Origin of the sequence: Fluoribacter gormanii (assembly GCF_900156395.1) — a bacterium.
Taxonomy (GTDB): Bacteria; Pseudomonadota; Gammaproteobacteria; order Legionellales; family Legionellaceae; genus Legionella; species Legionella gormanii.
On the sequence record NZ_FTNL01000015.1, the window covers coordinates 57,672 to 105,566 of the forward strand.

A 47,895-nucleotide genomic window follows, 5' to 3' on the forward strand; every position below is an offset into this window, starting at 1 on the left:
TGAAGGACTTATGGCTTTCTTCTTAGAGGCCACCTTTGTCGGTTTATTCTTTTTCGGCTGGGATAGATTAAGTCGCGTGCAGCATATGTGTAGTACCTGGTTGCTCGCTTTAGGAACAAATCTTTCAGCATTATGGATTTTGATTGCTAATGGCTGGATGCAAAACCCAGTTGGGGCGGAATTTAATTTCCATACCATGCGCATGGAAGTCACTGATTTTGTTGCCGTGATGTTTAATCCGGTTGCCCAAGCCAAATTCGTTCATACAATTAGCGCAGGCTATGTCACGGGATCAATTTTTGTTTTATCCATTAGTGCCTACTTTTTATTACGCGGCAGAAACATCAACTTTGCTAAGCGTTCAATAACTGTAGCTGCAAGCTTTGGACTTGCATCTGCTTTAGCTGTAGTCGTATTAGGCGATGAAAGCGGTTATCTTGATAATCAAAATCAGAAAATGAAATTCGCAACAATTGAAGCCATGTGGCATACAGAAAAAGCTCCTGCAGGCCTTACAGTTTTTGGTATTCCCAATGAAGAAACAATGACAACTGATTATGCAGTTACCATTCCTTATGCATTAGGATTAATTGCAACACGAACATTCACAGAGCCGTTACAAGGTATTGCTGAATTGATCGATCAAGGAAAAGAACGTATCAAAGAAGGGATGCTTGCTTATGAAGCTTTAACCCGATTACAAAAGAATCCTAATGATGAACAAGCAAAAGCAGATTTTACCGCCCACAATAAATATTTAGGCTATGGACTGCTTTTGAAGAAATATACCGAAAAAGTAGTTGACGCAACTGAGGATCAAATTAACCAGGCAGCACATGATCTGAAGCCTCGAGTTACTCCTTTATTTTTCTCGTTTCGTATTATGGTCGCTTGTGGATTCTTCTTCATTCTCTTATTTGCAATAGGTTTCTACTTGTCTATGAGACGTAGATTACATACTACCCGCTGGTATTTGCGTATGGCATTCTTTTCATTACCATTACCTTGGATTGCTGCAGAGCTAGGCTGGGTCGTTGCAGAATATGGACGACAACCTTGGGTAGTCCAGGATATCTTACCTACTGCTATGGGTACATCTACGTTAAGTAATGCTCAAGTATTAACTTCAATAACGGGTTTTATCCTCTTCTATTCAGTTCTTGCCGTCGTTGAGGTTTTCTTGATGGTTAAGTACATCCGTCTTGGCCCTGATAATATGGCTCACTAGGAGATTCATTATGCCCTTGGATTATGAAACATTACGAATTATATGGTGGATTCTGCTCGGTTTATTACTCATTGGTTTTGCGATCATGGATGGTTTTGACCTGGGTGTTGCTATGTGGCTACCATGGCTTGCAAAAACAGATACTGAACGACGCATATTGATTAATAGCATTGGGCCGACTTGGGAAGGAAACCAAGTCTGGTTTATTCTAGGTGGAGGTGCGATCTTTGCTGCTTGGCCAGCCTTATATGCCCTCTCTTTTTCAGGTTTTTATTTGGCGATGCTCGTAGTATTGTTGGCTCTAATTTTGCGTCCAGTTGGATTTAAATATCGTTCAAAATTAAGCAACCCTCAATGGCGTTCATTTTGGGATTATGCTTTATTTGTCGGTGGCTTTGTGCCTGCGCTGATATTTGGAGTTGCTGTTGGCAATGTATTACAAGGCGTTCCTTTTTATTTTGATGAATACTTACGCCCATTCTATACTGGCAGCTTCTTTGGCCTGTTGAACCCCTTTGCCCTATTGTGTGGATTGCTGTCCGTGTTGATGCTCGCCATGCATGGTGCTTTTTTTCTTAACTTGAGAACAGAGGGACATATACAACAGCGAGCCCGAAGTGCAGCAAGAATATCTGCATTACTTGCCTTATTACTTTTTATCAGTGCAGGAATTTGGCTTCATTATGGTATAGATGGTTATAGTCTAACGAGTAATTTAGGCCATGATGGTCCATCAAACCCCCATTACAAGACGGTTATTCGGCAAGCGGATGCTTGGTTTTCTAATTACAGTAATCTGCCCATAACCTTATTTGCTCCTGGGATTGGAATTATTGCAGCCTTACTTGCACTTATTGCAGCAAAGCATATTAAAACTGCATTTATTTGCAGTGCTCTTTCTGTTGCCGGGATCATCGCCACCGTAGGTGTTAGTATGTTTCCATTTATACTGCCCTCATCATCTAATCCTGAGCAAAGCTTGCTTGTATGGGATAGCTCTTCAAGCCAGTTAACTTTGTTTATTATGCTAGTAGCTACTGTTATTTTCTTGCCTATAGTTTTGGCCTATACCGCTTGGGTTTATCGCGTATTAAGAGGAAAAATAACAGAACAAACGATTATTAAAAATCAAGATACGGCCTATTAGGAGGTTATTATGTGGTATTTTTCTTGGATTTTGGGTACTGGTCTGGCCTGCTGTTTTGCCATCTTAAATGCAATGTGGCTTGAACTCGATGACTCAAAGGATGAGCACAAATAAACCCGATCTATAACCCGAGAGATGGTATTTTCTCGGGTTTCTACTGTTCTATGCAATGCGCTACAGTCCCACCCAACGAATAAACTCATTGTGCGCATTTAAGTTAACTGAAGGTCCGCCCTCAAAATATACTGTGAAACTATTTGCAAGCTCATTTGTTCTGGATAAACCACCATTAATTTTGACTTCTTTGATTTTGCCTAAATTGACGATCTGCATTTGCGTCTCATAATAACCACCCCGTACTATTTTTAAAACAGGTATTACAAAATGAATGGCATTTATGCCATCGTCTTGACTTGCTGTACTATCCGGCTTGTTATTATTAGCCAAATAATAAAGTTCTGTCGCATTCAGTGCAATGTACTCTGCATTATTGATCTGACGTCGTAGCATCCGTGTCAATGGTGCTGTAGTATGAAATACACGTTCATAAGTATCCGCTGAAATGACCGCAACAGGTTTACTTTCAGCATTCTTACTGCCTTTATAACCACTACCCACGAATAAAATAGCATCACGATGTTCATCAGGAGCAGAGACTGGCACTTGGATTGTAGGATCATTCATATGTTGAGACGCCGTAGTTTTATCACAATTTAAAAATTTTGATTTAGCAAACCATGCATCGCTAGGATAATAAATGACTAATAATGATTTATCCTTTATCGTATTAATAATTCCTTGGGAGGTCGCTAAAGGAAGCGCAGGACATCCCCAACTTCTTCCTGGACGCCCATATCGTTTAATAAAACCTTCTTCTACATACCAACCAGAATGCATCACAACAGACCGACTTGATGCATTATCGTTAAAATTACGATCCAAACCATCCAAACGGAGTGAAAGACCATCACGGCCATAATAGGCTTGTTGGGTTTGATAAACTCCAATGCTGCTTGCTTTACTGTTAAATTTATTAGAAAAGAAATTGGTCAATAAGGCCCCAGACTTAATGCCATGTGACACATAGGTATAAAACAATAACTTTCTTGCTTTTAAATCAAACACCCAGAAGCGCCTCTCATTGGAAGGCAAAGAGTAATCAATAATAGTTAAAATGTTATTATGTTCCACATTATACGTTGCAGCACACTTGAGTGTAGTAAGTACTTTGTTAATCACTAGCGGATTTAAATTAGGTGCTTCATGAGCTAACAATGATTTAATATCATTTAGGTAAAGATCATTAATTTGCTCGATCCCTGGAAAAGGTGCTATTTCACTGATGAAACGAGCATCATCCTTCATAGTTCGTGTCTGTGGAAACTCCAAAGGAAGTTGTGGAAAATAGCTTGTAGTTACTGCTAAAAATAATAGCAGAAGAGCGCTCATGATTTGTCCTTATTTTTATTTGTTCAAATCCTGTATTTTTAATATAGCTCAAATTTTTCATTACAACTTATATTTCATGAATCGCTAAGTGATTTATTGTTAAGCAATTTGAATTAATTGAGGAGGTTGAGCCGTCACACTCAACCTGAATCGATTACATGGTTTTTGCAGGAGTTTGAGAGGTATTTTCTTCATTGGGTTCATATTTGTAACAAATACTTGTTACTGCGTTGGTCATATGCAATAAAGCATTTCCCAGGTTCACTGGAAGCGAATTTGAAGTGCAACCTGACGTAGCTCCTGCATAAACAGTACCCAAACTTGTAAAATTAAGAGCGGCATTTCCTATGCTGGACAAAGCATTGTCATTACTACTAAAGGTAACTACATTAAGCGCAAGCATTGCTATCTCAAAACCATTTTCCCAAACCGTTTCCGGATTAGAAAATAGATTATAAGCAGCCATTGTTAGAGCAAGACCATTTGCAACTTGCATAGTTGCCCTCCACCTATTTTCCTTATTAAAAAAACTAATCATGTTAATCCTCCTTAATGCAGTTAAATCTGATCGAACTTTAAACATTAATTTTTTAATAATCAAGCACTTTATAGGATTGTTTGAAGAGTAACTGATTAGAAAGGTTACGGTTATTGATAGCAAAGTGAAGATTTATATCCACCAGATAAAGACTCCATTATTTCTTCAATTTGGTAAGCAATTTTAAAATATTGATCCTGATTTTTGCTATCAAACAGTTGATCCATGAGCTTCTGACCTTCTTTACTATTAATAAAGTCACGCTGTTCTTCTGTTATAACCTTAACAGTACAATTATCCATTACCCATTTGAATGAGGTAATTGGCTTGGATTCTTTAAAATAATTTGGTTTCAATTTCATTTAACGTCTCTTGGAAAAGAACAAGGTTGAGCATAATACTTAGGGATGCCTAAAAAAGCGATATTTTGCTAACCACTATTGAAATTACCTCTAATTTCATTTTATTGTTTTGAATTCTAACAAACCTCTTCGGCTATCTACAATACGAAGACAATGACGCATTGATCCTTTATTGGTTATGCATTATGTTTGTCCTTTTTTACCTTATCGATACTTCATAATGACTCATTCGTTGACATCTGAACGATCTTATTTCAAAAAATCCCTGCAATTTTTGTCTGATTATTTTTTAAATTCAAATGATAAATGGAAGGCATGGGCGCTATTTTTTGGTTGTGTTTTTAGTACATTAACAATGATTGGTCTTGGTTTTGTTTTAGGATGGTGGTGCTTTCCATATATTTTTGCCGCATTTATAGTTAAAGATACGGCCACTTTGTTAATCGGGTTAGGAGCTGGTCTTTTAATTTCTGGTGCGATGGCTGGTCTTAATTATTTGACTAATTTTTTAAAAAATGAATTGTACGTTAATTGGCGCTGCTGGTTAACTAAAAAAATAATCCATCAGTATTTGAATAATAAGACAAATTATTTGGAAATTTCCCGTATTTATAGTGATATTGATAACCCGGAACAACGTATTCAAGAAGACATTGATAAAGTTGTTGATTCATTTCTAAACTTATCTTTAGGTTTTATCGATAACCTTTCCAATCTCGTCATTTATACTGTACTTTTAAGTTTGGCAGGAGGTTCATTATCTTTTATGCTTTTTGGGGGAACGATAATAATCCCTGGATTTTTAGTATTAGTGGCATTGGGAGTTGGTATTGTAACTTCGCTCCTCGGTTATTTCATCAATAGGTCTTTACGTGAATCAACTAATGAAGAGACGATTGCTCAATCCAACTTACGCTCTGATTTACAACATATTAAAACGTTCTCTGAAGAAATCGCAATCGAGCATGCGGAGAAATATTATCAAAACCGACTGGAAAACGAGGTAGATGTATTAAGTATAAAAACCAGAAAACGATTATCCATTCAAAATGAAACCGCTTCATTTAATTTATTTAATGGGATACTGCAAGCCATTATTCCAGTAATTGCGGCAGCGCCTTTATATTTCACTGATCTTATTACGTTGGATGTATTTTATTCTGCAGGATATTATTTTTCCATGATAACGCGCTCTTTAAACTGGTTTATCAACTCTTTTGAAACAATTAATAAATTCCAAACGAGCTTAGATCGTATTATAACATTACAACAAACCTTGGAGAAAAATAATGCGGTTGAATCCACCAAGAACATTATTCGCACTATAGGGCTTCAAAATGAAAACCTTATAGTACGAAGTTTAGACCTTCACTTACACGGCAGTAATGAGTTAGTCATTAAGGGTCTTAATTTACAATTTAAACCGGGAATTCATACTCTGATTCAAGCACCCTCAGGAACAGGAAAAAGCAGTCTTTTTAAAGCAATAGCAGGAACATGGTTATCCGGTGAGGGAGAAATTCTCATCCCCAATAGCCTGGAATCTGTTTATTTTTTACCGCAAAAGCCCACTCTTCCAAACGACACTCTGAGGGCGGTGCTCGCTTATCCTGATGCAAACTGCTCTTATTTTGATAGTGAATTGATTTCAGCTTTAAAAGCCGTAAATATGGAATCACTTGCAGACAAATTAGATGAACAAATTGGTTTTAAATCATTAGGTGAGCAACAACGAATTGCCTTTGCACGTGTATTACTGAGAAAACCCGACTGGATATTCCTGGATGAAGCCACCGCTTCTTTGGATGAGCATGTCGAGGAGCACGTATATTGCCGACTCAAGGAACTTCTGCCAAAAACTACAATCATTAGTATCGCGCATCGTTCTACGGTGAGACATCATCATGATAATGTTATATTTTTTAATGTGAACAAGAAGAAAGAAGTCAAAGTAGAAGAAAAACCTGCGGTATTCGGGATCATCTAGAATAATCATCAAACGTTTTAACTCGGGGGCTTACTTATTATTTAGCACAAAAGAGCCATAATTATATCCGGCAGCTAAATCCTGATACAGATTGACAATAGTAATTAATTGCTCCAGCTTGTGCTGGTTTACTTCAATAGCGAGTTGATCCAATTTAATTCTTTCTTCAATCAAAACAAGATGGCTGATAATTCCTCTTTTATATAAAGTCTGATTCAATCGATAAGCATTCCTTAGCTCGCGCTCTGCCCTCATTACATCATTAAGTCGCTTTGTATAAAGTTCATGCGCGGATAAATCATTTGTTACATCTCTAAGTACTTTGCGTAAGGTATCAGTGTAACGGTAATAAGATGCTTTATTTAATCCTTTGGCTTTTTGTAATTGGCCTAAAGCAGATGCCCTTAAAAAAGGGACTTCAAGAATGGCCTGATTAAAATGAATCGCCTGGCCTAATTGACCTCCATTGGCAACTTTAGCAATTTCTCCACGTGCCATGGCTAAATTGATGGTAGGCAAGAAATGAGAAAAAGCAATACCAATTCCCGCATTGGCGGCACAAAACTCTTGTTTTGCTTGGATCATATCAGGGCGATTTTCAATAATAGTTAATGGAAGAGCACCAATGATCATTTGTTGACTATTTAAGTCTCTAAAGTGGCGTTTCATCGGAAATTTCCCTGGATTTTCATCCAGTAAATAATGCAGAGCATTTTCGCTAACCACGATATTTTGTTGCACTATTCTTTCTTTAGCCTGGATTAATGAACGCTCTGTTTTGGCAAGCTCTAATTGAGTTCGAGCAAATAATCCACCTTGATACATCGCCTGAGTAATAGTAATTAATTGAGAAAGATCATTCGCCAATGAATGTAACAAACTTAATTGTTCCATTTGGCTTTGATAATTAAAATAATTGCTCGCAATCTGATTTATCACAGCAAGTCGAACGCCATAATACATTGCTTTTGTTGCTTTTAATTCATATTTGGCTTTCTGTTGTTCTTTAATCTGTTTAAAGATATTAATGGTATAAGCTGGAACAGCTGTAAGCAGAACACCAGGAAAGCCTAAATAAGGGAACGAAGAATAACCTGCATTCCCTGTGACTTCAGGAATCCAGTTCAGTTGAACGCGCTTTAATTCACCTTGCGCGGCTTCAATATGAGCCATGGCGACTTTTACATCATTATTATTGACTAATCCTTTGTCAATCAGTGAATTTAAATTAGGGTCTTTAAATTGCTTCCACCATGGAAAACAAGGCAAATTTTCATCAGAATTTATGAATTTAGAATCTTTAACAGTCCATTGATTAGCAATAAGTAAGGGCTTAGGGGTATGCTGAGTACAGGAATTTAGCATGAAACCTAAAATCAATAAGCCAATCATCCTAATCAATTTATTCTCCAATATATTTAATTCTTTGGCTTTGATTTATCCGAGTAAGTTGTTCCAGTATACTCCGCGTTTCTATTTTCAGTACTTCATTCCTATGGGCTCCTAAAACAAATAGCCTTCGAATATTATGATATGCTTGTTGGACTACAGAGCCAAATGAGTCCAATTCAGTTGCAAAATTTACATCTAAATCACGCTCATGTTTCGCTGCATCAACAAAAGCATATAAATCCAGCATGCTGGTGTTCAACACAATACTTTCTTTTAAATAAAGACTATCCCGTAATGGTTTGTGAGTTACTATATCAAAGAGTTTATTCAAATGAGTAATAATTCTTTTTTGTAAATCAATATAAAATTTTCTCGATAATTGGCTATTGTGAAATACCAATGTTTCAAATAGAAAACAAAGTAAAAATGCGACAATTGTCGATAATAAGTAATCAAAAAAGAAATTGGGAACAGCATAATTATTTCTACCATAATAATCTGTGCCTAATGAAGTTAAGGTCACAGTGAAAATAGTAGGAAATGCATAACGCTTTCCTAAAGAAAAGTAAGCCATGAATACAATAAAAGGAATAATAATCAGGATAAAACGAAAATCAATTTGCCCTATAAACCATAATATATAGGACAAAAGCAATCCAAAAACCGCCCCCCAAAAACGATGGGTCGTGCGTTGCAAACTTGCACCCCTATCAAATCCTGCATAAATCATCATTACTGCAAAACCAATCCATCCAGCATGTGAATATCCTAAAAGACTTTGAATTGCCAATGCAGTTGAGAAAACGAGACAAATTTGTAATGCTCTTGTTTTTCGATAATCTACAATTTTAAACATAGATAATTCCAAGAAGATATAAGTTTATTTAAAATGCTCCATGGTGTTTCCGCCAACTCGCACGGTTGCTCTTTTTCAATTGCACGTTTAAAAATATGAAGCTTTTCTATAAATAAATTGATTTTTTCAGGTTCCAAAATGATAGTTTCAGATTCAATAACACAAACTATTAAATGCAATTGATTAATAAGCAAATTAATTTTCCAGATGGAGCGAAGAGGAAACGTTTGGGGAAGCATCGTCGCATAACGTACTAAATGGGTTGTGTGACCTCTAACCGGATTAAAAATGATGTTTTTACGTGCAACCATTAAGGATAAATGCTCAATAATTTGTGAAATAAGTAATATCAAAGCCCTTAACCATAAACGATAATAATAACTCCTTGGGAAAAAAGCTAATGCAGCAAAAACTATTGCCATTGCTATAAAGGTATTCAAACAATTATTTAAAATCGCATAAAAACTGGTATTTACATCTTTATACAGCAGAGAGTAGGCTCCCAAACTTAACGCAACCGGCGCAATTACAATCGTATGCATCCTGCTCTTAATAGCAACCATATATAAAAAGAAAGAATAGAAAAAAGCAAAAATGGGGAAAAAAGGGCTAATTGACAAAATATCAAACAGAAAAGCACTTATAACAGCCCACCAAATGCAATAAAAAAGCAGCACATTTTTTCTCTTTATCGTATCACCTACTACTTCAGCAGCCATAGCGGTAATCGGGATGTAAAAATAATAAAAATAGGGATTAGGAATGGAAAAAATAAAATTAACTGCAAAAAGAATAAGCAAAACATAAGTAACTTTCACTCCATTAACCCGATGATTTCCATAGGGATCGTAGTCTTCAATGATGCGAATTAGTTTCGATATAAACATAAGCACTCGCACCGGGATGTAATGGATATTTAGGATCTGGATCAAGAATCTCTATTTGAATTGGAAAGCGTTGTGGCTCCAGCAACCATTGATTGTTGCTGCTCACCATTTGCTGTTGAGTGCGTGGATCCGTGATTTGTCGGTCTGCTGCCCATATAGTGTTGACTACCCTGCCATGGAAGATTTTATTAAAATAATACATCCGAAGAATGATATAAACTTTATCACCAGGCCTTACTTTACGTAGATCAGTTTCGTATAAATTAGCTTGTACCCACCATTTTGACGTATCGATAAAGGAGAATAATGGTTTGTGTATTTTTACAGGTGTTCCTGGTCCAATATAAAGATTATCGACTACTCCATCAGTAGGCGCTTTAACAATGGTCAAATCAAGATTTACTTTCGCATTGTGCATTTCTGCTTTGAGGGCTTTGATTAATTTTCTTTGTTGGATTATTTGCTGATCTTCAATCGCAATTTGTTTTTTAAGTGAATCCATTTTGTTTTTTATTGAATGTAAGTCATAATCAAGCTTTCGTACTTCAAGTTTTGATAGAGCTTCGCGTACACTTGGTGCTTTTTTTAATTGATATTCAAATCGAGATTTTTCATAATCAAACTTGGCTGCATCCAATAAAGTTTCTGTTTTTTGTGTTTGCCGCTCAATTACTTTAATACGCTCTAGTGCTTCCTCATATCTTGCTTTCGCCGAATCATAAGCTAAAAGATATGGTTTTCGATAAACTTCGAATAAGGGTTGATCTTTTTTTACAGCACTTCCATTTTGAACATAGATTTTTGTAATAAAACCCGAAACATCTGCAGCAATTGGCGTAACATTAGTCACCACAAAGGCATGACTTGTAAAGGGAATTAAATAGGAAAGGATATGATAAATACCAATAAAGATACTCAATACAATTACGATAACAGGTAAATTAATCTCCTTTTTTGAGACTTTAAATATCCTTTTCATGACTCCCTTAATTAATCAATTAAATTTGTTTTACTGAATATCTTATTCTGTTCAACCTACAATAAATTGAAATTTTTTCAAAATTCGTAAAAATCAATCAGAACTACAAGTGTAGCGAAATCTTTCTCTATGTTTCAACAGATTTGGTTATTCTGAGTTTGAAAGATATTAGATGCGCATTTGTGATACTAATATTTCCTACAATATCCTATGATTATAAGATTCAACTTGAGAAGTGACATGGAGAATCAAGAATGAACGAGAAGCTTGATATTGCAACGGTCGAAGTTACAGTGGTACGAATTTATACTTTGGAAAGAGCTGATAATGTACCTATAATTTTAAATTACTTACAAAACGAGGCTAAAATTCGGGGAATTAGTGTTTTTCGTGCAATAAGTGGTTTTAGTGGTGAAACAGGCATCCATAATGATTCTTTTTTGGATGTATCGTTTTCCCTTCCTCTCATTATCGAGTTTTTTGATCATCCAGAAAAAATTACTGTAGCTTTAGAGTTTTTAATAACTATAATAAAAAAAGAACATTTGATTTTTTTCCCCGCCCGAGCAAATGCCTAAAATTATATTTCCTATAGAATATTATTCATCTTAGATTATGGGGATGAACATCGATTATATAAGAGATATCTACAATAAAACGCTACCTAAACCAGATATCTCGTTATCATGTTCTTTTATGTTCTTTTGTTCTCCAAGAGGTTGCGGTTTTGCAGTAAATAAATACGATAAATTCTTCATCAATAGACTCACCGTACGTCTATTCGGCTTGCTGTGATTTTGTCTTTCTCGATATATCTCGTAGTCTTCAGCTTTAAATTGATTTTTTATATGAAGTTTAATTCGTGGATCCAGAGATGATATACGGTCAATTTGACCTATTCCCTGATTTACGACTTCTCGATATTTACCTACGACTCCGTCGACTTTAATTTTCAAATTAGCAGCATCATCTATCATTTTTGCTGTCTGAGTTTTAAAGCAGGAAAAGTACTGAGCTAGAAAATTGCTAATTTTCACAAAAAAACCGTCATGGAGTCTAATAAATTCACTCAAGATTTGGCTCTTTTGTTGGAGGCCATGGAGGAACAGTGAATTTTCTTTTACGGTCACAAGTAACTTATAACTCGTTTGTACCGCCTCTTTCATCTCTTCATTTGCTTTTTGAAAAGCTGCCAGCCGTTCTAAACTTTCATCTGCGATGAATGATTTTAATGCATCATCTTGGTTAAAAAAGCGATTATTTATGGTAGCAATTTGCTGTTCTTTTTTCCTTAATTTGCTTTCTAAATCCAACAAACATAATTTTGCCATCTCTTTAAATTCTGTCTTACACAAACTATCTGATGTAGCAGGGAGAGAAGATCCAATGATGTCTTGCAATTTCTGTGGAGTGGCTGTTCGATAAACAACTGTTATTGGTGTCGCCACCCAACTAACGCCCTGTATCACCTCTGAAGACAGAGCAGGAGATTCGTCCATATCTTTTAATTGTTTTATTTTTTCAATTAATTTTTGTTTTCGATGTTCCTCTGAATTTTCTAAAAGCACGTGAATTGACTGTTCTTTTCCTTTAATAAACTCTAAAAAATATTGTCTTCCAGTGATTTTCAGATCATTTTCTTTTGCAGCTAAAAGCAGTGCCCTTACGATTTCTATTTTTTTTTCAAGTTCTGATTTTTTACTTCTTAGTTCGATCAAGTTAAAAATACCTGCAGAAACTTTTTCCATATCTGCTTCAAGCGCAGAAAGGCTCTCAAGAATGTTTCGTCCTGGAGTTTGTAAATTAGGGCCTGTTGGAGCAAGTCGCATGAAGCCAAATGGGCCTGTTTTTCTTCTTTGCGGTTTTGTATTGGTTACAGGATTAACTCCGATGACCTTAAGATATCGCTTGGTAAAGAGCTCTTTCAGGGGTTTTAAAGGATCGGGAGCGCTACTTTGAGCTGCATTTACTAATTGATCTGGCTGTGTTAATTGCGTCATCCGCTCTTCAATTTTTAGCAAAAAATGATCTATCTTGGGCTTGATTTGGTTAAGATCTATAACAACAGCAAGCAGCATTTTCGCCTTCCAATCTCTTTCTATTTCAGCAATTCCAAGTTTAATGATGTGGAATAGCATACCTGCAGAAAGAAGAAACGTTTTATAATCATTCTTATCCGTAAAAGGAACACTGTTTAAAGCTAATAATTTTTCAATATTCCCAATTAAAGCGAAGATATTTTTCGTAGTATTCGTTTTCCAATTCTCATATAAAGCGGATATGACCTCACTAGACTGAGTCAGCAAAACTTTTTCTTTTTCAGCTGTTTCTGGTAGCTGCGCGATTGCTTCATCGATAAATAGCTTAACAAAAACTGCAGTTGCCCATGAGCGTTTACCATGTTGATCAAATTCGTTATATTTTTCCTGCGCATTTGCTTTAATGGCATCAAGGTTATCCACTGAGTTAACGTAGTCAAATATAAGCAATGCTGACTCCAGAATCTGCTGCTCAGCATCCGATTTGCTCCCACGCCATTCTTTAAAACGTTCGATTTTACTCAGCATAGCCACTCAATGAGTTAGTTAATCAATTACTGAAAATTCATTCTACAAAAACGCAGATCAAAATAAAACCATGATATCTATCAATTATTCTAATTCCCAAATGAGTGCTAACGAAATAAATGCAAGTTTATTTAAAATCGGCTATTCTAAATTCATACACCTATGGAGAAAAAAATGCCATCAAAAAAAGGAATTTATCTCTTTGCCCTAATTGGCTTACTCCTTGGATTTGCACTTGACGGTTTAATCCGCAATGAAATTACTAAAGTATTCGATTATGCTTTGATCGGTCTTTTTACCCTTCTATATACACTGGCATATAATGAGAAAAGCAGCTTCCGTCTAATTACAAGCAGCTTCATTGTCGCTCTATTTTTGTCTTTACCCCTGCTCCCCTTGGAAGCACGCTTTACATCGATACATCTTGAACACTGGTTTACCTTTCTTTGTGCCTTCCCACTCTTTGCCTATGTGGGGCATTCGTTCCACTATGCATACCATCATGATAATACATGGCGTATCAGTTATAACAGTTTATTTGCTGCTGTTTGGAATACGATTCCCCTGCTTTTTGTGGCCTCTTTGTTTGCAGCGTTGTCCAATCTGCTGATTTTGTTAGGCGCCTTTATTTTCAAAACTGTAGGTAATGATTTTTTATGGGCTTTATATTCTGAAAATCTACATTTTCAATTGATTTCCCACACCACTTTGTTTTTTATAGGATTAGGAGTTGGTCAGCAAAATATCAAAATTATCTATAACTTACGCTTTTTAATGTTAAGAATGATGTACTATCTATTCCCTTTCTTAGCATTGATTAGTACTGTGTATTTTATTCTTTATTTGAGCCACTCCGTAGTTGGTGGTGAACAATACATCAACCCATTAGTTATTTTAATACCGCTGACTGCCTTAGGAATTATATTTTTTAATGCCTACTTTCAGGATGGAAGTATAGAGTCAGGGGCTCCATCCTGGCTTAAATTGTTATTAGGTATTTATCGGGTGATTTTATTCCTTTTAGTTTTAATGATGACTCATAAAATTTTCCAATCTTATTCGGTGGATGTTAACGTTGTCATTTGCATCATCACTGGAATTTTATTCAGCTTAACTTATGCGATTACAGCCTGGTTTCCTGAGACTATGGAGCAAAAATGGGTACGGATAGGGAACATTTGTTCTGCATTGTACTTTATAATTGCTCTCTTTTTGCTCAACCTTCCATATATGCCAATAGCCTTTCAGGTAGGTGCTCAACCCAGTCTATTAACAATAATCACACCGTAAAAAACCTGCTATCAGTGAATACTTTTTCACTTACCGGATGTTTTATTGCACATCGGGGATGGGCCTGATATTGCCAAATCGAGAATTTTCCTCGACCACCTGATTGACGAACGTATTCCCATAACCAATCCAACACCCTTTTTTAATTGTCGTTCCTGGACCAATAGTTGTAGCCATGCCTATAAAGACATTATCTTCAATGATTACTGGAGCAAGAAAAAGTAAATTACCTACATCGGAGTGACAACTAATTGATACCTGGCTCGCAAGCGTGACATTTTTCCCGATGGTAATTAACGGACAATCAACAAAATCTATATCAAAAGAATTTACAATTTGAAAAGAAACTTTGGCACCCAGCGCACGCCAATAAAAAAACTTGGTAATGTTGAATGTTTGCAATAAAGGAGTCAAGCCAACGATTTTAGCAGAACGAGCCAAAGCAAAATGACAAAACCAGGCAACAGTCATTCGATTCATTTCACGTTTGTAACGACCCGGCTTTAAACGAGGTAAACACAATCTAATTGCTGCAATAATAGTTATAAAAGAAGTAAATAATACAAAAGGGGCTAAAGGAAGAACCAACCAGGTGTATGTATAACCATGATAAATAAATAAACCCGTTAAACTAAAAGCAGCGACAGCGGGCATCAAACTAAATAAGATTGATACCATATCAATAATAATGAGCATAGATGATGTCAATTCAGTCTTTACCGGGGTCTTTTTGGACTTGGTTTTATTCTTCTCAGTCATAATATGATGTTCCTCTTTGATAACAGCCTGGTCGAAGGCAAAACGATAACAAAACTATTGAGCGCTATGCGGAACCAATGTCATTCATTTTTCAGTAATTACTTGCTGAGAAATAAGCTTTGGTTTGGTTTGAGCATGACTATCCACTAATAACTCATCTTTTGGCAGTTGGAATAAAACCATAGGCAGTACCTCTTTAGTAATCACACTATGGGCATAGGGTTCATTAATTTGCATTAAACGTTCATGCATTTTTGTTACTATGGAATCCGCTATTTGAGTTGCATCATCAATAACCAAAACAATTCTATTTCCCAAGCTATTACGGGCAAAATACCAGTGAGATTCCATTTCAAATGAAATATAGTGCAACATTTCCTGCAATTCTTGCCCCGAAATAGAACAGCTTTCTAATTTCAGCATTTGTGTTTTATAACAAAATTCTAGTCTTGGCGCTTGATTTAAAAAGCCGGTACATTTCACTACATCCTTGAGCCGATAGCGAACAAACCCCATCGCTGTAGTTAAAAATACCTCATAATTTTGGCCCTGTTCTAATTCCCAGGATTGCAAAAGATTTTCCTTCTCAATACTTTTACCCTCCTCAATAAACTCGGTAATATGCGCGCCAGGATGCAAAAACCCGCCCGGTTGATTGTCTATCGGAACGGTAAGCCATCCTTCCGTAGCTGAAAAAGTGCCATCAACCATATCAACTCCTGGTCCTAACAATTTTTGCAACTGTCGTGCAGGATATTCACAGAGACCAGAAACCCAGCATCCGACTACGCTCAATGACGGCCAAAACTCTTTGAATGAGCTGGGTTCTTGCTGTGCTAATTGACGCAAGTACTCCCGACGCTTCCTCGTAATTTGAATCGGTGGTAAAAAGTCAGGAACAGCTTCATCACCCAATAAGTAGGGCAAAAAGTGCTTAAATTTTTTAAGACAACGCTCAAAAAAAGCATCCATCACCATAGGAGTTACCGCAAATATTGCGCTAAGATCGGAAGCTAAAGCATACAAGGCAGACCATTGTGTATAGACTTCTGTATTATCGAATACTTCATCAGGCATAGCATAAAAACGCTTTATAAAAGAAGGTAAATTACGATAATTAAAATTGCTAATCCAACCCGAAGGAATGCCAGCTGGAGATGCTCGATGAGCATCTACTGCCGCCAGATACAGTATTTTTTCTTGAAATAATCGAGGGAAATGCTGAGTCAGAGTATAAATATAAGGTGGCATCGTACGTTGAAACTGGGTTTGGAACGAAGTGGTAATTGGGAAGAATTTTCGAACACCCGCTGTTCCTGATGTCTCAGACCAAAAAATCAATTTCTCCCCATTAAAGGGCTGGATGAGGCTATATTGAGCAGCCAAGAGGTCTGCTTCATAATCTTCATAGGTTGTAATTGGAAAATCACTAAGGTTTAAAGTTCGGATACTTTTTAATGCCGCACTCCAATAAGAAGACCTTTTTAATAAAGGTACAATCTCTCGATTCCACAACTTTTCGCGTGCACGCTCGGGATATTTCGTATCCTCAATAAAAGCCTGATATTTTTTTCGAGTAATTGCTGCGATTAATAATCTTTTCCAATTCATTCTTATTGCTAACCTAAATGAATACAATACACAATAATAACTGCAAAAGCTGAAGTTAGCGAGGCACTTCAATCAGGTATTTTTATTGGGACCACAGAGAACATTTTATTTTGCTCATCAAACAAAGCTAAATGCTCCGCCATAGACTCTTGCAATCTATTATCAACATTTGAATGCGCATTTAATCTATTAAGAATGAGTTGAATCGCCAAATTGATCCACTCAACTCCCCCTAGTTCCTGAGCCATTAATTCCTGATTGTAATGCCAAAAATGAATACAGGAACTTGCTGCAAAAATCCAACAATACTGCTCTGCCAGACGAAAAGCGGTCAGACTGCGCGGGTCAAATTGTTTTTGCTCTTGCAAGGCAATTACATGCTGATCCAATCGTTTGAGTTCTGTACAAACTGCATTAATTAACGAACTAATTTGCGTTGATTGTAATGTAGATAAGCCGGCCAAAATATCGTCTTCAGTATGGGTAAAGAGACCTAAACGATCCATAGAGAATTCTGGACAAATGCAGTTGAGATTGAAAATACACTCCAATTGTTGTGACTTATTTGGAGAACTTCCTCTCATTCCTGCTTGTGGCAATAAACTACCTGCAATCACGGATAAATTAACCTGGCTACTCCCATCAAATAATCCAACCACCGGGATATCACGTCTGATTTTTTGAAACATAGCCCACTCGGTTGTGCGTAAATATGCGCGAGCCCCCATCACTATACTACACTGTTCGACAATTTCTTCGGTTATTTGGGGAATAAGGAATTTAATGATGGCAGACCAAAATGATAGTTTCTCAGGCGTCACTGAGCAAGCCCGGGCTACTGCTAAAGCAGTACAATCAGCAATAAGTAACAGTGTAAACTGCTCTCCAAGGCGTTGTTTTACAACAGGAATTTCATATGCGGCTTTACCATATAATTGCCTATGCCGACTAAAAGAAAGCGCTAACCGCAAAGCAGTATCTGCAGCTCCCACAGAAACAGAAGCGCATAAAGTTCGGGAAACCTGTAAGGTTTTATAAATGATTTCCAATCCGCGTTTTTCATCCCCAACCAATGCATCTTGAGGCAAAAAAACGTTCTCCAAAGAAAAGCCACTGATGTCTAGTCCTCTAACTCCAAGGGTAGGAAGTTTGGGCGTTGGCCTAAATCCGGATTGGGTTGTCGATTTATCCAGAAAAAAAACCGAGAAACCTAATGGTCCTCCTCGAGAATGAGTACGACAAAGAATAGTCACACTCTGTCCTAATGTAGCAAAATTAATACACCACTTTCTACCGGATAATTCCCATCCATTTTTACAAGGATGAGCCAATACTTCATTGGCCATAATATCAGAACCATGCTCCTCCTCAGTCAAAGCACAGGCAGTGATTTCCCCTCGCCGAAGAGATGCGGCCAAATTTTTTTTCTGATTGTCGCTTCCTGCGATCCACAGAGGTAATGCACCCAAGAATGGCAGACCCAAGGCGATTCCGGTAGTTACATCACGCCTGCAGATTGATTTCGCTAGAAAATATCCGACGTCGAGTGAGACAAACTTTCCGCCAAGGTTTTGAGGAATTAGATATTCCATATACCCCCATTGCTGAATCAATCTAATTTGTGACCAGGCAAGTTCTTCTTGTTCATCATATTGCAAGCTTTGTTGAAAATTGAGAGGCGTCTCCTTTTTTTCAGGATTTCCCAAGTACGCTTCAAATGAATTTATTAATTGTTGTAAATCAAGGTAAGACATAATGATCCTTACAAAATTGCAATGGTGCGTCTCTAAGCCACCCCTCCCCCCTCTATCGGGAAAAGTGTTTTTTTACTTCTCCCTGCTGGGGAGAAGGTGCCCGAAGGGCGGATGAGGGGTACATTTCCTTCCACCTACAGCACTCATCAAAAAGAACTTCTACACAATAGAATGCCTTGCAATTGGCAAATCCTCCATCTTGCGATATACATATTCCAAATGTTGGCTCAATCTCGCACGTATTTGCTGAGGAGCAATAATTTCGTCGATCAAACCAGACACATAAGCATCCACTAGAGAAGGATCAACATGCTGCGTGTCAGTAACAGCATGTTTTGTTTCATTGGACACTTGCCCATCAGAATTTTGAACCTTTTTCGTAGTCTCTTTACCCATTACGCCAAGAGTTGCAGTCTCCAAGGCCAAAACCAGATCTCCTTGTTGGGACGTAGTTTGCATCATCAGAAATGCTGCGGCTCCATAACATTTACGCACAATCACACTCATTCGAGGAACTCGAGTTTGCATGGCAGCACATAGCCTCGCTCCGTGTTGTAACAATCCCTTTTGTTCCTCGCGTTTTCCAGGCATAAATCCGGGAACATCAATTAAAGTAAGCACTGGAATCCGATAAGCATCACATATCCGAATAAATTTAGCAGCTTTTTGCGCTGCATCTGAATCAATCGCACCACTAAAACGAGTACTCTGATTCGCAACGATACCTACTACATACCCATGAATACGTACAAAAGCACAAATCATGGCTTGTCCATAGGCGCTTTTGTATTGCCATACTTCAGAATTATCGGCAATCGCCTGAATCAATTCGAGCATATTAAACGGTACTCTCGGATCAGCTGGAATGTTGGGCAAAGCATGTATAGGCTCTTGCACCGAATGGATAGGAGGGCATTCGCCACTATGTGATGGAAAAACGTTGAGCATGGTTTTAACATGATTTATTTGCGCACTGATACTGTCATCAACGAAATCAGCAATACCTGTAGTACCTGCATGCATCGCTGTACCACCTAATTCACTCATACTGACTTTTTCACCTATAGCTTGCTGAACTACCATCGGACTCGTTACCATCAGGTAACTACGATGCTTGTTGAAAAATAGCAGGTCCATCAGTACTGCAGAATAAGCGGGTGCTCCAAGAGTTGGAGCAACAAGCACCGCAAATTGTGGAATCACGCCGGATAAGTTGATGTTACGTGCGATAATTTGTGTGTATTCATCGCCACTCAATAAGTTTTCTTCCAAAGAAATTCCCGGAGAAGCTAAAAAAGCAATAATCGGGATACGTAAATCTTTGGCCCTATCCATAAGACGCAGAATTTTTTTTGCGCCCTGGCTCGTAATATACCCTCGATTAACTGAATTATCATGGGCATATATTGCAACAGGACGGCGGTTTATTTTAGCCAACCCCGTAATCACTTCAGCACCAAATTGTAAATGGGTTTGATTATTAGGAAGATAATCAGCAAGTAATGGAAGAAAACTATGCTCATCAATAAGATTTTCTATCCATTTCATCGTGGTTTTATCAACAGACGATGAGGACATATCACGCTCAATTAAAATAAAGTTTATATAAAATATACACTTCGTAATTACAAGGGTCAATTTTTCCTAAAAAACCGCTATAATTTAGGCACATTGAATTCCTATAATTTAAAGTAAGCGCTAAAAAAGGCAAACTATAGAACATAATAAAAGGTAATTTATGGAAATTTTGCATCCTAACATTCGTTTTAATATTACAGCCGCCTCTCGAGTTCTTCCTGACGCCCCCCCTATTACCAATCTGGAAATTTTACAAAACTTTCCAAGAACCTCAGAACATTCTTTAGCTTTTTTAGAGAAATTTGCCGAAAAAATAGGCGAGGAATTTGGTTTTTATTCCCGTTATTGGTGTCATAAACCTTGGGAATCTTTAGATAAATCTCGAGAATTGACTGCTGAATCCTTAGCGACTGAGGCGGTACGAAAATTGTTTGCAAACTATACCCCAGCAAAAGTAGATGCTTTTTTACTGGGCTCTACTACCAATAAACGATTTACAGGCTCTCAAGCGGCAGCAGTTCTTGGGGACTTGGGAATAGATGCTCCTGCTTATGATTTAAAAACTGGTTGTTCGACTTCCTTATCTACGCTTCACCTTGCCTACGCCTTAATGACCTTAGGGTACTCTAATGTGATGGTTAGTTGTGCTGAAACTTTATCTAAAGTAATCGATCCTGAAAATGAAAAAACATGGATAGGATTAGGTGATGGTGCAGCAGCATTGCTCATGGAAAAAAAGGAAACTGGTGCATTCACCGTTGAGAAAACCTTTTTTTCTACGGAAGGAAAATATGTGGAAGCGTTTACCACCCACGGTGTTTTTCCACCCACCAAAGAACAAATCGATACCGTAGGCTATCACTTAATTGGTGATGAGTCGCTAATGAAAGAACTCGCTTATACTAAATACAAGCAGATGCTTGCCCATTTGTTACCAACAGAAGAGGATCGAAACGCTATTACCTGGATTATTCCTCATCAAGTAAATCGTAAATTAATTACCGAAATCCTCCAAGAAAACCAAATGATGAACAAAGCAATTATTTGGGACTCAGATACGATTGGTAATATTGGTGGAGCATCCATTCTCTATTCTCTGGCTAAAGCAATTGAAGAAAAAATTTTTGATCGATCTGGAAAAATACTGATGATGAGTGTCGGAGGTGGCCTCTCCTATGCAGGACAAGTTCTCCGATTCCACAAGTCATAAGGGCCGATGATGAATAAAGAGATTTTCAGCTGTGAATCACTGGTTGATGCAATTCGATATAGAGCCCTTCATACCCCAGAGAAAATAAGTTGCACTTTTCTTAACAGAAACTTAGAAGAAAAAATGACTTTTTTTGAATTGGATGAACGGGCAAGAGCCATTGCAGCACAATTACAAGCCCAAGGAGTAAAACCTGGAGATAGAATCTTATTATTATTTTCTCCAGGTCTACCCTTGATTCAGGCTTTTTTTGGCTGTCTTTACGCGAGGTGTATTGCAGTACCTATTTATCCTCCTGCCCAAGCAAAATTATTGGATAAAGCACATCGCATCATTCAGAATGCACAACCAGTATGTGTGATTATGACGGCCGATCACTTAGTTAAATTTGCCACACTGAATAGCAAAGGAAAACCACATCTGGATGAAGTTCCGTGCTTTGCTATAGACAGCATGGAATTACCAATGAGTTCTTTTTGGCAACCGCCTCTTATTCGCGGTCAAGACATTGCCTTTCTGCAGTACACATCAGGCTCAACGATGCATCCTAAAGGAGTCATGGTCACTCACTGCAATTTACTGGATAATATTCACAAAATATATGCTGCATTTCAGTTAAATGAGGAAACTATTTCCTTCAGTTGGCTCCCTCCCCATCATGATATGGGGTTAATAGGTTATATTTTGACTCCCATCTATGCGGGGGTACCTACTTATCTCATGTCCCCATTTTCTTTTTTACAAAATCCACTTTCCTGGTTACAAAACATTAGTAAATACCGAGCAACCATAAGCGGTAGCCCTAATTTCGCTTACGATTATTGTGTAAAACGCATAAAAGAAGAAAAAAAGCAGGGGCTTGATTTAAGCTGCTGGCAAATTGCATCGAATGGGGCCGAACCCATTCGAAAAGAAACCTTAGAACATTTTTATCATGCATTTAAAGATTATGGATTTCACAAAGAGGCCTTCTATCCTTGTTATGGTTTGGCTGAAGCTACCTTGTTAGTTACAGGAAGTACCCCAGGAACCCCTTATCGCACACTCACTTTGGCTAAAGAACAGTACCAGGATCATCGTGTCCATTTTGCTGCAGAAGCAAGCCCTCAGAGCCATAGTTTGATTAGTTGCGGCCAGTTTATGCAAACAGTAAAAATTGTAGATCCGGAAACACTTACCCTCTGCGCTAATGACCAAATCGGTGAAATTTGGGTGCACAGTGCCAGCGTAGCCCAGGGATACTGGCAGCAAAACGAGGAAACACAACATACATTTCATGGCAAAATTTCTGGTGATCCAAGTAATCAATTGTATTTAAGAACCGGTGATTTAGGGTTTGTGCATGAGGAGGAATTGTATGTGACTGGCCGGATTAAAGATTTGATTATCCTTTATGGTAAAAATCATTACCCACAAGACATCGAGTACTCTATTCTCCATGCCCCAATACATGAGTCTCTCGGCAAATGTGCAGCGTTTGTCACTCAAAGAGAACATGAATATGAACTGACTGTCATGTGTGAGGTAAAAAACCGTTTTATGTCATCTGAGGAGCAAGATAATTTATTTAATACTATTTTTGAACTGATCTATCAGACCCATCAACTCGAAATTCATAATATTATTCTTATTCCACTCAAAGCCATGCCGCATACAACCAGTGGGAAAATTCGTCGAAATTTCTGTCGAAAACACTTATTAGATACAACGTTACCTATAATCGCCACCTGGCGATTAAACAAGGTGGAGGGTTAAGAGCATGCAATTTTTATCTCAAAACACTCCTAATAGAATTGCATTAATCATCGAGGATCAGAAATTAAGCTTTGCAGAGCTAGAGACAAATATCCAAAAAATGTCGCTAAAGTTAAAAAAACTACCTCCAGGAATATTGGTTTTACATGCCATACCCCAGCGTTCATTTGTGATTCAATTGTTAGCCGCTTTAAAAATCAGAAAACCTGTTGCACTCTTTGCTGATCAAGAATTGGGGCAGGAAAAACGTCATCTTTTAAGTACGAATATGACGGTGAGTGAGCAAGGTGATCTCATAGACATCCAGGAAAACAATCATATCAAACACCACCCGGAGCTTGCTTTAGTACTCTTTACCTCAGGGAGTACAGGACAAATGAAAGCGGTGCAACTGTCTCTAAAAAATATTACTGCAAATTGTAAGGCAGTGATTAATGCTCTTGAATTTTCCAGAATAGACGATCAATTATTATTTTTACCTTTGTCATACTCTTTTGGCCTCCTTGGTCAATTACTTCCTGGATTAATCGCCGGAATAAAGACACGACTGATTTCACAATTTACAGATATTAAAACACTCTTAGAAACGCATGCTGTGCCTCAAATGTGGAGCGGTGTTCCCTCTCATTGGGTGGCGATTCATAAAATGGCAAGTCTCTTTCCGGAAAGTGCCGCAAAAATAAAAGCGATCGTCTCCGCGGGTGCACCCTTGAGCATTACATTGCGTCATAGTTTGATAAAGACCTTCCCCAATGCAACAATTTATAATAATTATGGTTTAACAGAAGCAGCTCCACGCGTATTGACTTATTCCAACAAAGATCCATTATTTCTTGAAGATTTTGCTGGCTATCCAGTAGGCGATTGGCAGATACGGTTGTCAGAAGAAAATGAATTGCTCATTAAAGGGAGCCAACTCATGTTAGGCTATTTGGGGGAAGAAAAACAATCCCGAATGCAAGACGGTTGGTTTTTTACTGGGGATTTAGCAGAGCAATTACCCTCCGGTTTGGTAGCAATTAAAGGACGGCAGGATCATATCGTCAATATAGGCGGTGAAAAAGTTAATTTAATTGATATAGAACATAAAATTTGCCAAATTGAAGGAGTTAAGGAAGTCATTGTCATCCCTTTAGATGACGAACTCTATGGTGTCCGTTTACTTGCGTGTTTGGAACAAGATAACTTCAGTGCCACAACCACCGAACAAATGCTTTCCGAACAATTAAAACAACATTTTTTACCCAGAAAACTTCCAATTACGGTGCAATTATTGAAAAAATTGCCACGGAACCAACATGGAAAGCTTGATAGAAAAACACTACTTTTAAGTCAGAAGGAAAAAATCAATGCTCACTGAACGAATTCGCAATACATTAGTAAAGATTGGACTTGGCAATCTTCCTAAAGATTCATCTGCCTCACTGGAACAAGGAGGCTTAGATAGTCTAATGTTAGCCTTACTCATCATCGAGTTGGAGCGAGAATTCAAAATTAAGATTCCGGTTATACCCTTAGTAAAAGAACGCTATGAATCAATAGGCAGTATAGAAAAGCATTTAATCGAGCTGGGGGCAAAATGAATATTTTGATTACCGGCGGCTCATCGGATATCGCTCAAGCGATAGCCAAACGACGGCTGCAATTAGGTGATAAAATCATCATCACCAGCTCAAGTAAGGAAAGTTTATACAAAACATTAGAGCATTATAAACAACAAGACATGCAGGTCAGAGGTTTGGTATATAATTTTTCCAATCCAGAAGCCAGTAAAGATGAACTGCAAAATCTGCTGCAGGAGCCTTTAGATGGGATTATTCTTAATGCGTTTACGCGTGTCAGCCAACTACGTAAATTACATGCATTATCCTATCCTGCATTACGCACCTACATCGATGAGAACTTGCATGGTAATATTTGGTTAATTCATCAATTATTGCCCGCTTTATTAGCCAATAAATTTGGACGATTGATTCTAATTTCCAGTCTTTCTGCAATTACTGGAACCAGTCGTTATGGTGCTTATTGCGCGACCAAAGCCGCACTCGAGGGATTGTTTTTAAATCTTGCCGTAGATTACAGCCCCAACAATATTTTATCCAATATTGTGCGTGTCGGTTTGATTAAGACCTCAAGAACCGAGCAATTTTGGAAAAGACCTGCCTATCAAGAAAAGATGGCGCAAATTATTCCTCAAGGCATGATGGGAGAAGCAGCACAAGTTGCAGAGGCAACGGATCCTTTATTATCCAGAACCTCATTTATGACGGGATCGGTGATTACTGTAAGCGGAGGTTTACCACTCATGCGTTCGGAAGGTCTATTATCATCATGAATTGGATTTATTCACCACATTTTGAATGCATTGGAAAAAAATCTAGTGGCGAGAGGTTACCATGAATTTACTACGCGCTGAAAAAAATATATACCTCAAAGGCCCATTTATTGCATTGCCCGAGAAGGTTATGAGTAATAAAGATGTGCTTGAGTGGATGAATAGCACACAAAGTCCAACACTGGTTAGCTTCTCGACAGGAATTAGAACGAGACGCTGGGCCAATGAAGATCAGGCCTGTAGTGATTTGGCGGTCCTTGCAGCAGAGCAATTGTTCACGGCGAAACCCGCGGAAAAAAATAAAATAAATCAAATTATTTTGGCAACTATATCAGGAGATTATCTAGCACCACCAACTAGCCCCTTGGTGCAGCACCGGCTTGGATTACACAATACTGGTGCTTTTGACATTGGAGCAGCCTGTGCGGGTTTCGTAGTTGGTTTACATACTAGCGCTGCCCTCACTCAGGCAACCATGGGTTCCATTTTATTAATAGCAAGTGAAATTCGTTCCAAGTTTTTAAATAAAAATAATTTTGCTACAAGCGTTCTTTTTGGCGATGGAGCCGCTGCTTGTGTGGTGTCCACTGATAAGGAAAATGCAGAGTTTCGTTTTCTTGCTTCTGCTTTATTTGCTGATGGAGAGGTAAGCGATACGGTATCCACTCCTGCCGGAGGTTCCCGGTTGCCCGCAGCGAATTGCACGAACCCCGAATTGTTTTACATCACAATTAAAGAAAATACTGCACTATTTATAAAGGCGGTGCATGGTATGGTTGATGGTGCAGAAGAGTTCCTGAAGGCATTAAACCTTACTACTGCAGATATCCAATGGCTGGTTCCCCACCAGGGAAATAAAAATTTAGTTTTATCCGTTGCCAAACAATTAGGTTTTCCCGAAGACCGTATCGTCAAGACCGTAGAAGAAACGGGGAATACTTCAGGTTCAAGTGTAGGCATTGCTCTGGATTATCTCCGCGAACATGCAAACATCAAGGCAAAAGATAAAGTTTTATTAGTTGCCGCAGGTGGAGGTGGCATTGCTGCTTGCGCTCTTTTGGAAGTCATCTAATGTAATTTATTATCGCCTGGATGCATCTTAGTGAAATCCGGGCTACGGCTTTGCCCTCCCTGCCAGTTAAAAGCTCAGGTTCGAATCAAACCAAAATTCGGCCAGTGGTGTTCCTTTATAATGCGCCAAATGAAAATTAAAAAACTCTTTTGCCGCCTTTTTTTTCTTATTTTGTAATAAACAAAGCAAATAAGTCTGTGCAATGATTTCAGACTGGGCATCACTGCCCCCGATTTCTGTACGTCTGGAGATACAAGGGGTCATCCAATCATAAGCAGATTGAAAATCATTATTCACAAATGCATGGATCCCTTTACTTAAAGGCAGAATAACTGAAAGCCATAGTGCTTGGTTATAGCCCTTAGGCAGAGTTTTAGCATACGTTTCAAGCGATACCATAGATTTCTGAACTGCATCTTCCTGACCTAAACGAGCAAGACAATATACGTAATGAACTGAATTAAAACCGGTGTAATGCGTAAAAGGATTTTCATCCAAATAATTTGCAACAACTTTAAATTGATCGATCTGCGGCAATCCTGCCATATCTAGGCGCCATAATAATGAAATAGCATCTATTTGCTCGGTAATGATTTCAGGAGAGATACCAAAAATGACAGGATATAAGTTCATTACCTTATCTACTTGGCGTAACGCCAGATAAAATAATGCCAAATGCCAACTGTTATGCCCGCGAAGAAGTGTTGAAATCTGCTCCCAGCTTCCTCGAAACGTTTCTAAAGCCGCTATCCCTTTTGCACTATTCTTTGTGTTCAGATAGATATGAGCCAGAGTGTGGTGCGCCCAAGGTGTGAGTGGTTCGATGGCCAAAGCCTGCTCCGCCAAACGGTGCGCGTCTGATATATGGCCAGACAATTCCGCAGCAAAAGAATGCATGGCTAAAAAGTGCGATTCATCTTGATTATGTGCTGCTATCCGCTCACAAAATTTCAAATAGTTATGACCGTTGTAAGCTTGTCCCGAACAATAAAATAACCATTCAGCAAACTTTGCAGCTAAAGTATCGCGAGGATATAAGGTCGTTAAAGCTTCTAAAATAGTTAAAGCAGTTTCATACTCCAGATTCATCCAGGCTTTAACTGCTTGATAGGTTAGTTTTTCTCTTAAATTAACTGGATATAATAATTTTTCAGCTTGAACCAAATGTTCTTTTGCTAGAGAGGTGGCTGCATCAGTTTGGCCATAAAGATAAAACGCTGCAGCATAAACCTGGAGAAGCAAATTATCGGGATTATTTTTGACCGCATCCAAAATCAAATGGGGTTCATTACCCGCGCCCATGACTTGTTGATGGAAATGATTGATGCTTTCTATAACCAGCAATGACCGAGTCGTTACGGATAAACCACGATTTGTTTCCATATTATTCCCGACGAAGATTCGCCATCCTTCTTTTATTATATATCTCTTTAAGGAAAATAAGATCTAGTATGATTTATTTGCGTCAATTAAAGTCATCAGATAATCTATCCGCTCAAAATTCAGAATGGAAGAACTATGAAGAGTCAAAAAGAATTATTCGAGTTTTTGTGCCAGTTAATCGATATTCAAATTAAAAAATACGTTGCCTTACCTAAAATAGGAATCGGTCCAGATGCTCGTCTTAATGGACAACTTGTTTTTCAAGAGGTAAATGAGTTGATCGAATTTGCTGGTCAACTTATAGATGAAATGGAAAGCGCAAGTAACGATAAACCTGTTTCTTTCGAACTGTTTTCCTCAATATTCGAACAAGTTAAATTTTATCTAGAACAAGAACACCTCAGGGGATATGCGGGTTGGCTTCTTGATGAAAACAATATCCACACCCCGCTTATGGAACGCATAAATGTGCAAATCAAACAATTGAAAGAGATCGCACACTCAGCAAATATTGAATATTCTTCCTCATCAAAACCTGTAACAGAAACACAGCGACAAACTGAATATGATAGTGTTGCAATTGCATTTTATATTTTGGATCTCGCTCTAAAAATAGCCGAAAATCCGTCGATAGAATTGGAAGAAAAAAGTTTAAGACATGCTCTCCCAATATTAAAACGTAATGCGACTACCCGTTATTGCAAAGAGGAGTTTGCACAACCAATCCGTGAGTTACATCAAAAATGTAGTAATTTTTTACAACAATTCGAAGATCAAAAAAGCAATACTCTACTGGATAAAGCGAATGCTGGCGTCTATGAAAAAAAACATAGAGAACAATGGAGTAATTTACTTAAGCGTTATCAAAAAATTGAGCCAAACGCTACATTATTCTGCCCTGAACATGAGTGGTATAAAATTGGTAAATTAAACGATGAAAAAGCAAAACCAAAATCAGCATATTCTACTCAGAATCTTACATTGTTTAACGGCATAGCTCTAGGCATAGTAGTTGTTGGCATGCTACTTATCTATTTTATGAAGCAGCAGAATAATGAAAATCCCCTAAATCCAACTTTGAATCCCTAGATGAAACCTAAGGGACAGCCGTTACCCTATTGCTATTTTTCTGTCACTCCCGCGCAGGCGGGAGTCTATTCTAAAAGTAGCGTTGCACCTCTCTCTGGAAAATTTCCCTGAACTTAATGGCAGTGGGCGTAATTCAGTTACATCAGAGAAAATAAAATTGTCACATCCATGAAAACGGAAATAAAATATAAAACAGATTATGCCTGAGTAAACTCAAATAAATCTTTATAAGTATGAAAATTCATTGCATCTTCTTCAGTCACCGTTAAATTATATTCTTCACTAAGAATGGCCAGTAACTCTACTATTTTCAATGAGTCTAAATGCAGGTCTTCTATTAATGCAGTATCATCATGAATTTCTTCTGCTTTAGCGCCTGATAATTTGGATATAATATTTTTTAATTCCGTTTCAGTAATTTTCATAAGCAATACCTCTTAATTCTCTTGTGAGGCCAGATAATACCATGAAGCGAAAGAACCTAACCCTAAAATAAGTAAAATTATCGCTAATGAGAATTGGCCATACCATTCACCAAGAGCAATAATCCCGCTGGACAACGCAGCACTTAAGTCTTGCATGCATGCATATAAGGCACCGACAGTTCCGGCCATATGAGGAAATGGATGAAAAGCTCCAGCAAACGCATTGATAAAAGTAAACCCCACTCCCATGCTAAACAAAGACACAGGGATCATGATGGAAAGTACGTTCTGCAATCCTATGAGTGACAAAAATAGCATGGTAAAACCACCGATTATCATAAAGATAATTCCGATAAACACCATGAAGGATACACCTTTTCTCATCACCATTTGACTGTTGATTATTCCGCTAACACAAATTGCACCAGCAATAAAAATTGTCAGTTGACCAAACTCTATAGGGCTAAGCCCTAATGTATCCTGAAAAAGGAATGGTGCGATCGCGAGATAACCAATCAAACCTGCGGAAGCAAGACAGGCGCATAATGCATAACCTAAAAATACTTTCGATTTTAATAAGGCAAAATAATTGTCGCGCATTACTCTTAATTTAGTTGCATCAGGATTAAGGTTTTTATTCGTTTCAGGAAGAGTACATAACGCTAAAATCCATATAATAAGGCCAAATACCAACAAAATTAAAAAATTAAAACGCCATCCAAAATGTTCCTGGATATAGCCTCCGAGAACCGGAGAAGCAACCATAATAAAAACACTCACAATACCTACATAAGAACCAATTTTGGATAAGACTCTATCAGTAAAGAGATCACGAACTAGGGAACGGCCTACTGAACCACAACACCCTATACCAAATCCCTGAATAAAACGGCCAATAATCAAGACCAAAACTGAAGGCGCCAGAAAACAACATAGACTGCCTAAAATACTAAGACCAACACCAAACATAAGAGGTGGTTTACGACCAATTTTATCGGATAAAGGTCCGTAAAACACATGGGAAATGCTCAAACCAAGCATAAAGAGTGATAACGTTAATTGAATAGAGGCTTCACTACTGTTAAAAATTTTGGTAATTGCAGGTAATGAAGGAATATACTGATCGGTAGTCATCTGCATCAATATCATAAGCATTAAAACAACAAAAACCAGTAAAGGATGTAACGAAACGTTCTGAACATCATTTTTTTTGTGCATCAAAAAACCCTTTTTAACCTTCTTATTAATGGCACCTACCCGAATGAGGCCCATAGTATAGCAAAATCACACCATGCATAGCCCCAAAATAATCAAGCAACAAATAAAACCAATAAACCATATGATTGATCTTAACGAAGCCAAATCCATTAAATAAAAATAACAATAAATAACTCGGGAGATAATGTAAACAATCGCCAAAATTTGAATTGTTGTACCAATATGATTTGTCGCCATCGCAGTTAATACAGCAGTAGCAAATACGAGTAACGATTCAAAACTGTTTTGATGGGCGGCAACCGCTCGTGCTCCCATTCCTTTTAATCTTGCCTGTTGAGCTCTTGGATTATGATTATCGTATTTCCCTTCTTTTTGCATAAAATTGGCAACAACAATCTTGAGAAGATAGGGCAATAATATGGCAATGAACAAACAAAAAATTAAGGTGGTCATAAAGTAGTATTTCCTAACAATAATCGTTTCACGTTAAAATCAAAAAACTGTAGCCTGGGTATTCCACTAGCATAGCTTAGCGTTATTTCTGAGTAATTAATAAAAATGAACCATAATAACGAGAATATTAACCCAGTACAATGACTTGGGTTTCCCTATTCGATAAGGAAAATAGTACTTTCTACCAATTAATTTCTTCTGTTATGATAAATTTTATTGAGTAGTTATTATTTAAAGGATTAGTACTATGGTTCAAGATGAGTCCAAGAAAAAATCTAAAGGACATATTGTTTTATCGTCACATCCATCCGGACATACTGCTGCACCATTAAAAATTAAATGGGGCGCAGAAAACCCTAAAGAACGAGGTCCGGTAATCGCCTCCCTAACTAATATAAAAAATCGCAATGCGGTTGGTACCCACTCCGGCTCATATTCAGTTTATCGAGCACTTGCTGTCGCAGCTGGGGTATTGGATCCCGAACATGTACCCGATCTAACGGATACAACACCACCCGTAGCTATAGGTCCTCATCCTCAATGGAGCGATACTCAGAAAATCGTCTCACTTGATCCCTGGGGACATCTTGTAGCGAGTGTTTTCGCAGAAGAAATTCATGCAGGATATGATATTCGACCTACAATAGCCGTTACCAAAGCACATATCAATATTCCTGAATTGCATACAGCCATCCAAAAAGGCCGCCTTAAGCCCGATGGAAAAATATTAAAAGAATCCGGAGACGTAGCGGTTACTAAAGTTGCACTGGAGCCTGTGTGGTATTTACCCGGGATAGCGGAACGATTTGGCGTTTCAGAATCACTTTTGCGTCGAACCTTATTTGAACAAACAGCAGGAATGTTCCCTGAACTGGTAACACGCTCTGATTATGATGTTTTTTTACCTCCTATAGGTGGAATGACCGCCTACTTTTTTGGTGATGTAACCACCATCCACGATCCAAAAATTGAGCTTACATGTCGTATTCATGATGAATGCAATGGCTCTGATGTGTTTGGTTCAGATATTTGTACCTGCAGACCCTATTTGGTACATGGAATCGAATTGTCTATTGAGTCCGCACAAAAAGGCGGCGCTGGTTTGATTGTTTATAATCGTAAAGAAGGAAGGGCTCTCGGTGAGGTAACCAAATTTTTAGTTTATAACGCTCGCAAAAGACAAAAAGGTGGCGATACGGCTGCTAAATACTTTGAAAGAACAGAGTGTGTTGCGGGAGTTCAAGACATGCGTTTTCAAGAATTAATGTCAGATGTCTTGCATTGGCTTGGCATTACCAAGATTCATCGTTTCGTCTCCATGTCGAATATGAAATATGATGCATTACTCAAATCTGGAATTCAGGTTGTAGAACGAGTAACCATTCCCGATGAACTCGTTCCTCCTGATGCACAAGTAGAAATGAATGCCAAACGTGCGGCCGGTTATTATTCACCCGATCGGATCGTAGACATTAATGAATTAGCAAGAACTAGAGGACGCGATCTTAATGAGTAATGAACAAGAAACAGCCCACGTGTTAGACACGTTAAAGGATCCGCGGACTATACGTGTGCGCTCACAAGCTATTTTAGAGCGAGTGAAACAAGACAAGTCAGCTTATTTCTCCCTGGATCCGGAAAAAATGACCAGCACCGCTTCTTTTGTTATTGAAGTCATTAAGGATAATTATCCAAATCTTGATATTCCTTATCACAGTCGTTGGCGTCATTTTGAAGCTGGGGGTATTAACCGAATAAAAAAAATGCTGCAACAATTGAACACTTTGTCTGCAGAGGAACAGGGAAAAATCCTTTATGAACTGGTAATCATCAGTGTATTTCTAGATGCCGGCGCCGGGCAATATTGGCACTATAAGGAACCTGAGACAGGGACAGAATATTCCCGTTCAGAAGGCCTTGCCTTAGCAAGCTTATCTCTTTATCAAGAAGGTGTTTTCAGTACCCTCCCAACCGAACCCCTGAGAGTAGATTCCGAGCGTTTATTGACTTTTAATGAAGATGAGTTACGTCATGGATTCCAGGTAAGTTCCGAAAATCCACTAGATGGCCTTTCCGGGAGAGTTGCCTTACTCAATCGACTTGGCGCATTAATACAAAAGGATGAGCATCATTTTGGAAAAGAAAACCGCTTGGGTAACTTTTATACTTATATAAGCTCCTTGGCGGCAAATAACAGACTTACAGCACCTCAAATCTTTCATGAAGTACTCAATACATTTAACGAAATATGGCCAACCAGACTTTCATTTCATGGAGCCCCACTTGGAGATGTGTGGCAATATAATGCTCTAAAAACAAATGATCCAGGCTCAGAATACATTCCATTTCATAAATTATCCCAGTGGCTTACCTACTCCTTGATTGAGCCATTAGAACAAGCAGGAATTACAGTAACTCATTTGGAAGAACTCACTGGTTTACCAGAGTATCGAAATGGTGGTTTACTTATCGATTGTGGTGTACTGCAGATAAAAAATAAAGAAATTCTGGAAAAAGCCATGCCACCTGATTCAGAAATGATCGTGGAGTGGCGAGCATTAACCATTACACTCTTGGATGAATTAGCTGCGTTGATCAGAAAAAAATTGCAAAAAAATGCCCATGAACTCCCTTTGGCTAAAATTTTGCAAGGAGGCACCTGGGAGGCCGGACGACGAATTGCGAAACAAAAACGTCCCCAAGGCACCCCTCCTATCCAAATTATTAGTGATGGTACCGTTTTTTAAATTAAGACAGGATGTATTGTAGACAAAGTGAAGCACAAGCCGTAACGGGTTTCCTAACAAAGATTTCCCGGGTCTTCGTCGCTACACAGGCTACAATTCTTCACATAAAACCGCAGTTTGGAGTTAAAATGAACAATCAACATGTTGTTGTAGTGAGTCACCCGTTAATTCAGCATAAATTAACAATTATGCGCCGAAAAGATACCAGTACTGTCAAATTTCGTACTTTGATGCATGAAATTAGCATGTTACTCGCTTATGAAATCACTCGTGATTTAGAAATCGAATATGAAGAAATCGAAACACCCCTAGCCATGATGCAATCGCCTGTTTTAAAAGGTAAAAAATTGGTTTTTGTTTCAATTTTGCGAGCAGGCAATGGCTTAGTCGATGGAATGTTACAACTTGTACCTACAGCACGAATTGGTCACATTGGTTTGTATCGCGATCCTAAAACGCTAGAAGCTATTGAATATTACATTAAACTTCCAGAGCATACTCGAGATCGCGATGTCATTGTAGTTGACCCTATGTTAGCGACTGGAAATTCAGCAATTGCCGCAGTTAAGGAAATTAAAGCCATTTGTCCCAAATCGATCAAATTTCTCTGTCTGCTTGCCTCGCCTGAAGGAATTGCAGCATTTCATGAAGAACATCCAGAAATTCCCATTTACACGGCAGCAATCGATCAACAACTCAATGAAAAAGGCTATATTATCCCAGGATTGGGAGATGCAGGGGATCGACTTTATGGTACCAAACTGGAATATTAGCCCCTAAAATTAAGTAAATATACATGACACATTCCGTCAACATAAGAGACGATTGTTGAAATTTTAGCTTCGCAGTGTTAATATTGAACACCGTGCTCGGTATTATATAAAGGACGTTTTAATGTCATCAAATGAAACTGCAGGAATACTTTCATCTTTAGCAGCAAATAAAAAGTATTCATTGACAAAACAGGATACCGTCTGGATGCTAAGTCTTTACGGTACTGCTGTAGGCGCTGGAACTCTTTTCCTTCCAATAGATGCAGGACTTAATGGGATCTGGCCCTTGATTATAATGACTGTACTTGCCTTTCCCATGACGTACTTCTCACATCGTGCACTATGCCGTTTTGTTTTATCAGGTTCCTCTACTCAAAATGACATTACCGATGTGGTTGAAGAGCACTTCGGTACTTTTGCAGGAAGAATACTGACAGGTTTGTATTTTTTCGCGATTTATCCCATTTTATTGATGTATAGTGTGGCCATTACCAATACTACTGAAAGTTTTCTTGTGAATCAGTTAGGTTTGTCTGCACCTCCGAGAGCACTTTTAGCCATAATTCTCATTCTTGCTCTTATGGCCATTGTCCGCTTTGGTCAGGAAATAATTGTCAAATCGATGTCCGTAATGGTTTATCCTTTTGCAACCATACTATTATTCTTGTCTATTTATTTAATTCCCAACTGGAATAACGCCATTTTACAACAAGGCAACTCATTACATGCCAACGGTGGTCATGGATTGCTAATGACTCTGTGGTTAGTCATTCCAGTCATGGTATTTTCATTTAATCATTCACCAATTATTTCATCTTTCGCAGTGAATCAAAAAGAACAACATGGTATCGATGCAGACCGCCATAGTACCTCGATTATGCGCTACAGCCATTTACTCATGGTTTTTTCAGTGATGTTCTTTGTATTCAGTTGTGTTTTTAGTCTCTCACCGCAGGATCTTGTGCAAGCAAAACAACAAAACATTTCAATTCTATCTTATCTTGCAAATCATTTTAAAACGCCGCTGATTGCAAGCATCGCTCCTATCATTGCTTTTATTGCAATTTCCAAATCGTTTCTTGGCCATTATTTAGGAGCTAAAGAAGGCCTTAGCAGTATAATTGTCAATTTGCTAAAGCCAAAAGGAAAAAAAATAAGCCCATGCAAGTTACAACGAATCATAGAAATTTTTATGGTCCTGACCTGCTGGCTTGTAGCTACAATCAATCCCAACATCTTAAAAATGATAGAAACTCTGGGTGGGCCAGTTATTGCTATCCTGCTATTTATTATGCCTATGTATGCAACAGCCAAAATTCCAGCAATGAAAAAATATCGCACACATGTTGTAAGCAATGTATTTACAACAATCATGGGCATTATCTCTATTTCAGCCATAGTATATGGCTTGCTGTAAAAATGGATCCTAGCCTGCGTGCAACATAACCAGACACAGGCTAAGTTGCGCCCAGCTCCTATTTTCATTCCTACGAAAATATGAAACAATTTATATCAATTTCATTCAATACTATTTTCGATGCACGTTGAATTTCACCATGTACCTATAGAAAACATTCAAGCGGGACAATATCAGCCCAGACAAGATTTTAATGACATCGCATTAAAAGAACTCGCCCAATCGATTGTATCTCAGGGTTTGATTGAACCCTTGATCGTAAGATCAATAGCAAAACAACGTTATGAAATTATTGCTGGAGAAAGAAGATGGCGCGCTGCAAAAATAGCAGGATTGCAAACAGTGCCTTGCCTGATAGGAGATTATAGTGACAAACAAGCATGCGCTCTCACTTTAATTGAAAATATTCAACGAGAAGATTTAAATTTGATTGAAGAAGCAAGCGCTTATCGGCGTTTGGTTGATGAATTTAATTATCATCAAGATGAAATTGCTACTTTAGTTGGAAAATCACGTAGTCATGTTGCCAATATTATTCGTCTACTTAGTTTAAGTGAAAAAGTAAAAAATTTAATTCGGGATAAAATGTTATCTTTGGGACATGCGCGAGTCCTCGTAGGACTAAGTCCAGCGCAACAAGAATACTTAGCCCAGCAAACTATAGAGCAACAATGGTCTGTGAGACAGTTAGAACACGCGGTTAAAATGCAAAAAAACAAAGAATCTTCTCCTCACCAAAATGCTAAAAAAGATCGAGACATAGAGCGATTGCAAACGGTATTGGCAGAGCAAGTGGGGGCTCCTGTACAAATAATAAACGACAATGGTGATGGAGGGTGGTTACAAGTTAAATTTTTTGATAATGATACCCTTGCAGGACTTTTGGAGCGATTGGGCTTGCGATATGATTAGACCATGTTTATCAACCCTCTCTTCAGCATATGGTAAAGCAAAAGGAACAACATCGATGAAAAGGAGCTTAACTGGCACAGTTTTAATGGCATTATCAGCGCTGTCAAATGGTGCCAGTATCCAAAGCGAGGTGGATAAGTTAGTTAACCGTATTAATCCAAATGTTAATCTCGGAATTGTCGTACTTGACCTAACCTCTGGTCAAACTCTATACCGCCGCAATGCCGAACGGTTGTATATCCCTGCAAGTAATATGAAGCTTTTTTCGGAAGCAGCTGCTTTAATGGTGCTTGGGCCAGATTATCGCTTTAAAAATCAATTAAATGTGAGTGCTGGTAAAATTGAACAAGGAGTGCTCCAAGGAAACGTTTATGTGCAACTAAGTGGAGATCCTTCATTTAGCCGCAATGATTTAAACATGCTACTTTCTTCCCTGAAAGAATGGAATATCAATACCATCCAGGGTAATGTATACATCGATAGCAGTTTTTCCGGAGTCGATCCCTATCCACCTGGTTGGCTAACTACAGATTTATCCTACAGCTATGGTGCCCCCAATGCCCCAGTTATGGTTGACTCTAATCGTTTGACTGTTACTGTAAACCCTGGAGCTCAGACTGGAGATCCAGCAATCGTTGAAGCAGATGACGGTGGTGGCGCCATCACATTAAATAACCTGGCTACAACTAAAGCCAATGCCAAAGGCTGTGGTGTAGGGTTTAGTCTAGATCAAAACAATCATTTAACTGTTCGTGGTTGCGTCGGAGTGGGACAGTGGGCAGTACAACAACGTTTGGCTATAAAAAACCCTTTAATGTATGCTCAAGCCATGATCAAAAACCAATTGATAAAAGCCAATATCCAACTCAATGGTCAAGTGCAATTAGGTAAAACTCCAGCGGGTTCTTTATTAATTGCAACCCAATACTCTAAACCCGTATCGCAATTGATGGCAGATACATTAAAACCCTCTGATAATCTCTACGCGGACAGCCTTTATTTACATGCTGCGGAAAAACTCAAAGGAGCTCCTGTCAACTGGCGAGGAGCAGAGCCCTTGATCAAAAACTTTTTACAATCCCAAACAGGAATCGATTTTTCCAATGCAATTTTTACTGATGGGTCAGGCCTATCACGCTACAGCTTGGTAACCCCTGAGCAAACCATATCACTACTAAAATTTTTATATCAACGTTTTCCATTATCTTATGAATACATATCCGCACTACCTATTTCTGGACGTGATGGAACCTTGCAAAAAAGATTCCGTATTCCGATACAACAAGGTTTTGTGCGTGCTAAAACGGGTACCATGACCGGGATAAACAGTCTTTCAGGCTATTTATATACGGCCAATGGTCATACTTTGGCTTTTGCAATGTATGTCAACAGACAACCTGGAAAAGCGTCTGGCCCCGGACGTCCTGTATTGGATGCAATTATTACTTATTTTCTACAGAAAAACCCGGAAAGCAGTCGTTTAAGTCGCGTTTTTTCACCACATCAACGCATTAGTTTTCAATTGAATCCTACTCAAGCTGAAAAACAAAAAGTACATCAAGCTCGATGGAGACGTTTGGAGTCTGCAATACGAACTGCGCTGAGAGGACAATCTGTTAACATAATCTATCGAGGCAATGAGCTTATCGTAAATGATAACCAAGCGGATCCAGGAAAAGTATGGTCAACATTGCAATCTGTAGTAAAAAAATATCCTTTTGCAGTAATGCTGTCTTCCAAGACGCTACCGATTAATTCTTCTGGTAGCCCTGCTCTACTCTGGATACAGGCACCCGATACATCCAATCAAACTCAAAGAATATGGAGCATTCGGGAAGCAGCCTAGAAATGAATCATTGTGACATGCAACGAAACTTGGGAAGAGCACAAAATTTCTGAGTTTCGTTACCCTCACCCAACCTAAATGATTTAATATAGCCAATATCCCTGAATAAATTACAATGGAGATTCAATTGAACTCACTAGTTCAAATTATTCTACTGATTTTTTGTTTCTTTCATTCTGTATATGCAGCACCCAGCTTTTTAACCATTAGTGATATTCATTACGGCAGTAATAATCTATCTCGTGACGGAGAAGATACCGGTATAGAATTTTTGAAAATTACCATGAAAGAATATGAAAAATTGAGCAAAAAAGTAGATTTCATTCTTTGCTTGGGCGATTTACCCACTCATTCTTTATTTAATACACCTAAAAAGGGAGAGTTTGAAAAAACTGTATTTGACGAATTATATGAAAACGATAAGGAACTGAAACCTATATTTTATATTGCAGGCAACAATGACTCGTTATTAGGCAATTACCAACCATTCCAATCAAATGGCGTTTCCCCGTTAAATTTTGCTACGGACTGGGATGGGGCTTGTGCTCATTGCAAAGGCTTAATTATTGATGGCAGTCACATGTATCAAGATGGATATTATTCCAGTTATGTAATCCCTGGTAACAAGAAAATTATTTTGATTGCCTTAAATGCAACTCAGTGGACAAGAACCCCTATCCTCTCACAGTATCCTAATCAGGAACATGATGCATTAGTCCAGCTTGCTTGGCTGAATCAGCAATTAAAAAAACATCACGCCAAACAACTATTAATTGCTATGCATGAACCACCAGGAAATTCATATCGCGGGGAGCCGATTTGGCATAAACCCTACCTTCAGGAATTTATAAAAATATTAAACAACAACAAAAAATCATATGGAGAAATTACCCTGATCACATCCCACACCCACATGGATGAGTTCAGAAAAATCCATTTAAAGGGCGACAGTAACATATATGCTTATTCTACTCCATCTGTCAGCCGCATCCATCATAATTACCCAGGTATGAAAATATTTAGCATGAGTAATAATCTGCAAATAGAAAACTTTACTACTTATTATACAAGTGACTTAAACAGTTGGAAAAATCAGCGCTATCAGGCACTCAACTCTCCTGCAGCGATTTTTCCGCATTGTCACCAAACACTATCTCAATGCCTCAATAAATTAAATACCGAACAAGTATGCAATTATTTAGAGAAAGGTTTGTTTTATGGAGTCAAAAGTCCGAAGGTACCCAACCAGGAATGCAATAAAATATATAAAGTATCCTAATTGACAAATTGATAAATCAACTCTAACTTTGATCCGTTATCATTAAAGGACTAAATTATGAAAGCACTTTATACAGCAACAGCACGTACGCATGGTGGCCGAAATGGTCATATTGAAACCTCCGACGGATTATTAAGATTGGATCTCGCCAAACCCAAGGAATTAGGTGGCCAAGGCGGCGGCACAAATCCAGAAGAATTATTTGCTGCAGGTTATGCCGCATGCTTTGAAAGTGCCATGCGCCATGTTGCCAATTTACAGAAAATTTCTCTGCAAGATGTCTCAATTCTTTCTCAGGTCTCTTTGTACCCCACAGCAGAAAAAGGATTTAAGCTTGGGGTTGAAATGCATACTCATATTACAGGCTTAAACCAAAAAGAGGCAGAAGCATTAGTAGCTAAAGCCCATGAAATTTGCCCTTATTCTAATGCAATTCGTGGCAATGTCGATGTGGAATTTAAAATAAGCGCAGAATAAAACATCGTGCCTGGATGGAGCGAAGATTATCTAAGATTTAAGATTATACAAGCCTTGAAATTCCCCGGGTTTTGCTGAGCGCACCCGGGGATAAGATTTATATTCCAATCATATTGCAGGCTGCATATGACTCATATTTTCTATAACCACCCTACTTAGTTCGTTAATATAGTCTTCTGGATAAATCGTTTTCTTACATGCAAAAAAATCAAAAAGTAAACTATTACGCTTTATTATTTTCATATTCTCAGCATCTTGAGTAAATCTTTTAATAAAAGCATCAATCTCCTGTAAATTCCCACTTTGACACTGCAAATTAAAAATAAACTGCTTTAATAGCTCACCTCGTTCACGACGAGATGCACAAAATGATTGTTCCAAGCCGATTGCACTTCTATGGAGGTTATTTATTATTTTTACTACATCCGGAGGTAAATGGGCATAAGGTGCCGATGAAAATTGAGGTGTGACATCTTCTGCAGATTTACAGCATTTTCGTACTGACTCAGGAGGAATGAATTGAAAAATCGCATTGTATGCCTCTTTAAATTGTACTGCTAACCAAGTATGCGTATCCATAGTAGGATGTATATCATCCCAAAACATATAACCATCTGCTGGTGAAATATGCTCTTTTTGATTCATTGGATTTTTTTGACTTTGTTTAAATTGCTCAGAATCAATATATGGAGTGACTAACTTACTTTTATCGAAACCATACTCTTCACAATGAGTATAGATTTTTTCAAATTGCGTGCTGACATCAAAAACCGAAAGATTCAGAGGAGTATTTAAGTCCTGATATTTTTCAATAAATTGCTGTACCTTAGCTGCCAATCGCTTATTAAAATACACCGAGCACTTTGCAGCATTTTCTTGCTCCTTAATAGTTTTATTCTTAAATCTTGGAGTTAAAGACAGATCGGGTAGATTCAACAAAACAAAATTTCGATACCCCTGTTGAATCAAGACCTCAAGATTCTCCATTCGTGCATCGATTGCATTATCCACTTCAAGAAAAGTAGGTTCAGAATTCACTGTAAGTAAATCATTAGCACCAGACCACTCAATGATTAAGGTTTCCGCTTTTTCTTGGTTACTGATGTTATACTTTTTATCATCTGCGATGAGTAGTTTTCGTTTTTCTTCTAAATGAGCGACGATTAATCGAGCTACTTCATCCTTAGGATTAAGAGTGAATTGTGTCTTGTAATCATACGATGTCAATCCTGCTTCACAATAGAATCGGGCAAACCGGGTTCCTTTATATAAAATATGTTTGTCATTATTCAGACTAAATGCTTTTTCATTTTTTCTTCGTACGTGTAAATCATCCGTTAAAATAGCATCCGCCACATCTGCATTTCCCCAAGCATCATGAGCGAGTTTAAGTTTTCTTCGTGCTTCATCTAGTTCAAATTGCTCGATAATCGCTGTAATATAGTAATCACCCCAAACAAATCCATTAGTAAAACGCCCTCTAGGCGCGTCAAAACCAACCTCATAAAGCTCACCCAAAGGAATAAATCCGAACAGCATGCGTTTATCAAAGGTACTTCTATCCGATAAACTATCTCCCAAAACAACGATACGACGAATTTTAATAACAGATGCTGGCATATTAATCTCCTCATTAAAGATCATTGACCAAAATATCTGTTCCTATTGCAGAAAAACCAGGATAAGTTTCAGTTGTAACTCAAAATCTCCTAAACCTAATCCCGATCATGTTCAAGGAAGAGATCCAAAATAATTGATTACAAATTTTTCAAAAGGTAATTCAGTATCGAAAGCTGTATTTGTACTACTTATCTATACAAATCAGTTTAAAAATATAGGCAGCAAAAACAAGACACTGGAAAAACTTCCCAATGAGGCAAACATTTATTAGGAATTTTATATTGGTTGGTTGGACGGTTCCTGATAATATAAACTTATTTTTCAAAAATTGTCTATGAAAAACAAACAATTTGATCTTATCGTACTTGGTGGGGGCAGTGGCGGCATCGCAAGTGCTGTGCGCGCTGCCAAACATGGTGCCAAGGTAGCTGTAGTAGAACCCAGCTATTTGGGTGGTACCTGTGTCAATTTAGGTTGTGTCCCCAAAAAAATTATGTTCAATGCGTCCATGATTAATGAAATGATACATCATGCACCTGAATATGGTTTTTCTCATGCAGCAACAACATTTGATTGGAATACTCTAGTTAATAAACGCAATGCCTATATAGAACGACTCAGGGAAAATTATGCAAACCGTTTTACCCAATTTAACATCACTTTGATTCAGGGTGCTGGTGCTTTTCACGATGTACACTCAATCCGTGTAAATGACGCACTATATCAGGCTCAGCATATCATCATTGCAACAGGTGGCGAACCATCTCTACCAATGATTCATGGAATTCAGCATGCAATCGATTCGGATGGTTTCTTTGCCTTGACCAAGCAACCTGAAAAAGTAGCAATCATTGGTAGTGGGTACATCGGAGTGGAACTGGCAGGAGTATTAAACAGTCTAGGAAGTGAAACACATCTCTTAATGAGAGGCACACGACCTTTATCCCGCTTTGATAATGTCCTAGGTGATACCTTAATGGAGGTCATGCAACAACAAGGTATTCATCTCCACACAAATCATAAAGCAAAAGAAATAAACTTACATAGTGATGGCAGAAAATCTATTGTATGTACCAGTGGATCAATTATTCAGGACATAGACGTCATTATTGCCGCCGCGGGAAGAAAACCCCGAACATCTGGGTTAAACCTGGAAAAAGTAAACGTTGCCATTGATGAACAAGGTTTGGTTTTAGTCGATGCTTTTCAAAACACCAGTACTCAAGGGATCTATGCCTTAGGTGATGTGACCAATGCACCAGCTCTTACCCCTGTAGCAATCGCTGCAGGCCGTCGTTTAGCAGATCGTCTATTTGGCCAACAACCCGAAGCATGTCTAGACTATGAGAATATCAGCACCGTAATCTTCAGTCACCCCCCAATAGGCACAGTCGGTCTGAGTGAACAGGAGGCTATTGAACGATACGGTAAAGAGCAAATTAGAATCTATCAAACTCGTTTTAATCCAATGTTTGAAGCATTCGCTAAACAAAAAATACCCACCGTGATGAAATTAGTTACTCTCGGTAAAGAAGAAAAAATAATTGGTTTGCATGTCATTGGATTGGCTGCTGATGAAATGCTGCAAGGCTTTGGTGTGGCAATAAAAATGGGTGCCTGTAAAAAAGATTTTGATAATACAGTTGCAATTCATCCCACAAGTGCAGAAGAATTTGTAACGATGGTTTAATTATATGAATGATGCTATTCGCAGTTTTCAAGGTAAATCACCTTCATTAGGCCAAAGAGTCTACATTGATCCCAAATCAGTAGTCATTGGCGATGTATCTCTAGGTAACGATGTATCCGTTTGGCCCATGGCTGTTTTACGGGGGGATGTGAACTCAATTAAAATAGGTAATTCCTGCAGTATTCAAGATGGGGCTATTTTGCATGTTACCCATGATGGCCCCTATACATCAGGGGGACAGCCGTTAATTTTAGGCCAGGGAATCACCATTGGACATCAAGCAGTACTACATGGTTGTATCATTGATGATTTTTGTCTCATTGGCATGGGAGCATTAATTTTAGATGCAGTCCACATCCCCCATCACGTGATGGTTGGTGCAGGTTCTTTAGTCGCTCCTGGAAAAGTACTGGAAAGTGGTTACCTATACCTTGGAAATCCAGCTAAAGCAGTTAGAAAATTAACCGAACAAGAACTTGAGATGTTAGAGTATTCAGCACAACATTATGTGCGTCTTAAAGATAAGCATTTGGCATCATTATAGTATTGTAACCTGATAATGCGACATGAAGTCCTTAATCAGGTTGTTATACCCCTAAAATCGAGTTCTGTCTCACGCCCTCCGGCTACAATATCCAAAACTTCAAAAATAATAGAGTCTTATATTAATTACATTTTTTGTTCCTCCCTTCAGCGTATTCTCATCGCAGGAATTTGTTTAGAAATTTAATCTAATATAAAAGAAAAGATTATGGATAAGATGCAATGACTCAAACGCCGTTAGAAGCGGAAATATTAAAAACTGAAAAATTAAGAACTACAATTTTAGCTGTTGTTTTCAGTTTATTATCCTTCATGTGGATAATATTTATTATTCATTCCCCCGAAATTTTCTTTCGAATTGTGAATATATCAGCCTTACTTTTGCCAGGTTATTTAGCTTGTGTAGCCCTCTATTTTCTATTGATGCACAGAGTTATTTGTTGGCACATCAATCATAAGAAAAATCTGTCTATTGTTTTACGTTATTTAAATGCCTTTATTGAAATGAGTGTTCCAACATTGGGGCTAACTATTGCCACAACTTTTCAAACACCGTTGTACGTGCTTTTAATGCCACCTGTTTTACTTTATTTCATTTTCATCATTCTTTCGTCATTAACACTGAATGAATGGATTTGCCGATTTTCTGGATTAATTGGAGCTCTTGAATATTGGGGACTTTCCTATTATGTTCTAAATTTCACAAGCATCGAACACATTGATTACTACTTAGTAGCATGGTTTGCTTTTGCTGCCCGCGGAGTCATGATATTAATCGTAGGAGTAGCTACTGGTTTTGTCACTACTCAAATTAAAAAGCAGCTTCATACAGCTTTTGATGCCCAAAAAGAACGGGAAAGAATTGAAGATATTTTTGGTCAGCATGTTTCACCTGAAGTGGTAGCCAAATTGCTATCAAAAGATGCCAATTCAAGCGAATATATACCTGTTTGTATCATGTTTTTAGATATAAGAAATTTCACTCATTTTACTGAACAAAATGAACCATCTGTTGTTGTTAATTACCTCAATAATCTTTTTAAATACACCGTAAAAATCATCCATGATAATAAAGGAATTATCAATAAATTTTTAGGTGACGGCTTTATGGCTGTATTTGGCGCTCCTTTGTCGAGTGGCAATGATGTAGCTAATGCAGTAAATGCAGCGTTGGAGATCATGAAACGTACTGAAGAAGAAGTGAAAAAAGGAAACCTTCCTGATCTAAAATTAGGAGTAGGATTGCATTTTGGTTATGCAGTAACAGGCACTATTGGAACAAAAAAAAGACAGGAGTATACAATTATAGGAGATGTTGTAAATTCAGCGGCTCATATAGAACAGCTCAATAAAACATATAACTCCAGTATTCTTATCTCTGAAGATGCAATTAAGAAGTTACCTGAGCTTAAGGCTGAATTGGTTGGCAATGTCATATTGAAACATCGTGATAAACCCATTAAATTATACCGATTAGCTTGAGCTTTGGTGTTCCATTATAGTGTCGTACAAATAGGCACACATAAATTAGGAAGATAGTCAGATCCATGCATAGATCCGTCCTATCCTCCTAACTGATAAAGCGGTTTAAATTCATGGAGTAGGAGGTGTCGGTGGCATCGAGTCTTTAGGCGCTACTTTATTTGGCTGTTTCATGAGGCCATGTGTACTTAGCAATTTGCCATTATTCACTTTTGTTGCATCTTCTGAATCTAGGGTCTGCTCATACTGATCGAGTTCTTGTTCCATTTGCTTTATAAGAAGTTGCAAGCGAGCCTCTTTCTCCGCCAACTCTGACTGCATTAACTTAACATCTTCAATACCATTTTCTAGAGTAATGAGTCGTTCTTTAATTTTCATTTGTTTTCCCTACATATTTTTAAAAATCAGTTTTCATACCCAAAATATTCATGGACTTAGTATCCAGCCTAAATTCGGGGAATAATAACAATTAACGAACCATAACTCGAGTCACTTCAGAAATATTCATTACTAAATCTTCTGTATATGCACTAGAAGGGGTTTGAAAACCAACTGGAGCATTTCCTGAGAGAACATTTTGGATAATCATAACTGTAGATAAAGCAGTTAGTGTATAGCCATTTGGCGTAGTCATTAAGGCAGCTTTTTTTTCTCCTGAATCATTAACTACTTCACCATAGATTGTTACAACAGAGTTCTTTCGTTGTTCCTCAGTAGGCCCGGCAGGTAACTGAGTAATTTTACGCGTTATATACTTTTTAATTAAAGACCAACTCAAAAGCCATTTAAACGAATTAATAACGTTTTTAAATCGAATTACTTTTCTAGGTAAAGCCATATAAGTTTCTATATGTGGAATTTGTGTAGACCACCATGCTGACGCCAAGTCACCCCATGAAATCGTGGCACATAGCATCCTCTTTGAGGTACCGAAATCAAAAGAATGAGTTTTCCAACAAAAAGAAACTTTTTTTAAAGTTCCATCATCTCGAATCAGAGTTCCTTCAGGAATATCTTCTATCATTGTTTTGGCAGTACCATGAGAGATACTTAAACCTGCGTTTTCATTAAATGCGGCAATAGCCAGTAGTAATCGACTTGCATCTGGCAAACAACGTTTCAAATAAGCAGCCAAACAGTCGCTAGGAACCACATCAAAGCCACAACCAGGTAATAGCATAATCCCTTCCATCAGCGCACGTTCATTCATCGCCATAAGTCCTTCTATTACCATGACCTCGCCGGTGATATCCAAATAATGAGTCTTTACTGCAAGACAAGCCAAGGCCATATTTTTATAGGTATGCTTGAATGGACCGGCACAATGGATTACGGCAATAAGATCGCGCAGCGCTTTTTTAGTTTGTTCTAGATCATTAACATCAAAAACCCTATATTCCAAATTCAAAGCGGCGGCTTGTGACTTTAATTTTTCTTCATCTCTACCTGCTAATATCGGCTTTAATCCTTGCTGTACGCTTAATTGAGCGATCAAGTTACCGGTATATCCATAGGAGCCATAAATTAGAAAATTTTTCTTTATCATAAGATGCCTGAATATTTTTTTATCCAGTGTATCTCGAGAATTGTCATTTATCGAGGCCCAAGCTCCTGAAAACGCTTAGGAAATAAAAAAATTTTGGGAACTAGTTAAGAGATTAGATTTAAATTCTACAAACATGGAAGATAAAAACCCCATCCATCCGTGAAGAGTCTATTTCTATGGAATGTACTCGTTGGCCAGTGAGAGGAATTCTCATTCATCACCGGTAGAGCGATCGATTT

Annotated in this window: 43 protein-coding genes (1 of these 43 cut by a window edge); 24 read left to right on the top strand and 19 right to left on the bottom strand. The window is 38.0% G+C overall.

The window, feature by feature from the left end; genetic code table 11:
- The 3 genes in view from BW930_RS10470 to cydX are tightly spaced (at most 10 nt apart) and all read left to right on the top strand, a layout consistent with a single transcriptional unit that may run on beyond the window.
- Positions 1–1,228: the 3' portion of a cytochrome ubiquinol oxidase subunit I gene (locus tag BW930_RS10470; RefSeq protein WP_058467145.1), read on the top strand. Its footprint begins 302 nt before the window's first position; only the last 1,228 of its 1,530 coding nucleotides appear in the window; its start codon lies beyond the left edge, outside the window; it ends in the stop codon at positions 1,226–1,228.
- Between the two features lie 10 nt (positions 1,229–1,238).
- A complete protein-coding gene (cydB, locus tag BW930_RS10475) occupies positions 1,239–2,375 on the top strand; it encodes a cytochrome d ubiquinol oxidase subunit II (protein WP_058467146.1) in 1,137 nt (378 codons plus the stop codon).
- Between the two features lie 9 nt (positions 2,376–2,384).
- Positions 2,385–2,489 (top strand): cytochrome bd-I oxidase subunit CydX, encoded by a 105-nt coding sequence (cydX, locus tag BW930_RS10480; protein WP_058467147.1) that lies wholly within the window; start codon positions 2,385–2,387, stop codon positions 2,487–2,489.
- A gap of 60 nt (positions 2,490–2,549) precedes the next feature.
- Here the strand turns inward: cydX and BW930_RS10485 are convergent, their stop codons facing one another.
- The 3 genes from BW930_RS10485 to BW930_RS10495 all read right to left on the bottom strand — a co-directional run bounded on the left by BW930_RS10485 (position 2,550) and on the right by BW930_RS10495 (position 4,724).
- Positions 2,550–3,824, bottom strand: coding sequence for a murein L,D-transpeptidase catalytic domain family protein (locus tag BW930_RS10485; RefSeq protein WP_058467148.1), 1,275 nt, complete (start codon positions 3,822–3,824; stop codon positions 2,550–2,552).
- Between the two features lie 154 nt (positions 3,825–3,978).
- Positions 3,979–4,320: a hypothetical protein gene (locus BW930_RS10490; RefSeq protein ID WP_238587826.1), complete on the bottom strand. Its 342-nt coding sequence runs from the start codon at positions 4,318–4,320 to the stop codon at positions 3,979–3,981.
- Positions 4,321–4,472: 152 nt separating this feature from the next.
- Positions 4,473–4,724 carry a hypothetical protein gene (locus BW930_RS10495; RefSeq protein ID WP_058467150.1) on the bottom strand — a complete coding sequence of 84 codons (252 nt, stop codon included), beginning with the start codon at positions 4,722–4,724 and terminating at the stop codon, positions 4,473–4,475.
- Positions 4,725–4,944: 220 nt separating this feature from the next.
- Between BW930_RS10495 and BW930_RS10500 the strand changes: the two genes are divergently transcribed.
- Positions 4,945–6,711, top strand: a complete 1,767-nt coding sequence (locus tag BW930_RS10500; protein ID WP_058467151.1) for an ABC transporter ATP-binding protein/permease — start codon at positions 4,945–4,947, stop codon at positions 6,709–6,711.
- Between the two features lie 30 nt (positions 6,712–6,741).
- On the opposite strand, the gene BW930_RS10505 is transcribed toward BW930_RS10500, so the two are convergent.
- The 4 genes from BW930_RS10505 to BW930_RS10520 are packed head-to-tail and all read right to left on the bottom strand — an operon-like array spanning position 6,742 to position 10,825.
- Positions 6,742–8,103: a TolC family protein gene (locus BW930_RS10505; RefSeq protein ID WP_238587833.1), complete on the bottom strand. Its 1,362-nt coding sequence runs from the start codon at positions 8,101–8,103 to the stop codon at positions 6,742–6,744.
- 10 nt (positions 8,104–8,113) lie between these two features.
- Entirely contained in the window at positions 8,114–8,959 is an 846-nt protein-coding gene (locus BW930_RS10510) for an FUSC family protein (protein WP_058467153.1), read from the bottom strand.
- Positions 8,944–9,846, bottom strand: a complete 903-nt coding sequence (locus BW930_RS10515; protein WP_058467154.1) for a hypothetical protein — start codon at positions 9,844–9,846, stop codon at positions 8,944–8,946. Before BW930_RS10515 ends, BW930_RS10510 begins: the two co-directional genes overlap by 16 nt.
- Positions 9,815–10,825 (bottom strand): HlyD family secretion protein, encoded by a 1,011-nt coding sequence (locus BW930_RS10520; RefSeq protein WP_058467155.1) that lies wholly within the window; start codon positions 10,823–10,825, stop codon positions 9,815–9,817. The genes BW930_RS10515 and BW930_RS10520 overlap by 32 nt, the downstream gene beginning before the upstream one ends.
- 254 nt (positions 10,826–11,079) lie before the next feature.
- Here BW930_RS10520 and BW930_RS10525 point away from each other — a divergent pair, with 254 nt between their 5' ends.
- Positions 11,080–11,403, top strand: a complete 324-nt coding sequence (locus BW930_RS10525; RefSeq protein ID WP_058467156.1) for a DUF190 domain-containing protein — start codon at positions 11,080–11,082, stop codon at positions 11,401–11,403.
- Positions 11,404–11,472: 69 nt separating this feature from the next.
- Here BW930_RS10525 and BW930_RS10530 read toward each other — a convergent pair whose 3' ends face one another.
- Entirely contained in the window at positions 11,473–13,392 is a 1,920-nt protein-coding gene (locus BW930_RS10530) for a hypothetical protein (protein WP_058467157.1), read from the bottom strand.
- A gap of 174 nt (positions 13,393–13,566) precedes the next feature.
- Between BW930_RS10530 and BW930_RS10535 the strand changes: the two genes are divergently transcribed.
- The gene (locus BW930_RS10535; RefSeq protein ID WP_058467158.1) at positions 13,567–14,682 is read left to right on the top strand and encodes a hypothetical protein; all 1,116 of its coding nucleotides are present in this window, start codon (positions 13,567–13,569) and stop codon (positions 14,680–14,682) included.
- A gap of 42 nt (positions 14,683–14,724) precedes the next feature.
- Here the strand turns inward: BW930_RS10535 and BW930_RS10540 are convergent, their stop codons facing one another.
- The 4 genes from BW930_RS10540 to BW930_RS10555 form a co-directional block, all read right to left on the bottom strand.
- Positions 14,725–15,441 (bottom strand): DapH/DapD/GlmU-related protein, encoded by a 717-nt coding sequence (locus tag BW930_RS10540; protein WP_058467159.1) that lies wholly within the window; start codon positions 15,439–15,441, stop codon positions 14,725–14,727.
- 84 nt (positions 15,442–15,525) lie between these two features.
- On the bottom strand, positions 15,526–17,052 hold the full coding sequence (locus BW930_RS10545; protein ID WP_058467160.1) for a GH3 family acyl-acid amido synthetase: 1,527 nt from the start codon (positions 17,050–17,052) through the stop codon (positions 15,526–15,528).
- A 68-nt stretch (positions 17,053–17,120) separates the two neighbouring features.
- Complete coding sequence (locus tag BW930_RS10550) at positions 17,121–18,809, bottom strand: acyl-CoA dehydrogenase family protein (protein ID WP_058467161.1); 1,689 nt, start codon at positions 18,807–18,809, stop codon at positions 17,121–17,123.
- Positions 18,810–18,965: 156 nt separating this feature from the next.
- Positions 18,966–20,384, bottom strand: coding sequence for an acyl-CoA carboxylase subunit beta (locus tag BW930_RS10555; protein ID WP_058467162.1), 1,419 nt, complete (start codon positions 20,382–20,384; stop codon positions 18,966–18,968).
- Positions 20,385–20,544: 160 nt separating this feature from the next.
- Here BW930_RS10555 and BW930_RS10560 point away from each other — a divergent pair, with 160 nt between their 5' ends.
- The 6 genes from BW930_RS10560 (at position 20,545) to BW930_RS10585 (ending at position 26,756) form a co-directional block, all read left to right on the top strand.
- On the top strand, positions 20,545–21,594 hold the full coding sequence (locus BW930_RS10560; RefSeq protein ID WP_058467163.1) for a 3-oxoacyl-ACP synthase III family protein: 1,050 nt from the start codon (positions 20,545–20,547) through the stop codon (positions 21,592–21,594).
- Between the two features lie 9 nt (positions 21,595–21,603).
- On the top strand, positions 21,604–23,349 hold the full coding sequence (locus BW930_RS10565) for a fatty acyl-AMP ligase (RefSeq protein ID WP_058467164.1): 1,746 nt from the start codon (positions 21,604–21,606) through the stop codon (positions 23,347–23,349).
- Positions 23,350–23,353: 4 nt separating this feature from the next.
- Positions 23,354–24,709: a class I adenylate-forming enzyme family protein gene (locus tag BW930_RS10570; protein WP_058467165.1), complete on the top strand. Its 1,356-nt coding sequence runs from the start codon at positions 23,354–23,356 to the stop codon at positions 24,707–24,709.
- Complete coding sequence (locus tag BW930_RS10575) at positions 24,699–24,932, top strand: acyl carrier protein (protein WP_058467166.1); 234 nt, start codon at positions 24,699–24,701, stop codon at positions 24,930–24,932. The genes BW930_RS10570 and BW930_RS10575 overlap by 11 nt, the downstream gene beginning before the upstream one ends.
- Positions 24,929–25,684, top strand: coding sequence for an SDR family NAD(P)-dependent oxidoreductase (locus tag BW930_RS10580; RefSeq protein WP_058467167.1), 756 nt, complete (start codon positions 24,929–24,931; stop codon positions 25,682–25,684). Before BW930_RS10575 ends, BW930_RS10580 begins: the two co-directional genes overlap by 4 nt.
- Positions 25,685–25,745: 61 nt before the next feature.
- On the top strand, positions 25,746–26,756 hold the full coding sequence (locus tag BW930_RS10585) for a 3-oxoacyl-ACP synthase III family protein (protein WP_058467168.1): 1,011 nt from the start codon (positions 25,746–25,748) through the stop codon (positions 26,754–26,756).
- Between the two features lie 66 nt (positions 26,757–26,822).
- Here the strand turns inward: BW930_RS10585 and BW930_RS10590 are convergent, their stop codons facing one another.
- Positions 26,823–28,139, bottom strand: coding sequence for a tetratricopeptide repeat protein (locus tag BW930_RS10590; RefSeq protein ID WP_115266225.1), 1,317 nt, complete (start codon positions 28,137–28,139; stop codon positions 26,823–26,825).
- A 135-nt stretch (positions 28,140–28,274) separates the two neighbouring features.
- On the opposite strand from BW930_RS10590, the gene BW930_RS10595 reads away from it, so the two are divergent.
- Complete coding sequence (locus BW930_RS10595) at positions 28,275–29,228, top strand: hypothetical protein (RefSeq protein WP_058467170.1); 954 nt, start codon at positions 28,275–28,277, stop codon at positions 29,226–29,228.
- Positions 29,229–29,425: 197 nt separating this feature from the next.
- Here BW930_RS10595 and BW930_RS10600 read toward each other — a convergent pair whose 3' ends face one another.
- The 3 genes from BW930_RS10600 to BW930_RS10610 all read right to left on the bottom strand — a co-directional run bounded on the left by BW930_RS10600 (position 29,426) and on the right by BW930_RS10610 (position 31,324).
- A complete protein-coding gene (locus BW930_RS10600) occupies positions 29,426–29,653 on the bottom strand; it encodes an acyl carrier protein (RefSeq protein WP_058467171.1) in 228 nt (75 codons plus the stop codon).
- A 12-nt stretch (positions 29,654–29,665) separates the two neighbouring features.
- Complete coding sequence (locus BW930_RS10605) at positions 29,666–30,871, bottom strand: multidrug effflux MFS transporter (RefSeq protein ID WP_058467270.1); 1,206 nt, start codon at positions 30,869–30,871, stop codon at positions 29,666–29,668.
- 66 nt (positions 30,872–30,937) lie between these two features.
- The gene (locus BW930_RS10610; protein ID WP_058467172.1) at positions 30,938–31,324 is read right to left on the bottom strand and encodes an MAPEG family protein; all 387 of its coding nucleotides are present in this window, start codon (positions 31,322–31,324) and stop codon (positions 30,938–30,940) included.
- A gap of 247 nt (positions 31,325–31,571) precedes the next feature.
- Here BW930_RS10610 and BW930_RS10615 point away from each other — a divergent pair, with 247 nt between their 5' ends.
- From BW930_RS10615 to BW930_RS10650, 8 genes are all read left to right on the top strand, one after another.
- Complete coding sequence (locus BW930_RS10615) at positions 31,572–32,840, top strand: GTP cyclohydrolase II (RefSeq protein ID WP_058467173.1); 1,269 nt, start codon at positions 31,572–31,574, stop codon at positions 32,838–32,840.
- Positions 32,833–34,071: a URC4/urg3 family protein gene (locus BW930_RS10620; protein ID WP_058467174.1), complete on the top strand. Its 1,239-nt coding sequence runs from the start codon at positions 32,833–32,835 to the stop codon at positions 34,069–34,071. Before BW930_RS10615 ends, BW930_RS10620 begins: the two co-directional genes overlap by 8 nt.
- A 128-nt stretch (positions 34,072–34,199) precedes the next feature.
- Positions 34,200–34,844 (top strand): uracil phosphoribosyltransferase, encoded by a 645-nt coding sequence (gene upp, locus BW930_RS10625; RefSeq protein WP_058467175.1) that lies wholly within the window; start codon positions 34,200–34,202, stop codon positions 34,842–34,844.
- A gap of 121 nt (positions 34,845–34,965) precedes the next feature.
- Entirely contained in the window at positions 34,966–36,261 is a 1,296-nt protein-coding gene (locus BW930_RS10630) for a serine/threonine transporter (protein WP_058467176.1), read from the top strand.
- 120 nt (positions 36,262–36,381) lie between these two features.
- The gene (locus BW930_RS10635) at positions 36,382–37,173 is read left to right on the top strand and encodes a ParB/RepB/Spo0J family partition protein (RefSeq protein ID WP_058467177.1); all 792 of its coding nucleotides are present in this window, start codon (positions 36,382–36,384) and stop codon (positions 37,171–37,173) included.
- A gap of 55 nt (positions 37,174–37,228) precedes the next feature.
- Positions 37,229–39,019 (top strand): D-alanyl-D-alanine carboxypeptidase/D-alanyl-D-alanine endopeptidase, encoded by a 1,791-nt coding sequence (gene dacB, locus BW930_RS10640; RefSeq protein ID WP_058467271.1) that lies wholly within the window; start codon positions 37,229–37,231, stop codon positions 39,017–39,019.
- A gap of 127 nt (positions 39,020–39,146) precedes the next feature.
- On the top strand, positions 39,147–40,298 hold the full coding sequence (locus BW930_RS10645; RefSeq protein ID WP_058467272.1) for a metallophosphoesterase: 1,152 nt from the start codon (positions 39,147–39,149) through the stop codon (positions 40,296–40,298).
- Between the two features lie 57 nt (positions 40,299–40,355).
- Positions 40,356–40,775, top strand: a complete 420-nt coding sequence (locus BW930_RS10650; RefSeq protein WP_058467178.1) for an organic hydroperoxide resistance protein — start codon at positions 40,356–40,358, stop codon at positions 40,773–40,775.
- Positions 40,776–40,883: 108 nt separating this feature from the next.
- Here BW930_RS10650 and BW930_RS10655 read toward each other — a convergent pair whose 3' ends face one another.
- Complete coding sequence (locus BW930_RS10655) at positions 40,884–42,395, bottom strand: SGNH/GDSL hydrolase family protein (RefSeq protein ID WP_058467179.1); 1,512 nt, start codon at positions 42,393–42,395, stop codon at positions 40,884–40,886.
- Between the two features lie 334 nt (positions 42,396–42,729).
- Here BW930_RS10655 and gorA point away from each other — a divergent pair, with 334 nt between their 5' ends.
- The 3 genes from gorA to BW930_RS10670 all read left to right on the top strand — a co-directional run bounded on the left by gorA (position 42,730) and on the right by BW930_RS10670 (position 46,110).
- Positions 42,730–44,085: a glutathione-disulfide reductase gene (gene gorA / locus BW930_RS10660; protein ID WP_058467180.1), complete on the top strand. Its 1,356-nt coding sequence runs from the start codon at positions 42,730–42,732 to the stop codon at positions 44,083–44,085.
- Between the two features lie 4 nt (positions 44,086–44,089).
- Positions 44,090–44,629, top strand: a complete 540-nt coding sequence (locus BW930_RS10665; protein ID WP_058467181.1) for a gamma carbonic anhydrase family protein — start codon at positions 44,090–44,092, stop codon at positions 44,627–44,629.
- A 221-nt stretch (positions 44,630–44,850) separates the two neighbouring features.
- Positions 44,851–46,110: an adenylate/guanylate cyclase domain-containing protein gene (locus BW930_RS10670; protein ID WP_058467182.1), complete on the top strand. Its 1,260-nt coding sequence runs from the start codon at positions 44,851–44,853 to the stop codon at positions 46,108–46,110.
- 111 nt (positions 46,111–46,221) lie between these two features.
- Here BW930_RS10670 and BW930_RS10675 read toward each other — a convergent pair whose 3' ends face one another.
- Together BW930_RS10675 and BW930_RS10680 are read right to left on the bottom strand one after the other, a co-directional pair.
- The gene (locus tag BW930_RS10675) at positions 46,222–46,488 is read right to left on the bottom strand and encodes a hypothetical protein (RefSeq protein WP_058467183.1); all 267 of its coding nucleotides are present in this window, start codon (positions 46,486–46,488) and stop codon (positions 46,222–46,224) included.
- 91 nt (positions 46,489–46,579) lie between these two features.
- Positions 46,580–47,656 (bottom strand): saccharopine dehydrogenase family protein, encoded by a 1,077-nt coding sequence (locus BW930_RS10680; RefSeq protein ID WP_238587828.1) that lies wholly within the window; start codon positions 47,654–47,656, stop codon positions 46,580–46,582.
- Between the last annotated feature and the right edge of the window lie 239 nt (positions 47,657–47,895).

Bases quoted from the DNA above. Each gene is read 5' to 3' on its own strand.
- cydB (WP_058467146.1), top strand. From the start codon at position 1,239: ATGCCCTTGGATTATGAAACATTACGAATTATATGGTGGATTCTGCTC.
- cydX (WP_058467147.1), top strand. From the start codon at position 2,385: ATGTGGTATTTTTCTTGGATTTTGGGTACTGGTCTGGCCTGCTGTTTT.
- BW930_RS10485 (WP_058467148.1), bottom strand. From the start codon at position 3,824: ATGAGCGCTCTTCTGCTATTATTTTTAGCAGTAACTACAAGCTATTTT.
- BW930_RS10490 (WP_238587826.1), bottom strand. From the start codon at position 4,320: ATGCAAGTTGCAAATGGTCTTGCTCTAACAATGGCTGCTTATAATCTA.
- BW930_RS10495 (WP_058467150.1), bottom strand. From the start codon at position 4,724: ATGAAATTGAAACCAAATTATTTTAAAGAATCCAAGCCAATTACCTCA.
- BW930_RS10500 (WP_058467151.1), top strand. From the start codon at position 4,945: ATGACTCATTCGTTGACATCTGAACGATCTTATTTCAAAAAATCCCTG.
- BW930_RS10505 (WP_238587833.1), bottom strand. From the start codon at position 8,103: ATGATTGGCTTATTGATTTTAGGTTTCATGCTAAATTCCTGTACTCAG.
- BW930_RS10510 (WP_058467153.1), bottom strand. From the start codon at position 8,959: ATGTTTAAAATTGTAGATTATCGAAAAACAAGAGCATTACAAATTTGT.
- BW930_RS10515 (WP_058467154.1), bottom strand. From the start codon at position 9,846: ATGTTTATATCGAAACTAATTCGCATCATTGAAGACTACGATCCCTAT.
- BW930_RS10520 (WP_058467155.1), bottom strand. From the start codon at position 10,825: ATGAAAAGGATATTTAAAGTCTCAAAAAAGGAGATTAATTTACCTGTT.
- BW930_RS10525 (WP_058467156.1), top strand. From the start codon at position 11,080: ATGAACGAGAAGCTTGATATTGCAACGGTCGAAGTTACAGTGGTACGA.
- BW930_RS10530 (WP_058467157.1), bottom strand. From the start codon at position 13,392: ATGCTGAGTAAAATCGAACGTTTTAAAGAATGGCGTGGGAGCAAATCG.
- BW930_RS10535 (WP_058467158.1), top strand. From the start codon at position 13,567: ATGCCATCAAAAAAAGGAATTTATCTCTTTGCCCTAATTGGCTTACTC.
- BW930_RS10540 (WP_058467159.1), bottom strand. From the start codon at position 15,441: ATGACTGAGAAGAATAAAACCAAGTCCAAAAAGACCCCGGTAAAGACT.
- BW930_RS10545 (WP_058467160.1), bottom strand. From the start codon at position 17,052: ATGAATTGGAAAAGATTATTAATCGCAGCAATTACTCGAAAAAAATAT.
- BW930_RS10555 (WP_058467162.1), bottom strand. From the start codon at position 20,384: ATGTCCTCATCGTCTGTTGATAAAACCACGATGAAATGGATAGAAAAT.
- BW930_RS10560 (WP_058467163.1), top strand. From the start codon at position 20,545: ATGGAAATTTTGCATCCTAACATTCGTTTTAATATTACAGCCGCCTCT.
- BW930_RS10565 (WP_058467164.1), top strand. From the start codon at position 21,604: ATGAATAAAGAGATTTTCAGCTGTGAATCACTGGTTGATGCAATTCGA.
- BW930_RS10570 (WP_058467165.1), top strand. From the start codon at position 23,354: ATGCAATTTTTATCTCAAAACACTCCTAATAGAATTGCATTAATCATC.
- BW930_RS10575 (WP_058467166.1), top strand. From the start codon at position 24,699: ATGCTCACTGAACGAATTCGCAATACATTAGTAAAGATTGGACTTGGC.
- BW930_RS10580 (WP_058467167.1), top strand. From the start codon at position 24,929: ATGAATATTTTGATTACCGGCGGCTCATCGGATATCGCTCAAGCGATA.
- BW930_RS10585 (WP_058467168.1), top strand. From the start codon at position 25,746: ATGAATTTACTACGCGCTGAAAAAAATATATACCTCAAAGGCCCATTT.
- BW930_RS10590 (WP_115266225.1), bottom strand. From the start codon at position 28,139: ATGGAAACAAATCGTGGTTTATCCGTAACGACTCGGTCATTGCTGGTT.
- BW930_RS10595 (WP_058467170.1), top strand. From the start codon at position 28,275: ATGAAGAGTCAAAAAGAATTATTCGAGTTTTTGTGCCAGTTAATCGAT.
- BW930_RS10600 (WP_058467171.1), bottom strand. From the start codon at position 29,653: ATGAAAATTACTGAAACGGAATTAAAAAATATTATATCCAAATTATCA.
- BW930_RS10605 (WP_058467270.1), bottom strand. From the start codon at position 30,871: ATGCACAAAAAAAATGATGTTCAGAACGTTTCGTTACATCCTTTACTG.
- BW930_RS10610 (WP_058467172.1), bottom strand. From the start codon at position 31,324: ATGACCACCTTAATTTTTTGTTTGTTCATTGCCATATTATTGCCCTAT.
- BW930_RS10615 (WP_058467173.1), top strand. From the start codon at position 31,572: ATGGTTCAAGATGAGTCCAAGAAAAAATCTAAAGGACATATTGTTTTA.
- BW930_RS10620 (WP_058467174.1), top strand. From the start codon at position 32,833: ATGAGTAATGAACAAGAAACAGCCCACGTGTTAGACACGTTAAAGGAT.
- upp (WP_058467175.1), top strand. From the start codon at position 34,200: ATGAACAATCAACATGTTGTTGTAGTGAGTCACCCGTTAATTCAGCAT.
- BW930_RS10630 (WP_058467176.1), top strand. From the start codon at position 34,966: ATGTCATCAAATGAAACTGCAGGAATACTTTCATCTTTAGCAGCAAAT.
- BW930_RS10635 (WP_058467177.1), top strand. From the start codon at position 36,382: ATGCACGTTGAATTTCACCATGTACCTATAGAAAACATTCAAGCGGGA.
- dacB (WP_058467271.1), top strand. From the start codon at position 37,229: ATGAAAAGGAGCTTAACTGGCACAGTTTTAATGGCATTATCAGCGCTG.
- BW930_RS10650 (WP_058467178.1), top strand. From the start codon at position 40,356: ATGAAAGCACTTTATACAGCAACAGCACGTACGCATGGTGGCCGAAAT.
- BW930_RS10655 (WP_058467179.1), bottom strand. From the start codon at position 42,395: ATGCCAGCATCTGTTATTAAAATTCGTCGTATCGTTGTTTTGGGAGAT.
- gorA (WP_058467180.1), top strand. From the start codon at position 42,730: ATGAAAAACAAACAATTTGATCTTATCGTACTTGGTGGGGGCAGTGGC.
- BW930_RS10665 (WP_058467181.1), top strand. From the start codon at position 44,090: ATGAATGATGCTATTCGCAGTTTTCAAGGTAAATCACCTTCATTAGGC.
- BW930_RS10670 (WP_058467182.1), top strand. From the start codon at position 44,851: ATGACTCAAACGCCGTTAGAAGCGGAAATATTAAAAACTGAAAAATTA.
- BW930_RS10675 (WP_058467183.1), bottom strand. From the start codon at position 46,488: ATGAAAATTAAAGAACGACTCATTACTCTAGAAAATGGTATTGAAGAT.
- BW930_RS10680 (WP_238587828.1), bottom strand. From the start codon at position 47,656: ATGATAAAGAAAAATTTTCTAATTTATGGCTCCTATGGATATACCGGT.